This is a genomic window from Actinomyces graevenitzii C83 (assembly GCF_000239695.1).
In the GTDB taxonomy this organism is placed as follows: Bacteria; Actinomycetota; Actinomycetes; order Actinomycetales; family Actinomycetaceae; genus Actinomyces; species Actinomyces graevenitzii.
Genome location: NZ_JH470338.1, coordinates 1,130,670 through 1,188,340 on the forward strand (window position 1 = coordinate 1,130,670; position 57,671 = coordinate 1,188,340).

Annotated in this window: 51 protein-coding genes and 1 pseudogene (1 of these 52 only partly in view); 10 read left to right on the forward strand and 42 right to left on the reverse strand. The window is 60.2% G+C overall.

Features of this window, described 5'->3' with window-relative positions; genetic code table 11:
• From HMPREF0045_RS04890 to HMPREF0045_RS10980, 4 genes and pseudogenes are all read left to right on the forward strand, one after another.
• A partial coding sequence (locus tag HMPREF0045_RS04890; protein ID WP_005986084.1) for a WD40 repeat domain-containing protein occupies positions 1-459 on the forward strand: 459 nt, incomplete at its 5' end.
• A 206-nt stretch (positions 460-665) separates the two neighbouring features.
• On the forward strand, positions 666-1,127 hold the full coding sequence (locus HMPREF0045_RS11320; RefSeq protein WP_196793396.1) for a GH-E family nuclease: 462 nt from the start codon (positions 666-668) through the stop codon (positions 1,125-1,127).
• Between the two features lie 15 nt (positions 1,128-1,142).
• Positions 1,143-1,694 (forward strand): ankyrin repeat domain-containing protein, encoded by a 552-nt coding sequence (locus HMPREF0045_RS04895; protein WP_005986087.1) that lies wholly within the window; start codon positions 1,143-1,145, stop codon positions 1,692-1,694.
• A gap of 1 nt (position 1,695) precedes the next feature.
• A pseudogene (locus HMPREF0045_RS10980) lies at positions 1,696-1,857 on the forward strand (immunity protein Imm33 domain-containing protein); the annotation flags it as partial.
• Positions 1,858-1,892: 35 nt separating this feature from the next.
• Here the strand turns inward: HMPREF0045_RS10980 and HMPREF0045_RS04900 are convergent.
• The 6 genes from HMPREF0045_RS04900 to HMPREF0045_RS04920 form a co-directional block, all read right to left on the reverse strand.
• Positions 1,893-2,264 (reverse strand): type II toxin-antitoxin system VapC family toxin, encoded by a 372-nt coding sequence (locus tag HMPREF0045_RS04900; RefSeq protein ID WP_005986091.1) that lies wholly within the window; start codon positions 2,262-2,264, stop codon positions 1,893-1,895.
• Positions 2,261-2,455: a type II toxin-antitoxin system VapB family antitoxin gene (locus HMPREF0045_RS04905; protein WP_005986094.1), complete on the reverse strand. Its 195-nt coding sequence runs from the start codon at positions 2,453-2,455 to the stop codon at positions 2,261-2,263. The genes HMPREF0045_RS04900 and HMPREF0045_RS04905 overlap by 4 nt, the downstream gene beginning before the upstream one ends.
• Before the next feature lie 149 nt (positions 2,456-2,604).
• Entirely contained in the window at positions 2,605-2,973 is a 369-nt protein-coding gene (locus HMPREF0045_RS04910; RefSeq protein WP_005986096.1) for a HigA family addiction module antitoxin, read from the reverse strand.
• Complete coding sequence (locus tag HMPREF0045_RS10090) at positions 2,900-3,145, reverse strand: type II toxin-antitoxin system RelE/ParE family toxin (RefSeq protein WP_231196680.1); 246 nt, start codon at positions 3,143-3,145, stop codon at positions 2,900-2,902. The genes HMPREF0045_RS04910 and HMPREF0045_RS10090 overlap by 74 nt, the downstream gene beginning before the upstream one ends.
• Positions 3,146-3,337: 192 nt before the next feature.
• Complete coding sequence (ychF, locus tag HMPREF0045_RS04915) at positions 3,338-4,423, reverse strand: redox-regulated ATPase YchF (protein ID WP_005986098.1); 1,086 nt, start codon at positions 4,421-4,423, stop codon at positions 3,338-3,340.
• Positions 4,424-4,457: 34 nt separating this feature from the next.
• Positions 4,458-5,237 carry a GNAT family N-acetyltransferase gene (locus tag HMPREF0045_RS04920; RefSeq protein ID WP_005986101.1) on the reverse strand — a complete coding sequence of 260 codons (780 nt, stop codon included), beginning with the start codon at positions 5,235-5,237 and terminating at the stop codon, positions 4,458-4,460.
• A gap of 135 nt (positions 5,238-5,372) precedes the next feature.
• Between HMPREF0045_RS04920 and HMPREF0045_RS04925 the strand changes: the two genes are divergently transcribed.
• Complete coding sequence (locus HMPREF0045_RS04925; protein WP_005986103.1) at positions 5,373-6,623, forward strand: DNA recombination protein RmuC; 1,251 nt, start codon at positions 5,373-5,375, stop codon at positions 6,621-6,623.
• Positions 6,624-6,870: 247 nt separating this feature from the next.
• Here the strand turns inward: HMPREF0045_RS04925 and HMPREF0045_RS04930 are convergent, their stop codons facing one another.
• From HMPREF0045_RS04930 to ndhC, 16 genes are all read right to left on the reverse strand, one after another.
• The gene (locus tag HMPREF0045_RS04930) at positions 6,871-8,337 is read right to left on the reverse strand and encodes an FAD-dependent oxidoreductase (RefSeq protein WP_005986105.1); all 1,467 of its coding nucleotides are present in this window, start codon (positions 8,335-8,337) and stop codon (positions 6,871-6,873) included.
• Positions 8,338-8,526: 189 nt separating this feature from the next.
• Positions 8,527-9,633 (reverse strand): polyprenyl synthetase family protein, encoded by a 1,107-nt coding sequence (locus HMPREF0045_RS04935; protein WP_005986106.1) that lies wholly within the window; start codon positions 9,631-9,633, stop codon positions 8,527-8,529.
• A complete protein-coding gene (gene nuoN, locus HMPREF0045_RS04940) occupies positions 9,630-11,276 on the reverse strand; it encodes an NADH-quinone oxidoreductase subunit NuoN (protein ID WP_005986108.1) in 1,647 nt (548 codons plus the stop codon). Before nuoN ends, HMPREF0045_RS04935 begins: the two co-directional genes overlap by 4 nt.
• Positions 11,273-12,820, reverse strand: coding sequence for a complex I subunit 4 family protein (locus HMPREF0045_RS04945; protein WP_005986109.1), 1,548 nt, complete (start codon positions 12,818-12,820; stop codon positions 11,273-11,275). The genes nuoN and HMPREF0045_RS04945 overlap by 4 nt, the downstream gene beginning before the upstream one ends.
• A gap of 13 nt (positions 12,821-12,833) precedes the next feature.
• Entirely contained in the window at positions 12,834-14,840 is a 2,007-nt protein-coding gene (gene nuoL / locus HMPREF0045_RS04950; RefSeq protein ID WP_005986110.1) for an NADH-quinone oxidoreductase subunit L, read from the reverse strand.
• A gap of 11 nt (positions 14,841-14,851) precedes the next feature.
• Entirely contained in the window at positions 14,852-15,151 is a 300-nt protein-coding gene (gene nuoK, locus HMPREF0045_RS04955; protein WP_005986111.1) for an NADH-quinone oxidoreductase subunit NuoK, read from the reverse strand.
• Entirely contained in the window at positions 15,148-16,083 is a 936-nt protein-coding gene (locus HMPREF0045_RS04960; RefSeq protein WP_005986112.1) for an NADH-quinone oxidoreductase subunit J, read from the reverse strand. The genes nuoK and HMPREF0045_RS04960 overlap by 4 nt, the downstream gene beginning before the upstream one ends.
• Positions 16,083-16,751 (reverse strand): NADH-quinone oxidoreductase subunit NuoI, encoded by a 669-nt coding sequence (gene nuoI / locus HMPREF0045_RS04965; protein ID WP_005986113.1) that lies wholly within the window; start codon positions 16,749-16,751, stop codon positions 16,083-16,085. Before nuoI ends, HMPREF0045_RS04960 begins: the two co-directional genes overlap by 1 nt.
• On the reverse strand, positions 16,748-18,049 hold the full coding sequence (nuoH, locus tag HMPREF0045_RS04970; RefSeq protein ID WP_005986114.1) for an NADH-quinone oxidoreductase subunit NuoH: 1,302 nt from the start codon (positions 18,047-18,049) through the stop codon (positions 16,748-16,750). The genes nuoI and nuoH overlap by 4 nt, the downstream gene beginning before the upstream one ends.
• Positions 18,050-20,650: an NADH-quinone oxidoreductase subunit G gene (locus HMPREF0045_RS04975; RefSeq protein WP_005986115.1), complete on the reverse strand. Its 2,601-nt coding sequence runs from the start codon at positions 20,648-20,650 to the stop codon at positions 18,050-18,052.
• A 5-nt stretch (positions 20,651-20,655) separates the two neighbouring features.
• A complete protein-coding gene (nuoF, locus tag HMPREF0045_RS04980; protein ID WP_050807471.1) occupies positions 20,656-21,930 on the reverse strand; it encodes an NADH-quinone oxidoreductase subunit NuoF in 1,275 nt (424 codons plus the stop codon).
• 65 nt (positions 21,931-21,995) lie between these two features.
• Positions 21,996-22,667: an NADH-quinone oxidoreductase subunit NuoE gene (gene nuoE, locus HMPREF0045_RS04985; RefSeq protein ID WP_005986117.1), complete on the reverse strand. Its 672-nt coding sequence runs from the start codon at positions 22,665-22,667 to the stop codon at positions 21,996-21,998.
• Positions 22,667-24,025 carry an NADH-quinone oxidoreductase subunit D gene (locus HMPREF0045_RS04990; RefSeq protein WP_005986118.1) on the reverse strand — a complete coding sequence of 453 codons (1,359 nt, stop codon included), beginning with the start codon at positions 24,023-24,025 and terminating at the stop codon, positions 22,667-22,669. Before HMPREF0045_RS04990 ends, nuoE begins: the two co-directional genes overlap by 1 nt.
• Entirely contained in the window at positions 24,025-24,762 is a 738-nt protein-coding gene (locus tag HMPREF0045_RS04995) for an NADH-quinone oxidoreductase subunit C (protein WP_005986119.1), read from the reverse strand. Before HMPREF0045_RS04995 ends, HMPREF0045_RS04990 begins: the two co-directional genes overlap by 1 nt.
• Positions 24,759-25,316 (reverse strand): NADH-quinone oxidoreductase subunit B, encoded by a 558-nt coding sequence (locus HMPREF0045_RS05000; protein ID WP_005986120.1) that lies wholly within the window; start codon positions 25,314-25,316, stop codon positions 24,759-24,761. The genes HMPREF0045_RS04995 and HMPREF0045_RS05000 overlap by 4 nt, the downstream gene beginning before the upstream one ends.
• Before the next feature lie 15 nt (positions 25,317-25,331).
• Positions 25,332-25,691: an NADH-quinone oxidoreductase subunit A gene (ndhC, locus tag HMPREF0045_RS05005; protein WP_005986121.1), complete on the reverse strand. Its 360-nt coding sequence runs from the start codon at positions 25,689-25,691 to the stop codon at positions 25,332-25,334.
• Positions 25,692-25,916: 225 nt separating this feature from the next.
• Here ndhC and HMPREF0045_RS05010 point away from each other — a divergent pair, with 225 nt between their 5' ends.
• Entirely contained in the window at positions 25,917-26,615 is a 699-nt protein-coding gene (locus HMPREF0045_RS05010; protein WP_005986122.1) for a demethylmenaquinone methyltransferase, read from the forward strand.
• On the forward strand, positions 26,612-28,255 hold the full coding sequence (locus HMPREF0045_RS05015; RefSeq protein ID WP_005986125.1) for an isochorismate synthase: 1,644 nt from the start codon (positions 26,612-26,614) through the stop codon (positions 28,253-28,255). Before HMPREF0045_RS05010 ends, HMPREF0045_RS05015 begins: the two co-directional genes overlap by 4 nt.
• A gap of 116 nt (positions 28,256-28,371) precedes the next feature.
• On the opposite strand, the gene HMPREF0045_RS05020 is transcribed toward HMPREF0045_RS05015, so the two are convergent.
• The 17 genes from HMPREF0045_RS05020 to HMPREF0045_RS05100 form a co-directional block, all read right to left on the reverse strand.
• Positions 28,372-29,721 (reverse strand): S1C family serine protease, encoded by a 1,350-nt coding sequence (locus HMPREF0045_RS05020; RefSeq protein WP_005986127.1) that lies wholly within the window; start codon positions 29,719-29,721, stop codon positions 28,372-28,374.
• Positions 29,722-29,816: 95 nt separating this feature from the next.
• Complete coding sequence (gene menD / locus HMPREF0045_RS09600) at positions 29,817-31,844, reverse strand: 2-succinyl-5-enolpyruvyl-6-hydroxy-3-cyclohexene-1-carboxylic-acid synthase (RefSeq protein WP_005986129.1); 2,028 nt, start codon at positions 31,842-31,844, stop codon at positions 29,817-29,819.
• Between the two features lie 57 nt (positions 31,845-31,901).
• Positions 31,902-32,924, reverse strand: coding sequence for an o-succinylbenzoate synthase (locus HMPREF0045_RS05030; RefSeq protein WP_005986131.1), 1,023 nt, complete (start codon positions 32,922-32,924; stop codon positions 31,902-31,904).
• Between the two features lie 104 nt (positions 32,925-33,028).
• Positions 33,029-33,619 (reverse strand): YagU family protein, encoded by a 591-nt coding sequence (locus HMPREF0045_RS05035; RefSeq protein ID WP_005986133.1) that lies wholly within the window; start codon positions 33,617-33,619, stop codon positions 33,029-33,031.
• A gap of 147 nt (positions 33,620-33,766) precedes the next feature.
• Positions 33,767-34,840, reverse strand: coding sequence for a 1,4-dihydroxy-2-naphthoyl-CoA synthase (locus HMPREF0045_RS05040; protein WP_005986135.1), 1,074 nt, complete (start codon positions 34,838-34,840; stop codon positions 33,767-33,769).
• Positions 34,841-34,860: 20 nt separating this feature from the next.
• Positions 34,861-35,910, reverse strand: a complete 1,050-nt coding sequence (locus HMPREF0045_RS05045; RefSeq protein WP_005986137.1) for a 1,4-dihydroxy-2-naphthoate polyprenyltransferase — start codon at positions 35,908-35,910, stop codon at positions 34,861-34,863.
• Positions 35,911-35,955: 45 nt separating this feature from the next.
• Positions 35,956-37,470, reverse strand: coding sequence for an Hsp70 family protein (locus HMPREF0045_RS05050; RefSeq protein ID WP_005986139.1), 1,515 nt, complete (start codon positions 37,468-37,470; stop codon positions 35,956-35,958).
• Positions 37,471-37,692: 222 nt separating this feature from the next.
• Positions 37,693-39,783 carry a transketolase gene (gene tkt, locus HMPREF0045_RS05055; protein WP_005986140.1) on the reverse strand — a complete coding sequence of 697 codons (2,091 nt, stop codon included), beginning with the start codon at positions 39,781-39,783 and terminating at the stop codon, positions 37,693-37,695.
• Positions 39,784-39,851: 68 nt separating this feature from the next.
• A complete protein-coding gene (locus HMPREF0045_RS05060) occupies positions 39,852-41,429 on the reverse strand; it encodes an FGGY-family carbohydrate kinase (protein WP_005986141.1) in 1,578 nt (525 codons plus the stop codon).
• Positions 41,430-41,573: 144 nt separating this feature from the next.
• Positions 41,574-42,425 (reverse strand): HAD-IIA family hydrolase, encoded by an 852-nt coding sequence (locus tag HMPREF0045_RS05065; RefSeq protein WP_005986143.1) that lies wholly within the window; start codon positions 42,423-42,425, stop codon positions 41,574-41,576.
• A gap of 13 nt (positions 42,426-42,438) precedes the next feature.
• Entirely contained in the window at positions 42,439-43,407 is a 969-nt protein-coding gene (locus HMPREF0045_RS05070) for a hypothetical protein (protein WP_005986145.1), read from the reverse strand.
• A gap of 60 nt (positions 43,408-43,467) precedes the next feature.
• Positions 43,468-43,929: a ribose-5-phosphate isomerase gene (locus HMPREF0045_RS05075; protein WP_005986147.1), complete on the reverse strand. Its 462-nt coding sequence runs from the start codon at positions 43,927-43,929 to the stop codon at positions 43,468-43,470.
• A 204-nt stretch (positions 43,930-44,133) separates the two neighbouring features.
• Entirely contained in the window at positions 44,134-45,237 is a 1,104-nt protein-coding gene (locus tag HMPREF0045_RS05080) for a siderophore-interacting protein (RefSeq protein WP_005986149.1), read from the reverse strand.
• On the reverse strand, positions 45,234-46,160 hold the full coding sequence (locus HMPREF0045_RS05085) for an ABC transporter ATP-binding protein (RefSeq protein WP_005986151.1): 927 nt from the start codon (positions 46,158-46,160) through the stop codon (positions 45,234-45,236). The genes HMPREF0045_RS05080 and HMPREF0045_RS05085 overlap by 4 nt, the downstream gene beginning before the upstream one ends.
• Before the next feature lie 3 nt (positions 46,161-46,163).
• Positions 46,164-47,135 (reverse strand): FecCD family ABC transporter permease, encoded by a 972-nt coding sequence (locus HMPREF0045_RS05090; RefSeq protein WP_005986153.1) that lies wholly within the window; start codon positions 47,133-47,135, stop codon positions 46,164-46,166.
• Positions 47,132-48,133, reverse strand: coding sequence for a FecCD family ABC transporter permease (locus HMPREF0045_RS05095; protein ID WP_005986155.1), 1,002 nt, complete (start codon positions 48,131-48,133; stop codon positions 47,132-47,134). Before HMPREF0045_RS05095 ends, HMPREF0045_RS05090 begins: the two co-directional genes overlap by 4 nt.
• A 2-nt stretch (positions 48,134-48,135) precedes the next feature.
• Positions 48,136-49,179 (reverse strand): ABC transporter substrate-binding protein, encoded by a 1,044-nt coding sequence (locus HMPREF0045_RS05100; RefSeq protein ID WP_005986156.1) that lies wholly within the window; start codon positions 49,177-49,179, stop codon positions 48,136-48,138.
• 150 nt (positions 49,180-49,329) lie between these two features.
• Between HMPREF0045_RS05100 and radA the strand changes: the two genes are divergently transcribed.
• On the forward strand, positions 49,330-50,712 hold the full coding sequence (radA, locus tag HMPREF0045_RS05105) for a DNA repair protein RadA (RefSeq protein ID WP_005986158.1): 1,383 nt from the start codon (positions 49,330-49,332) through the stop codon (positions 50,710-50,712).
• On the opposite strand, the gene HMPREF0045_RS05110 is transcribed toward radA, so the two are convergent.
• The 3 genes from HMPREF0045_RS05110 to HMPREF0045_RS05120 are packed head-to-tail and all read right to left on the reverse strand — an operon-like array spanning position 50,706 to position 53,844.
• Positions 50,706-51,257, reverse strand: a complete 552-nt coding sequence (locus HMPREF0045_RS05110) for a hypothetical protein (RefSeq protein WP_005986159.1) — start codon at positions 51,255-51,257, stop codon at positions 50,706-50,708. The genes radA and HMPREF0045_RS05110 overlap by 7 nt on opposite strands.
• 8 nt (positions 51,258-51,265) lie before the next feature.
• Complete coding sequence (locus tag HMPREF0045_RS11395; RefSeq protein WP_005986161.1) at positions 51,266-52,843, reverse strand: hypothetical protein; 1,578 nt, start codon at positions 52,841-52,843, stop codon at positions 51,266-51,268.
• Between the two features lie 2 nt (positions 52,844-52,845).
• The gene (locus tag HMPREF0045_RS05120; RefSeq protein WP_005986163.1) at positions 52,846-53,844 is read right to left on the reverse strand and encodes a sugar-binding transcriptional regulator; all 999 of its coding nucleotides are present in this window, start codon (positions 53,842-53,844) and stop codon (positions 52,846-52,848) included.
• 280 nt (positions 53,845-54,124) lie between these two features.
• Between HMPREF0045_RS05120 and glpK the strand changes: the two genes are divergently transcribed.
• Entirely contained in the window at positions 54,125-55,663 is a 1,539-nt protein-coding gene (gene glpK, locus HMPREF0045_RS05125; protein WP_040315722.1) for a glycerol kinase GlpK, read from the forward strand.
• Between the two features lie 304 nt (positions 55,664-55,967).
• A protein-coding gene (locus HMPREF0045_RS05130) for a glycerol-3-phosphate dehydrogenase/oxidase (protein ID WP_005986167.1) crosses the window boundary here: on the forward strand, positions 55,968-57,671 show its 5' portion. It continues 57 nt past the right edge of the window; 1,704 of the gene's 1,761 nt are visible here — the first part of the coding sequence; its start codon is at positions 55,968-55,970; its stop codon lies beyond the right edge, outside the window.

Below are 57,671 nucleotides of genomic sequence, written 5' to 3' on the forward strand. Positions count from 1 at the left end.
ACAGGAGACAACACACTCACACTCACACACACCGATCCGGTGAGCGCGGTGGCGTGGTCGCCCGACGGCCACCACATCCTCACAGCATCCGCCGACCGCACGGCACGCATCTGGGATGCCACCACAGGAGACAACACACTCACACTCACACACACCGACTGGGTGAGCGCGGTGGCGTGGTCGCCCGACGGCCACCACATCCTCACAGCATCCGACAACGACACAGCCCGCATCTGGGACGCCACCACCGGCGAGCAAGTGCGCTTCTTCATTGCTTTCCTACCCGAAGGTGAGTGCGCCGTCCTCACCCCCGACCAAACCAGAGTCATCGGTGCCAGCCTGGACGCGTGGCGCTGGCTCGGACGCTACGCCAAGCACCCCGGCGGCGCACTCGAGCGCATTCCCGTCGAAATCGACGGCCCCCTGCCCCCGTTGGGCCCCGGGGCGACGATCGCGTAACTGCGCGTGCGAGGCGCGCTGGTGCCGCCTATCCCTGGCAGCGCGCTCGCGCGTGGATAGGTTACGAGCATGTGGATAGGCAAATAACCTATCCACGAGTGCATAACCGGCGGTGTCAATGGGTGGTAGCAATGAGTTGGTTGAATGCTTCTGTGGGGGTGCGGTAGCCGAGGGTTGCTCTGGGGCAGTTGCCCGGCTCGTAGGCGATGGCGTTCTTGCTGTCCCTGGAAGGGGATCTAGCATCGCGATTGGCACCCGGCGCGCAAGTCTTTTCCGCGCCCGGCCAGCCAGTTCTTGTACACGGTGCCAGACCTGCCCGGGGCGCGCACACCTTCTCGCTGTGCTCCAGGAATGTCACCGTCTGGCAGGTGGTTTCGCGGCATATCCAGCGCCGTATTGTGCCACCGGATCCTTGCCGGGACCCCGACCCAAGGCGCGTCGATCACCTCCACCACCACGCGCCCGTGGCCTTGAGCAAGTCACCCCAACCCCCAACCAACACCCGCTCACCCACACTCAACTCTGAAGAGCCAGATAAGTACAGTGACGTATGGAGGTCATACGTCAATGATGAGATGACGCCAGCAGAGTTTCGCGATTGGTACAATACGGCGGGCAACTACAGAGTCGAATTTTCATCAAGAAACAGGGCTCGTATCGATGAGTAACGGTTGGAGCCGTCTATGAAGTCAGTATTCACAGTTGCGTACATGGGAACCTTCGGCGAGTTCATGGGACTGTATCAGGTCGGGGACGAGAAGCGTGTGCGTTGGGGCAGAAGCTTATTCATTGAGGCGATCAGCAACATCGACCCTGCGCAGCGCTACCCCATGTGCGAGTTCCTCTTAGACCGCGAGTGCGTTCTCGACGCGGGTACCAAGGATGGAACGAACCCGTTCCACATTCTCTTCTCGCAATGCGCGCACGACATCACCCAGGATGTTGCCCTGTGTCGCCGCCTCATCGAACGCGGCGTCCCCCTCGGGGCGCCCGACGCCCACGGATGTATCCCCCTCGTCCACCTGATCTCCAACCAGGAGTATTCTGAACAGGAACTCACTCCCCTGTACGACCTGTATTTTGAGGCGCACGACCCCGGTTTCGACGCACAGCTAACAGGCTCGCACGATACCGTGTACGACGTTGCTCGCCGATGGCCCCACCGACAAGCACTGGCTGATCGCATCGCCACACGCCTCGGCATCGACACCACCATTTCGACCCAGGACGCATGACATGACCCCCACGTACATTATCAACGCCGGGGCTGCGATCGTCTCACGCAAGATCGTCGAGCGGACGGGCAACATCAAGTGGCTGATCCGCGAGGCGCCCATCGCCCCGCAGGACACGGGCTGGCGTATCCTGTCCGACCGCGACACCGAGGAGTACCTGGCCGACCCGGCCACTGCCTCGAAAGAGACGCGAACCCCTCAGTCAAGGTCCGCCAACACGCCCATGTCACGTGCAGCCTGGCGCAGGCGCTTATCACGCGTCCACAACGCCACACCGGGGGTTACGACAGCACTCGCTAGAAGTGCCACATCGACAGCACTGAGGCCCCTCCCCCATAGGCGCCGCTCCTCGACGAGATGCCGCACGCCCTGATCATCAACATTGCGCACGATCATCAAGCGCTCAAGCGCTTTCAGGAAGATCGATCGATTCTTGAGGTTCCCCAACGCGAGCTCGGTGATGACGCTCTGGTGCACGCACACCTGGTCGCGCTTGAGCAGGTCGACCAGGACCGGCTCAGTTTTTCGTAGGTGATCGATCCAGATGTTCGTGTCGACGAGGACCCTCATGCGCGCCTGCGGCTCCGCGGCGCAGCTTCCGCCGCCGAATCGCTGCCGCCGAGCTCGGCGAGCTGCCGTCCCGTCTCAATACGAACGAGAAGCTCAACCGCGTCCCTGATCAACGCGGATCGTTCACTGATCCCAGTCAGTTCCTCGGCGCGCGCGAGCAGGTCATCATCGAGTGTCACAGTGGTTCTCATGGCTACCTCCACATTCAGGATAGCATCGTGAGCGTCATCATTTGATTCGACTATTGATGCTCACTCACGCTCGCGCCCCCTCTGACCAACAGCAAGGCCGGGCCACGCCCTCGCGCGACCCGGCCACTGCCTCGTCAGATTGAGACCTTTTAGGCGACTTCGACCATCGTGAGCGGAACGATTCCGCTCAACGTGTCCCCCAGCATATCTTCGGCACGATCGAGCTCATAGCGCATCTGCAGGTTCATCCAGAACCCCGGGGTCGTGCCAAAGTAGCGGGACAGCCGCATGGCAGTATCCGCCGTGATCCCGCGCTTCCCATGGACGATCTCATTGATACGACGGGGCGGAACATCGATAGCGACGGCAAGCTTATGCTGCGTAATTCCAAAACCCTCGATGAAGTCCTCCATGAGGACTTCACCCGGGTGAATCGGAGCAATTTTAGTGGTAGTCAACGATCTCAACCCCTTCTGGACCAGCGTCGCCCCACCTGAAGCAAATACGCCACTGATCATTGATTCGGATACTGTACTGTCCTGCTCTATCACCGCGCAGATGCTCGAGCCGGTTGCCCGGAGGAACCCGAAGATCCTCGAGACGACACGCGGCGTCAATCTGCCGCAACTTGCGCAGTGCGACGCGCACGATGCGCGCGTCGAGGGAAGGAACAGGATCCCTCGCAAACAACCGCTCAGTCTGACGATCCCCGAATGACTGGATTATGACGCAAGAATATATCGAATCTCGTTATTAACGCAAACCGTTAAGCCGTGCTGTTCTTACATTCTCACTTTTCCTCTGCCAGACGGACCACAACAACAAAGCCGGGCCACGCTCAATGCTCGACCCGGCCTTGTTAGAACCTATTTAAAGCTAGGCTCAGACATTAAACCTGAACTCAACTACGTCGCCGTCGGCCATAACGTAGTCTTTGCCTTCCATGCGCACCTTGCCGTGGGCGCGGGCCTCAGCTACAGAGCCGTACTCCACCAAGTCGTCAAAAGAGACAATCTCAGCCTTAATGAAGCCGCGCTCAAAGTCGGTGTGGATCACGCCGGCAGCCTGTGGGGCGGTCCAGCCCTGGTGGATAGTCCAGGCGCGCGCCTCCTTGGGGCCAGCGGTCAGGTAGGTTTGCAGGCCCAGGGTCTTAAAGCCCACGCGAGCCAGCTGGTCTAGACCAGACTCGGCCTGGCCGTTGTCGGCGAGCATTTCGGCGGCCTCGGCCGGCTCTAGCTCCACCAGTTCACTTTCAAACTGGGCGTCTAGGAAGATGGCCTCGGCGGGAGAAACCAGTTCACGCAGCTGAGCCTGCTTGGCCTCATCGTGCATGCCGGCGTCGTCCATGTTGAAAACGTAAATGAACGGCTTAGTGGTCATCAGCTGGAAGGTACGCAAAATGTCTGTATCCAGCCCGGCTGCCTTAGCGCCGGCAGAAAGCATGGTGCCTTCCTCAAGCACCTTCAAAGCGTCCTTAGCGGTTTGCAGCACGGCGGGATCTGTCTTCTTACCGCGCACTTCCTTCTCCAGGCGCGGGATGGCCTTTTCCAGGGTCTGAATGTCAGCCAGCACCAGCTCGGTGGAAATAGTTTCGATGTCTGACGACGGTTCAACCTTGCCATCTACGTGCACCACGTCCGGGTCATCGAAAGCGCGGGTGACCATGCAGATCGCGTCAGCTTCACGAATGTTAGCCAGGAACTGGTTGCCCAGGCCTTCACCTTCGCTAGCGCCACGCACAATTCCAGCAATGTCAACGAAAGACACCGTAGCGGGCAAAATGCGCTCACTACCGAAAATCTGCGCCAGTTTATCCAGGCGCGCGTCGGGAAGCGGCACGATACCCACGTTAGGTTCGATGGTCGCAAAGGGGTAGTTAGCCGCCAGGACGGTTGCGCGGGTAAGCGCATTGAACAGGGTGGACTTGCCTACGTTGGGCAGTCCCACAATTCCGATAGTTAGAGCCACACGCCTAGTTTAGCGGGTTTGCGACCCGCTTTGATTACTTGCTGGTTTCCTCAGTGTTCTTGGCGGGCTTAGCCTCATCGGCAGCTTTGACGTCCTTAGTGCCGGCCTTTGCATCCTTGGCGGGCTTGGACTTCTTCTTGTCTAGTTCCTTCTTGAAAGCCCACACGTTGATTTCCCGGCCACGGTAGTCCAGGTGGCTTACAGCCAGCTCACGACAGCCGTTGTGGTCATAGAAACGGGCGTTCTTAGCGGTGTTGGTAACAAAGGCGTAGTTAGAGCCGCCGGTGGCCTTTACAAACTTGGCGATACCTACATCCAACATGCCGGTACCAATGCCGCGCCCCTGGTGTTCGGGGTGCACCGCGATAACTTCCAGGAACCAGTCATAGTGGGTGTTTAGTTTTACGTGCTGGTCAGCCGCGTCGGTAAGGGTAAGGAATTCTAGTAGCGGCTTTAGCGGAATGTACTTTAGTAGGCCTACACCGCCGTTAAGTAGGTAAGGCAAAAAAGGCATTTCTTGCTTTTGCAGTAGCGCATAACCACGCGGCTTACCGTCTTCACAAGCCACCAGCACAGATTCGCGCTTAAGGAAAATTTTCACCAGCATTCGGTGCAAGGCGAAGTGAAACTGGTCGAAGGTTACACCCGGCCGTAGTTCCGGCTCTGTCAGCCGAAACAGGGGGTAGTCTGAGAAGGCATCCGCACCAATGCGGGCCAAAACATCCAGATCCTGCACAGTACCCGCGCGGTATTCCAAAACGACTCCAAGATTACGATCCAGCTTTACAACAAAACGGTAACATGTATCGCTCATAGCATGTTGCTAGTTTTCCGTGACTTATAGCCCACATCGCATATAAAGCTTTACTGCAGTTAGTAACGACGTCGTCGCTAAGAGCGCAAAAATGGCGGCTTTCTGCGGGGTATAGACCTGAGATAGTAGGAAATTATGAGTATCGTTAACGCAATTGCTCTTTTGTTGTTGGGTATCACACTTGGTGTTGCGTTGGGTTGGGCCCTAGCCACGGCCCGCGCAGCCCGCCTGGCAGCTAACGGCGGGGAGGTGGCTCGCATTAGGGCCGACGCCGCCGGGGCTAGCGCCCGCGCACAGGCCCTGGAGCAGCAGTTGCGTACTGAACAGCAACGCACTTTGGAAGCTCAGCAGCGGGCCCGCCAAGATGGCGCGGTACTCACCGCCCTTGAGCCGGTGCGCGAGCAGCTTGAGCATATGGCGTTGCGGGTTGAGCAAATGGAGCTGCAACGCTCCAAACAGAACGCAATAATTGCTGAGCGTCTGCGGGCTTCAGACGCTGCCCAGGAGCGCCTGCGGGCCTCCACCGCCTCCCTGGAATCGGCGCTGCGTTCACGTTCAGCGCGCGGCATGTGGGGTGAGATGGAGCTGCGCCGGGTCCTGGAGCTGGGCGGGATGAGCGAGCATATCGATTTTGAGCTGCAAAAAAGCGTGTCCACTTTACGTAAACAAAACCGCGCTGGCTCTTTAAACGCGGCCCCCTCCCCCACTAACGGCTCTGCGCGCCCAGACGCCACGATTTTGCTGCCCGGTGGGGAATTCCTGGCCATTGACGCTAAAGCTCCTCTGGATGCCTTCCTGCGCGGCGCTGATGCGGGCGCTAAAGGCGATCAGGACGCAGCCAACTCTTACCTGTCCGATCACGCTGCTGCGGTGCGTTCACACATTAATGAGCTCATTCGCCGTAACTACCCCGAGCAGCTGGGCCAGGGCCCCCAGTTCACCATCATGTTTATTCCCTCTGAGGCGGTGCTTAGCGCCGCCTTGGAGGTGGATGCCAGCCTGCTTGAATACGCCCTGGCTAACGGGGTGCTGCTAACCACCCCCATCTCGCTGTTGGCGGTGGCCCGTACGGTTGCTGATGCCTGGATGCAAAATGCTATTAACGACGACGCCCGTCAGCTGCTGGCTATCGGCTCCACCTTGTATAAGCGCCTGGGTACGGTGGCTCGCTATATGGATGATTTAGGCGCCAGCCTGCGCCGCAGCGTGCAAACCTATAACAAGACCGTGAATTCAATTGAGAAGAACCTGCTAAGCACCGCCAAGGGCCTAGAAAACCTTGGCAACACGCTCACTAGCCCCAGCCCAATTGCCAGCGAGGCGGCCCAAATCAGGAGTTTTAGTGCCCCTGAATTAACTAATCCTGATTTAGACGATTCGCATTAAACCAACGCTAAAGCGTTAAACCAGGTTAACCCGCTAACCAGACTAAACCGCTAAACCAGAGTTAACCAGCCGAACCAGGTTTTAATGCGTTAAACCAGGCTAAACAGGCGTGCAGGCCGCAGCTAAGCTGCGGCCTGCACGTTTGGTCACTATTGTGCCAGGCTAGCGCCTGCGCCTAAACAACGCCGTTTTATGCGTTGTTTTTAGCTCCTCTAGGCTAGCGCCGGGCCCGGCCCGTGCCAGGCAGTCAGTCCTGAGCCGGTAGGCGGTGGGCTACACGCTCGGGCACGCGGTCGGTGTCAGGCTGACCGATTAGGTCCTGCGGGGCCTGCTTGCCGCGCGAAATGTCAGCCATGGCGTGGCGGTTAACCACCTTGACGCGCTCACGGGTCTTGCCGTTAGGCAGCTCGCCAAAGTCCTCACCTAGCTGACGCTCGTAGGCGTCTAGCAGCTCCCAACCCTCCCAGGTGGTGAAGGGGATGTCGCGGCTAGAAAGCAGCGCAATCATGGCGTCGTGGCCCACGGCGTCGGTGGTGGCGTGCAGCAGCCCAGCGTTAGCGTCAGCCACCAGGTTAGTAATGGTTTCCTGGGCGTCAGACTTGGTGGAGCCAATCAAACCAATCGGACCACGGCGAATCCAGCCGGTGGCGTACATACCGGTCAACGGCTTGCCGTCCTCACCCAATACGCGGCCACCCTCGTTAGGAATCACGTGGCGCTTAGAGTCAAAAGGCATACCCTCGATCGGGCTGGAGGCGTAACCAATGGCGCGGTAAACAGCCTGTACCGGCCAGTCGGTGAACACGCCGGTGCCTTCCACCGTGCCGTCACCGGTTAGACGGGTGCGCTCAGTGCGCAGACCCACCACGTGACCAGCGTCGTCGGTAAGCACCTCGGCGGGAGACTGGAACAGGTGAATGTGAATACGGTGCGAGGCGGTTAGATCCTCAGGCTCCTGCATAGCGTAGCCCTCAAGCGCCTTAACTACCTGACGCTGCTGGTTGGAGGACTTGAGCGCAGCCTCACTGCCGGCGTCGTACTCAAAGTCAGCCTCATCCACCAGCACATCCACGTCACGCTGCTTGCCTAGCTCGCGCAGCTCCAGGGGGGTGAACTTAACCTGAGCCGGGCCACGGCGGCCAAAGACGTGCACGTCAGTGCAGGGGTTGGTTTTAAGAATTTCGGCCACGTTCTCAGGGATTTCGGTGACCATCAGGTCCTCAGCGTGCTTAGCTAGCACGCGGGAAATGTCTAGGCCCACGTTACCCACACCCAGTACGGCTACTTCCTTAGCCTCTAGCGGCCAGGTGCGCGGGTGGTCCGGGTGACCGTCGTACCAGGAAACAAAGTCAGCGCCGCCGTAGCATTCGGGGGCGTCAGCACCAGGAATGTTCAGGGGCGCGTCAGTGTCAGCGCCGGTGGAGAAAATAATGGCGTCATAGTGTTCGTGCAGCTCAGCTACGCTCACGTCGCGGCCAACTTCCACGTTACCGATCAAGCGAATGTCGCCGCGCTGCAAAATCTTGTATAGCGCCACAATGATCTGCTTGATACGCGGATGGTCAGGAGCCACGCCGTAACGTACCAGCCCGTAGGGTGCAGGCAGGCGCTCGAACAGGTCAATGTTAACGTCCAAGCCTGACTTAGACAGGATGTCCGAGGCGTAGATGCCGGCCGGGCCAGCACCAATCACTGCAACGTTTAGAGCGGTCACGATTTTCCTCAAGAATAAACGGAGATTAGGAAGTAAGGGCAAGCTTTACGGTTAGCGCACTGGCAGCCCTCAGCAAGCGCTTCTAAGGCTACCCCAAGAAAACTACCCCCGCCGCTGGCGAGGGTAGTTTTGTGGTCAACGCGGCCCTTTAGTGAGCCGTTGTGCTAATTGTTAAAACACCAAAGTGTTTCAGGCGGCGCGATCCACCAGTAGGTGGGCGAAGTCCTCCAGGCCTCTGCGTACCAGCTGGGCGCGGCTACGGGCGCTTTCAACTCCCTGGGCCACTTCAGCCTCGCTTAAGCCCTCAGCTTCCAGGCGGGTGCGGGTAGCTTCGACGACGGCGTCGTCCAAATCAACCAGGGCCGCTACCGCCTCATCACACCAAGCCCCAGCCATAGCGCGGGTCTCGGCAGTAACCGGGTGGTTGCGTAGACGCTGCACTACATCGCTAAGCACCTGCTGGCGCTGCAAGTTACCGCTAGACAGCAGCGACAAAATGGCTTGGCCGGCGCTGTCGAGCTCACCGGAAGCCAAACGCTGCCGCAGCAGCAGCACCGGCATGGTGTCTACCCCTTCCAGCAGGTCAGTGCCGGGGGTTTTACCGGTGGTTTCTGAGTCGGAGCAAATATCGATGACGTCGTCGGCAAGCTGGAAAGCCACCCCGATCTTTTCACCGTAAAGCTCCACAATCTGCTGGGCTTTAGCGCCCGCGCCGGTAAGCATGGTGCCGTAAAGCCCGCACAGGGCAATCAGCGAACCGGTCTTATCAGCTAGCACCTGAATGTAGTGATCCACCGGGTCCACGCCCTCAGGGCGCGGCAGGGTCTCATGCAGTTGGCCGGTGCATAGGCGCTCGAAAGTGCGGGCGTGTGCTAGCACCGCGTCGGGCCCCAGCGCGGCCACCATCTGGGAGGCGCGTGCCACCAGAATGTCGCCGGTTAGGATCGCGGCTGAGTTACCCCACACCATCTGTGCCGACGGCGCCCCGCGACGCTTGGGGGCATCGTCCATGACGTCGTCGTGGTACAAGGTGGCGATATGGGTCAGTTCCACAGCCACGGCTGCATCATGCACCTGCTGTGAGCAGGCTGCGGCGGCGTCGCCTAACTGGGCTGTAAGCAGCACCAGCATGGGACGCAGCCGCTTACCACCAGCGGCAGCTAGGTGTGAGGTAGGCGGGTTGATGGTCTCGTCAGCGTTGGAGACTACCTCCATCAGCCGCGCCTCTACCTCGTCAAGCTGAGGAACAATAATTTCCTCTAGCTCTGGAACGTCTAACTGCAATGCGCTACTCACGGAACCAGCATAACGGCTACCTGGCTAAGCCAGTGCATAACCGGCTGCGGGTATACGCCTAGGAAGATGGTACCAACCACTGCCGCGAAGATAGCTACCAGGGCGAATCCGTCGCTAACTACAACCTCCACGCCCTGGGCGGGCTTGCGGAAGAACATGTTGGAGATAACTCGCACATAGTAGAAGGCGGTGATTGCCGAGCACACCACTGCGGCCACAACCAGCCACAGGGTGTTACCCGAGGCGGCGGTGACAAACAGCTGGAACTTACCCACAAAACCGGCGGTCAGCGGGATACCGGCGAAGGACAGCAGTGCCAGGGCCATGGCGGCAGCCAGCATCGGGTTGGTCTTACCCAAACCGGCGTAGCTGGCAATCTCGTTAGCTTCAGCGCTGATGCCGTTGTGGCTGCGGCGCACCAGGCTGACCACGCCGAAGGCGGCGATGGTGGCCAGGCCGTAAACCAGCGAATACAGGGCAATCGCAGTCAGCGAAACCGGCTGGGCCCCAATAATGGCGATCAGCATGAAGCCGGCGTGAGAAATAGCCGAGTAGGCCAACATGCGCTTGATGTCTTTTTGTAGTACACCACCGACGGTACCTACCAGCATGGTGGCAATCGCAATCACCCACAGCGACCAGTACAGCACCTGGCTGGTGGCCGCCTTAGAGAACAGCGGGTACAGCCCAGCAGTGAAAGCGAAACGGCACAGGGCGAAGAAGGCGGCAGCCTTAACCCCACTAGCCATGAAGGCGGTAACCGGGGTGGGGGCACCCTGGTATACGTCCGGGCTCCAAGAGTGGAAGGGCACTGCCGCAATCTTGAACAGCAAACCAACCACAATCAAGATCACGCCCACCGGCACCAGCAGGCCAGGCGCGCCCAGCTGAGCCCAGCGGGTCATGCCCTTAGCTAGCAGGCTGTAGTCCAGCACGCCGTAAACACCGTAAATCAGCGCGGAACCAAACAGTAGGAAACCAGAGGCAAAGGCACCCAAAATAAAGTACTTCAGGGCAGCTTCCTGGCTGAGCAGGCGACGGTGGCGGGCGGTAGCGCTAAGCACGTACAGGGGCAGGGAGATAATCTCCAGCACCACAAACAGTGCCGCCAGGTTGTTTACGTTAGCAAACAGCATCATGCCGCTTAGGCTCAGCAGAGTCAGCGGGTAAACCTCAGTGGTCTGCCAACCCAAGTGCAGGGACTGAGCTTCCTCAGCGCTGCCGGGACGGTCAGCGGCCTGGGCGGCAATGGCGCCGTCGCGAGCACTAGTGCGATCAGCCAGCAAGAACACGCTGAGCAGGCCAATCACCAGCAAAATCAGGGAGGCTGCCTGCGAGAAGCGGTCCTCCACCAGACCCGGAGCGATAGACCCGTAAGCCACTGAACTTAAGTCAAGCTGGCCCACGTTTACCTGGTTAACCACCTCTTTGGTGGGGGTGAGGGTATCTAGCCAACGTACCGTGGCCAGCACAATCGCCACCGCGACACCGGCCACAGCCAGTACTCGCTGAGTGGTGGGGCGCCAAGCGCGCGGCACCAGGGCCTCAACCAGCACCCCGAGGACTGCGGTTAACGCCACCGCTAGTGCGGGGGCCAAGGCAGCCCAGTTAAATTGGGCTGCGGTAGCAGCAGTTTCGTTCACTTGGCTTCCCCTCCCTGGGACAGGACTACCGAAACCTGCTCGGGCTGGCCGGTGTAGGCACTGATCAGCTCGGCTTGTTCGGCTAGCAAGTTAGTTAGCGGCGCAGTGAATAGACCCAGCGCCAGCATGGCGATCAGCAGCGGGGTGATCAGCAGCTTTTCGCTCTTGTTCAGGTCACCGATACCCACGTACTTTTCCTTGGGTGCACCAGTGAATACCTTCTGGTAGGGCCATAGCGCGTACAGAGCCGCAATAACCACACCCAGCAGGGCGAACAGGCCGGCCGCCGTCGAGACTGAGAAGGTGCCGGTGAGCACCAGCCACTCAGGCACAAACCCGCTCAGGCCCGGCAGGGCAATTGAAGCCAGGGCGCTAAACAGGAAGGTACCGGCAATAACCGGGCTGACACGGGCAATACCGCCCATCTCGGACAGGCGTGCAGTGCCGGTGCGACGCACCAGGAAACCAGAGATCAGGTACAGGCCCGCGATCGACAGGCCGTGAGCCACCATGTAAACCATGGCGCCACTGGCACCAGCAATCGAGCCACCGAAGATACCCAGCACCATGAAACCGAAGTGGCTTACCGAAGTGTAGGAAATCAGGCGGTACAGGTGGTCTTGCACAATGGCAGCCAAGCCGCCGTAAATAATGGCCACAATCGCCAGGCTCATCATGGTCAGCGAGACCCAGTGCATGTCGCTGGTCAGCAGCGGCACACACATCACGATCATGCCGTAGGTACCGATCTTGTCCAGCACGCCGATCAGCAGCACGGAGGTACCCGGGGTGGCCTGCTCGGCGGTGTCAGGCAGCCAAGTGTGCAGCGGCACCATGGGGGCCTTGATGATGAACGGCACCAGCAGGCAGATGAACATGATGGTGCGTTCGCTCTGGCCTAGCTCCTTATAGGTGGTGGCCATCTGGGTGAAGGTGAAGCCCTCGGGGTTGCCGTAGGCGTGCACACCCACGATAGATACCGCCACCAGCATGACCAGTCCCCCGGCCAGCGAGTAAAGCAGGAACTTCATAGCTGCACGACGACGCTGGGGGCCACCGTAGTTACCGATCAGGAAGTAGACCGGGATCAGCATGGCTTCGAAAGCCAGATAGAAGACGAACAGGTCCTGGGCACTGAAAATCACCACAATGAACGATTCCAGAGCCAGTACGTGTCCAGTGAAGCCACCTAGCTGCTCCTGACTTACGTCAGAGCGAGCGGCGATAAGCACCAGCGGGACTAGGGTCAGGGCTAGTACCACCATGGCCAGCGAGATCGGGCTCAGCGCCAGAGACCAGCTCACCCCGAACATGGGGATCCAGCTGGCAGACTGGGCGAACTGTAGCTTGTCGGTAGCCGAGTAGTCATAGTTGGCCAGCATGTGACCAGCTAAACCTAGGTCTACCAGCGAGAACACCATGCCCAGGAGCTTAGCCTGGCGGCGGGTTGCAGGCACTAACCATAGTAGGAGCGCACCCAGCATGGGCACTGCCGCCGCGATGGAAAGCACCGGGAATGAAGCGTTAATTACTGACGTGTACATTTACATCTTCCCGTCAAATTTGGGCGGCGACGAGGGCGATCAACAAGGCGACAACCCCCACCAGCATGTAAGCGGCGTAGGAACGTGCATAACCGTTTTGAGCGGCAGTAACAGCCTTACCAGAGCCCTTAACCGTGGCCACCAGGGCGGCAATGACGCCGTCGATGACGTAACGGTCAGAGCGGTCAGCACCATCGGCCAGGGCCTTACCCGGGCGCATGGCCACAGCCTCATTGAGGTTGTCTTGGTATAGGTCGTGACGTGCAGCTTCAACCAGAACGTTGGAAGGCTGAACCACGGTGGCTACCGGGCGACGCACATACATCACCCAAGCCAGGGCCACACCGGCCACTACCAGGATCAAGGTGGCAGCCATGATTACCGGCGCAGCCACAACCGGCTCGCCGTGCTCGTGGTAGCCAACTACCGGGGTGAGCCAGTTAGTAAAGGCATTACCGTAGCTGAGCGCGCCACCTAGACCCACTGAGAACACCGACAAGATGATCATGGGGACGGTCATCCAGGGGCTAGACTCGTGCGGGTGTACCGGGCCTTCCAGGTCAGCTTCAGTAGTCCAGCGGGCCTTGCCGTGGAAAATCATGAAGAACAGACGCGACATGTAGAAAGCGGTGATTCCGGCGCCAATTAGGGCAATGGAACCCAGGATCCACGGGCGCACACCTTCACCCACGAAAGCAGCCTCAATGATCTTGTCCTTGGAGAAGAAGCCGGAGAAAGGCGGCAAACCAAGGATGGCGATCCAGCCGATACCCATGGTGATCCAGGTGATCTTCATGGCGGTGCGCAGGTTACCGAAGCGACGCATGTTGACCTGGTCGCTCATGGCGTGCATGACGCTACCGGCACCCAGGAACAGCTGGGCCTTGAAGAAGCCGTGGGTGAGCAGGTGGAAGATAGCGAAGGCGTAGCCGATGGGGCCTAGACCCGCACCCAGCATCATGTAACCAATCTGGCTCATGGTGGAGGCGGCCAGTACCTTCTTCATGTCGTCCTTGGCGCAACCCACAATGGCACCGAACAGCAGCGTGATGGCACCAATGATGGCCACGGCCAGCTGGGCGTCAGGGGCACCCTGGTAGATAGCGCCCGAGCGCACCATTAGGTACACACCGGCGGTAACCATGGTGGCCGCGTGGATCAGGGCCGACACCGGGGTGGGGCCAGCCATGGCGTCACCCAGCCAGGCCTGCAAGGGGAACTGTGCAGACTTACCACAGGCTGCCACCAGCAGGAACAGGCCGATAACGGTCAGCCAGCCGGTGGATACGGCACCCGTAGTGGCGGCGGGCAGGACGGCGTCGAAGTCAACCGAGCCCACCACACTCATCATGGCCATCATGGCGGCCAGCAGACCCATGTCACCGACACGGTTCATTACGAAGGCCTTCTTTGCGGCGACGGCGTTCTTGGCGCTAGTGGCCTTGACGGCGTCGGGAGCGTCGGCGTCGGCAGTGTTCCAGAAACCAATTAGCAGGTAGGAAGCCAGACCCACGCCTTCCCAACCCACGAACAGGGCCAGGTAGCTGTCCCCCAGAACCAGGGTGAGCATGGCTGCCACGAACAGGTTCAGGTAGGCGAAGAAACGACGACGGTCACGGTCGTGGGACATGTAGGCCACGGAGTAAACGTGGATCAAGAAACCCACGAAGGTAACTAGCCCCACGAAGGTCAGCGACAGCGGGTCAACGCGCACGCCCAGGTCTAGCTCCCATTTGCCGGCGCTGAACCAACGCCACAGGTGGTAGTCGGTTACGCGCTGGGAGCCCGGAAGGCTTAGCAGCTTCCAGATCAGGGTTAGCCCAAAGCAGGCGTCAAAACCAGCAGCAGCCAGAGCCAGCCAGTGGCCCCACTTGTCGCTGCGACGTCCCAGCACCAGCAACAGGGCGGCGCTAGCGGCCGGGATGGCAATTAGCAGCCAGGCGTAGGCCAGCAAACCTGTAGCGGGCACGGCTAGCACATCCTGGCTAGTGGCTTGTACTGCGAGAGGAGTAAAGTTCACCGGTTTTCCTCTCAGTGCTTGAGCAGGTCAACGTCATCAACAGATGCGCTCCTGCGGGTCTTAAAGATGGACACAATAATCGATAGCCCCACCACAACTTCAGCTGCGGCAACCACCATCACGAAGAAGGCAAAAACCTGACCATCAAGGTTGCCGTGCAGACGTGAGAAGGTAACCAGGGCGAGGTTAGCTGAGTTAAGCATCAGCTCCACCCCCATTAGTTCAATAATCACGTCGCGGCGCAGCAGCACGGTGAGTGCACCAATGCTGAAGAGCACCACGGCCAGGACTACGTAAACGCTTAGGCTCACTTTTCCTCCTTAGCAGCGTCAGCGCTAGTTTCGGCTTCAGCGGCCAGAGGCTGGCTCACCTGCGGGGCCGGAGCACCGTTCATGGCGTCCATGCCGGAGTGACCGTGCACTGCGTTTTCAACCTGGGCTTCGGTTTCTACCGGGAAGGGTGCGTTGGCCTTAGGCACCAGGGCGCCCGTGTTTAGCATCTGGCCACGAATGCGCAGTACACGTGAAACCGACTCGTCAAGCAGCTTGCCGGAAGCGTCCAGCGCCGGGGCAGCGGCGCTGTTGGTGGTGGCGTAGACACCGGAGAAGGGCTTTTGACCCGGGTGCTGGCCGTGCTTGGCGTAGGCCTCAAGCTTGTCCTTAGCAACCTGTGCCTGGCCGCGACGCTTGTTGGGGCTTTCGCGGTGGGTTAGGGTCAGGGCGCCTAGGGCGGCGGTGATTAGCAGCAGACCGGTTAGCTCCATAACCGTGGAGTAGTCGTTGAACAGCACCTGGGCCAGGGAGCCAATGGAGTCATCAGCAATTGCAGCTGAGAACTTGGCCGGGCCCACCAGCTGCGAACGCATTAGCGCCGTCACCAGGGTGACTACCAAGCCCAAGCCCATCAGGCTGGAGAGGACCTTGTGTCCGCGCACAGTGTCAGCAATGGACTCGTCTGCGGCCACACCCACCAGCATGATCACGAATAGCACAAGCATCATGACCGCACCGGTGTAGACCACAATCTGCACTGCTCCCAGGAACGGGGCAGAGTTAGCAATGTAAAGGGTGGCCAAACAGATCATGATCATGATCATGTTTACGGCCGCGTAGACCGCACGCTTAGCGGTTAGCACGCCCAGGGCGCACACCACCGCAATAACGGCGACTACCCCAAATAGGATGCTTTCGCCCAAGCCCAGCTGTGGGGCGGGCAAAAGGGCGGTGGCTAGTGAAGTTGCCATTAGCGCACAGCCTCCTTCTGGTTTACGACTTTCACGGTGGCCAGGCTGGGGTCATCGGGACGGTTGGCACGTACCCAATCCACCTGGTTTTGGGTGGGGCCGCTGACCTCGCCACGGTAGTAGTCACTGTCTTCGCAGCCCTGCGCCATCGGGTGCGGGGCAGCTAGTGCGCCTTCAGGCAAGGGAACTAGCAGGTTTTGCTTTTCGTAGATCAGACCTTCGCGGCCGTCACCTACCAGCTCATCAATTTCATGAGTCATGGTTAGCGCGCGGGTAGGACAGGCCTCAATGCAAAAACCGCACAAAATGCAGCGCAGGTAGTTGATCTGGTAGACACGCCCGTAACGCTCACCGGGAGAGTACTGCGCCTCGGGAGTGTTGGGGGCGGCCTCAACGTAGATCGCGTCAGCCGGGCAGGCCCAAGCACACAGTTCACAACCAATGCACTTTTCCAGCCCGTCGTCGTAACGGTTGAGCTGGTGACGGCCGTGGAAGCGAGGCATAACCCGGGGCTTTTCAAAGGGGTAACGCTCAGTTTCCACCGGACGGAACATGGAGGAAATAGTTACCCCATAGCCGGCCAGGGGCGAGAGCAGCTTAGCTAGCGCCGAAGGCTCGTCACGCAGCCACTGGTCGTGGTTGGAGGCATCAATTTCTTTTTTACTCACTTTTCAACCTCCTTAGCAGACTTGGCGGGCACTGCGTGGCGGGTAGAGACAGGCAGTTCCTGCCCGGGCAGCGGCGGGACCGGGTAACCACCGGCGAAAGCGTCAAACTTGTCGCTTTCAGGCTCTTCCTTCTCGGACTTAGATTCAGGCCAGAAGAACAGCACCACCATGGTCACCACGCAGATCACGCTTAGACCCAGCAGCAGCTGCTGTGCGTCCATGTCAGTGAAGGCGCGCAGGCCCTGCACAATGGCCACCAGCACAAACCAGGCTAGAGCCACCGGAATCAGGAACTTCCAACCAAAACGCATGAACTGGTCGTAGCGGAAACGCACCAAAGTACCACGGGTCCAAATCATGAAGAACATGCAGGCCCAGATCTTGGCCATGAACCACAGTACCGGCCACCAGCCAGAGTCGGCGCCCTGCCAAATCAGGGTTAGCGGGCCGGCGCTCCAGCCACCTAGGAACAAGGTGGTGCACACGGCGGACACGTTGAACATGTTGATGTATTCGGCCAGGAAGAACCAGGCGAACTTCATGGAGGAGTACTCCACCATGTGTCCAGCCACCAGCTCACCTTCAGCTTCAGGAAGGTCGAAGGGCAGGCGGTTAACTTCACCAATCATGGAGATGACGTAGATCAGGAAGCTGGGCAGCAAGCCCACACACCACCACAGGTTGGTCTGTGCGGCCACAATCCCGGAGGTGGACATGGAACCTGAAACCAGGAACACGGTCACAATGGACAGACCCATGGCCAGCTCGTAGCTGATCACCTGGGCGGCGCTACGCACTGCACCAAACAGCGGGTAGGTGGAGTGGGCAGACCAACCACCTAGCACAATGCCGTACACCCCAAAGGCGGTGATAGCCAGGATGTAAAGCACCGAGACCGGGAAGTCAGTTAGTTGCAGCGGGGTGTGGTGACCAAAGAAGCTCACCGAAGGCCCAAAGGGGATCACCGCGTAAACCATGAAGGCACAGAAGGCGGCAATGGTGGGGGCCAGCAGGTAGATGAACTTTTCGGCGCCCTTAAGCCAGAAGTCTTCCTTCATGATCAGCTTGCCTGCGTCGGCAACAGCCTGAAGCAGACCTAGCGGACCGTTAACGTTAGGCCCTAGACGGGTCTGCATACGGCCCAGGCCGCGACGTTCAACCCACAGCGCCATAATCACGGACAGGATCAAAAATACCGCTAGGAATACGGCTTTGATCAGCGTAATCCACCAGGGGGTGTCAGAAAAGTCCGCAGTTACCCCGGCTGCGGTTGGCAGCGTCATAACGACGGCGTGCATTTACTTCACCTCCGAGAGATTAACGATAAGACCTTGGCCGCCGCCTAGGCTCTGACGCACGGTGGAACCGGCCGAGCATTCGGGAAGCCAAACAGTGTTGGGTGCTAGCGGTGCGATTACCGCCGGCAAAGTGATCGAGCCGGTTTCCGTGCTGACTTGCAGCTGGCTGCCGGAGTGGATGCCATTAGCCTTGGCCAGTTCGCGGGCCACGTAGACCACCGGGCGGCGCGCGGTGGCGGCCAGGTGCTCTTCGAAGTCCTGTAGGCGCCCGCCGTCAAGCATGGGCTTGTGGGTGGCCAGGTAGGCCTGCCCGGGGGCCAGTTTGCTAGTGGCGACGGCGCTGGTGGGCTGCATGTTAGGATGCGTTGCGCTAATGCCCAGGCCGGCTAGCTCACGGTGCAGCTCAGCTAGGTCATTTACGTGCAGGTCAGATCCCATTTCTGCAGCCAGCATGGCCAGTACCTGACGGTCGGTGCGGGCACGTGAAACGTGGGCCTGACCGAAGGGACGCACGCGGCCTTCCCAGTTAACGAAGGTGCCGTTCTTTTCTACGGGCGGGGCCACGGGGAAGACCACGTCGGCGTGCTCGCTGATTTCTGAGCGGCGCACCTCTAGCTGTACCAGGAAGCCAGCTTCGCTCATGGCGGTGCGGGCCAGTCCCGGGTCGCTAAAGTCGCGCAGGTCAACGCCACCAACTACCAGGGCGTCTAGGCCGTCGGCGCTGAGCACCGAGTTAAGGATGGCCTCAGTGTCGCGGCCGGCAGCGCTGGGCAGGGCGCCCCATAGCTGCTCAACCTGGGCGCGGGCGGCGTCGTCGGCAACTAGGCGACCACCAGGCAGCAAGCCCGGCAGGGTACCAGCCTCGATACCACCACGTTCACCGGCGCGGCGCGGCACCCAAGCCAGGCGGGCACCGGTGCGCTTAGCCAAAGCGTCGACGGCGCTGAGCAGGCCGGGCACCTCGGCGGCGCGTTCACCAACCAGGATGGTGGCGCCCTCTGCGCTAAGGGCCTCGGTTAGCTCGGCGGGCAGGGCCTTAACAGCGGCAACCTCACTACCGGGGGTGGCGCTGATGATGTTGGCGCGTAGCTTTACCGAACCGGCGCTCTTAATCGGAGCCACGGTGTGCACCTTGAGGCCACGGTTGTTTACGGCCTTGTGTAGACGCAGGAACAGCGAACCGCACTCGTCCTCAGGCTCTAGGGCCACCAGCAGCACCGTGCCGGCGCTTTCCAGGCTGGTGTAGGTGACGCGGCCAAGGCCGCGACCAGCCACGTTAGCGGCGATGAAGGCTTCATCCTCAGCGCCGGCGGGGCGTACTCGCTGGTCGATGTCGTTGGTGTGGGCCACGGTGCGGGCAAAGCGCGACCAGGCCCAAGCGTCCTCTAGGGTCAGTCGGGCGCCTGGTAGGAAACCCACGCCACCAGCGGCGATGGCCTTAGCCAGGCCCTGCGCGGCGACGTCGAGAGCGTCGGGCCAGCTGGTGGGAACCAGGGTGCCGTCAGCTTCACGTACCAGCGGGGTGGTCAGGCGGTCCGGAGCGCTGGCCCACGGGAAGGCGAAGCGGTCCTTGTCGGTGATCCACTCTTCGTTGACCTCGGGGTCGTTGCCGGCCATGCGGCGCAGCACCACACCGCGACGCATGTCCACGCGGATGGCGGAGCCGGAGGCGTCGTGCTCGGTTACCGAGTCGGTGGAAACCAGGTCCATGGGGCGGGCCCGGAAACGGTACTTGGCGCTGGTGAGGGCACCTACGGGGCAGATCTGGATGATGTTGCCCGAGAAGTAGGAAGCGAAGGGACGTCCGCTTACATCCTGGTTGGCCACCTCAGCGCCGGCGGTTAGACCGTCTTGCACGCCGCTCTGGCCACCGGGGCCGGCCAGGGTGGGGTCGGGAACCAGGTGGTGCTCGCCGCGAATGTCCTGCGTGCCCGCATAGTCGCCGGGTTCGTGGAAGTCCAGGGCGGTGGCGTCAAAGCGGCCAATCTGCTCACCGTACATCCCCGAGTGCTCGCCGGCGGGGTGACCGCCACCGCGTCCTTGCAGAGCGATGAAGCGGTCGCCAGCGATCTGGTCTGCGAAACGCACGCAACGCTGGCACAGGATGCAGCGGTCGCGGTCTAGCAGGATCTGGCTGGTTAGGCGCAGCGGCTTGGGGAAGGTGCGCTTAACGTCGGTGAAGCGGGTGATGGACTGGCCGCCCTGTTCCATGAGCTTAAGCGCTTGGTTCTGTAGCGGGCATTCGCCACCCTTGTCGCAGACCGGGCAGTCTAGCGGGTGGTTGATCAGCAGGAACTCCATGGTCCCGTTCTGGGCCTTGGCAGCTACCTGGCTGGTTGCCTGGGTTTCGATCTCCATGCCTTCCATGGCGGTCATGGCGCAGGAGGGCTGGGGCTTGGGCATCTTGCGTACGACGCCGTCACGCCCGGGCATAGCTACTTCCACCAGGCACTGGCGGCAGTTAGCTGAGGGCTTTAGCAGCGGGTGGTCGCAAAAACGCGGGATGCGCACGCCCACCTGTTCGGCAGCGCGGATTAGCAACGTACCCTTGGGCACGGCTACCGTGGCGCCGTCGATCTTGATGTTTACCAGGTCGGTCATAGAAGTCACCGTCCGCTTTCCGTGATTGCACTGGCTGCGTAGGGGAAGAGCTCACAAGCCGGGGTGGTGTAACCAGCCTCGAACTCGGAGCGGAAACGCTTGATGCCGCTTAGCACCGGGGTGGCGGCAGCGTCACCTAGCGCACAGAAGGAGCGCCCAGCGATGTTGGAGGCAATCGACTCCAGCTTTTCCACGTCACCCGGCAGGCCCTTACCGGCCTCTAGGCGCAGCATGATTTGGCGCATCCAGTAGGTACCTTCACGGCAAGGCGTGCACTTACCGCAAGATTCGTGCTGGTAAAACTCGGTCCAGCGAGTCACTACGCGCACAACCGAAACAGTCTCATCAAATACCTGTAGGGCGCGGGTACCCAGCATAGAGCCGGCGGCACCTACAGACTCGTAGTCCAGGGGAACATCGAGCTCATCTTCAGTGAAGATGGGGGTGGAGGAACCACCGGGCACCCAGAACTTGAGCTGGTGACCGTTGCGGATACCGCCACACATGTCGATCAGCTCGCGCATGGTGATGCCGAAAGGAGCCTCAAACTGGCCGGGGTTACGCACGTGCCCAGAGACGGAGAAAATACCGTGACCCTTAGACTTTTCAGTACCCATAGCGGAGTACCAAGCGGCGCTTTCACGCAGGATGCCGGGCACCTGGGAGATGGTCTCAACGTTGTTGATAACGGTGGGACGCGCGTACAGACCGGCCACAGCCGGGAAGGGCGGCTTTAGACGCGGGTGACCACGGCGGCCTTCGAGCGAGTCCAGCAGCGCGGTTTCTTCACCACAGATGTAGGCGCCCGCGCCGGCGTGAGCAGTAATGGTTAGCGGCTGCTTGCCGTCCAGGCCAAAACCGGTGTCTAGCAGGCCAGATTCCATAGCCTCACGGGCCGCAGCCAGCAGGCGGCGGTAAACCTGGCTAACCTCACCGCGCAGATATACGAAAGCGTGGTCGCAGCCGATAGCGCGCGAAGTGATCGCTATACCCTCAATCAGGGCGTGCGGGTTACCCATAATGGTGGGGATGTCCTTGCAGGTGCCCGGCTCGGACTCGTCGGCGTTAACCACCAGGTAACGCGGCTTGCCGTCGGGGGCGGGCAGGAAGGACCACTTCAGGCCGGTGGGGAAGCCTGCACCACCACGGCCGCGCAGGCCGGAAGCCTTAACCAGCTCAACAATTTCGCTAGCCTGCATTTTCTTGGCCTTAGCTAGGCCCTCATAGCCGCCGTGACGACGGTAAACGTCCATAGTCCAGGAGCGGTCTACACCCCACATGGAGGTCAAGATGGGCGTTAGCGTCCCTGGCGCACTGTAAGCGGGCTGTGCCACTGCAGTGTCACTCACTTGGTTTCCTCCTTCGGTGCGCTCCAGCCCTTTTCCTGGGCAATTGTTTGTCCTAGCAAGCTGGGGGCGCCAGCGCTGATGCCCTCATCTACCAGGCCGTCTTCAAAACCAGCCAGTAGGTGCTCGTTTTGCTTGAAAGTGGGCACCTGCTTGGGGCCACGGGTGGGGCCGACCGGCTTGCCCTGACGTAGCTTGTCCACCAGGTCAACGGCCTTGGCTGGGGTCTGGTTGTCAAAGAACTCCCAGTTAACCATCACTACCGGCGCATAGTCGCAGGCCGCATTGCATTCGATGCGTTCTAGCGAAATGCTGCCGTCTTCAGTGACGCCGTCGTTGCCGATGCCCAGGTGCTCGCTAACCGCGTCCCAAACCGCGTCTCCACCCATAACCGCACACAGTGCGTTGGTGCATACACCCACGTGGTACTGGCCGCCGGGGTGACGGCGGAACTGGCTGTAGAAGGTGGCTACAGCGCTAACCTCGGAGGTGGTTAGGTTCAGGGTTTCAGCGCAAAAACGGATGCCATCAGGCGAGACGAAACCGTCATAGCTCTGAATTAGGTGCAGCATCGGGATCAGCGCGCTACGCTCATGCCCGCTGGGGTAACGCCCCATGATCTGGGCGCTTTCTTCACGTAGACGCGTCAAAGTTGCTTCGTCATAACTCATCAGCGGTCCACACCTCCTAGTACGGGGTCGATGGAAGCCAGAGTCGGAACGATGTCGGCAAGCATGCCGCCCTCTCCCATAATGGCCATGGACTGCAGGTTAGAGAAGGAAGGATCCCTAAAGTGCACGCGGTAGGGGCGAGTGCCGCCGTCGGAAACTAGGTGCACACCCAGCAGACCCTTAGCGTGCTCAACCGTCTGGTAAACCTGCCCTGCGGGCACGTGGAAGCCCTGGGTGACCAGCTTGAAGTGGTGGATCAGGGATTCCATGGAGGTGCCCATGATTTCACGCACGTGCTCTAGGGACTGGCCCTGGCCGTCGGCGGCTAGGCTCATGCGGGCCGGCCAAGCGATAGCCGGGTCATCCACCATGGTGGGCTCGCCCTCTAGCTGCTCTAGGCGCTCAAGGCACTGGGAGACAATCTTGAGAGACTGGAAGCATTCATCCATACGCACGCGCATACGGTTGAAGCAGTCAGAGCGGTCGTAAACCGGCACGTCAAAGTCGTAGGTTTCATACCCGCAGTAGGGGGCGCTCTTACGCAGGTCCATCGGGTAGCCGGTGGCGCGCAGGCAGGGACCGGTTAGGCTCAGGGCCATGGCTCCGGCCAGGTCGATCTCACCGACGCCGATCATACGGCCGCGCAAAATCGGGTTACCCATGCACAGCTTTTCCAGCTCGCCCAGGTCACGCTTGATGTTGGGCAGGGTGGAGCGGATAAACTCTACCGCGCCTGCGGGAATGTCTTGGGCTAGGCCGCCGGGGCGCACAAAGGCGTGGTTCATGCGCAGGCCGGTGATCATTTCGTAGGCGCGCAAAATGTTTTCACGGCCACGGAAGGCGATGGTCAGCAAGGTGGTACCACCCAGCTCGTTACCACCGGTTCCCACCGCGATCAGGTGGGAGGCGATGCGGTTTAGCTCCATGAGCAGCACACGCACTACCGAGGCCTTCTCGGGCACCTGGTCAGTAATACCCAGGGCCTTTTCCACTGCCAGAGCCCAAGCCACTTCCTGGAAGAAGGGGGCCACGTAATCCATACGGGTTACGAAGGTGGCGCCTTGGGTGAAGGTGCGGAACTCCATGTTCTTTTCGATACCCGTGTGTAGGTATCCGGTGCCTACGCGCACATCGGTGACATGTTCACCTTCCACCTCTAGCACCAGGCGCAGCACGCCGTGGGTGGAGGGGTGGACGGGACCCATGTTCAGCACGATGCGATCATCGCGCACGCGTTCTTCTTCATCACGGGCAGCAATCTGGGCTAGTACTTCATCCCAGTCACCACCGTTAGTTTGGAACTGGGGAGCGTCAGCGGCCAGAGAGTCTAGTGCTGCACCGGTTGCGTGAATGCTCATCAGCGGTAAGACCTCCGAGTGTCAGCGGGGGGCGTGGATGCGCCCTTGTATTCGACCGGGATACCACCTAGCGGGTAATCCTTGCGTTGGGGGTGGCCTACCCAGTCATCGGGCATGGCCGTGCGGGTGAGGCCGGGATGACCGTCAAAAACGATGCCCATCAGGTCCCAGGTTTCACGCTCGTGCCAGTCGTTACCGGGGTAAACGCTAACTACTGAGGGCACGTGCGGGTCGGTGTCGGGAACAGCTACCTCAATGCGCAGCTGACGGCTGCCGTGGGTTAGGCTCATCAGCTGGTAGCAGGCGTGCAGTTCGCGGTCTTTGTCGCCGGGGTAGTTAACGCCCGAGACCCCAATGCACAGCTCAAAGCGCAGGTCGGGGTCGTCACGCAGGTACTGCATTACGGCCACCAGGTGCTCGCGTACCACAAAAATGGTTAGCTCTCCGTTTTCTACAACTACCTTCTCGATTACCTGGGAGGGTTCCAGCCCGCCCTTGCGTAGGTCTTCGATTAGGTCGTCGACGACGGCGTCGAACCAGCCACCGTAGGGGCGCACCGCTGCGGGGGCTAGGGTGATTACCTGGCTGAGGCCGTCAAAACCGGTGGTGTCACCGGCGTCTTTGGCCCCAAATAGGCCGTGTTCGCTGCCGATAACTTCCAGGGCTAGCTGCGGGCGTACGGCGACGCCGTCGACTTCAGCCACTGCCTCGGTTGCCTGACTTAGCTCTTCACTCATGCCAGCAGGCCTTTCTGTGCGTGGGTGGGGGTGGCGGCCAGAGCGGCAGCCTCGACGGCGCGGGCGATCTCCTTGCGGTGGCCCAGCAGCGGGCGCTTGGAGATCTGCTTGGTCAGCTCCAGCATGGCGTTGATCAGCATTTCGGGGCGCGGGGGGCAGCCGGGCAGGTAGATGTCTACCGGCACAATGTGGTCAGCGCCCTGCACTACGGCGTAGTTGTTGAACATACCGCCGGTGGAGGCACAGGCACCCATGGAGATAACCCACTTGGGCTCAGGCATCGAGTCGTAGACGTTACGCACGATGGGGGCCATCTTGTGGCTTACACGCCCGGAAACGATCATCACGTCAGCGTGACGCGGCGAGGCACGGAACACCTCCCAACCGAAGCGGGCCAGGTCGAACCGCGGGCCGGCGGTGGCCATCATTTCGATAGCGCAGCAGGCCAGACCCATGGTGACGGGCCACAGCGAACGTGACTGGGCTAGGCCGGCCACGGTCTCAACGCTGGTTAGCAGGAATCCGGGGTTACCGGCTTGGTTTTCTTGGCTCATACTTTTATCCCCTTATCAGTCCCAATCCAGGCCGCCACGACGCCATTCAAGGACGTAGGGAACGGTGATTAGGGCGATGAAAATAAGTGCTGCTACCAGCCCGAACAGGCCTAGCTTTGCGAAAGAGCTGGCCCAGGGGTAAAGGAACACGACCTCAATGTCGAAGATGATAAAGGTCATACCTACCAGGTAGAACTTGACTGGGAAGCGCCCGTGAGCGTTGTTGGCAGGAGTCGGATCCACACCGCACTCATAGTTACGCACCTTGGTGGAGTTGCGCCGGTTGGGGCTGATAATGGCAGACATTGCCAGACCACCAATGGCGATAAGTAGCGCAACTGCCCCCATCACCAGTAAGGAGACATAGGGATTCACGGCGAGAACACCATCCTTTTACGCACAGAGATTGACATTTAAACTGTAGTAGCTAGGCGCCAGGGGCTGCGCACACGACGCACTTAACCTCTAGCTTTTCCCCATATTACGCCAAAAGTTCGTTTTTACGACGGATTGTCACACCTAAGTAAAATGCTTTATTACGCGCGGTTTAGCTTGCTTAAATCTGCGCTTATAAGCTCTAAAACCTGAGATGATTAGACCATGTCACGAGCCAGCCTAAATAAGGACCCGCGCGAAGTAGCGGGCATGTTCGACACTGTCGCCCGCCGCTACGATTTAACCAATGACGTCATGAGCGGTTTCCAAGTGCGCGCTTGGCGAGCAGTTACCCGCGCTGCCGTTGGCGCCGGCCCGGGCATGAAGGTTTTGGACCTGGCTGCGGGCACGGGCACCTCCGCTAACGACTATGCCCTTGCTGGCGCCCAGGTGGTGGCCTGTGACTTCTCCATTGGCATGATGCAGGAGGGTAAGCGCCGCTACCCGGAGCTGCAGTTTGTGGCTGGGGATGCCACCGCTTTGCCTTTTGCCGACGACGCTTTTGACGTGGTCACTATCTCTTACGGCCTGCGCAATGTGAACGACACTTTGGCGGCTTTACGCCAAATGTATCGGGTCACTAAGCCCGGGGGGCGGATTGTGATTGCGGAGTTTTCCACCCCCACTACTCCGGTGGTGCGCGAGAGCTACAAGTGGTTTTTAGGTCACGTAATGCCCCCAGCGGCCAGGGTGTTTTCTTCCAATGTTGAGTCTTACGACTATTTGGCCGAGTCGATTTTGTCTTGGCCTAACCAGGAGGCGTTGGCGCAGTTGATGCTTGCGGCTGGTTGGCGTCAGGTGGCTTATAAGAATCTCTCTGGCGGCATTGTGGCGCTGCATCAGGCGGTTAAGCCCAGCGCATGAGCGGTCAGCTGTTTTGCACCACTACCCCACTGTCGGTTAGCCCCGGCGTTAGCCTGACTGATTTTTTGTATGCGCCGACGTCGGTCAGCTGCTGGCTGCATGAGGGCTACGGCTTGGTGGGTTTGGGGCGCCTGCTCACTTTAAGCGCCCCGCCCACGCCTACAGAGTCAGTCTCGACGCCGCCCACAGAGCCAGCCACCCCTACCAGCTTTGCCCAGCCAGGCCCCTACCCCAGCGCAGATACCCCCAGCTACAACCCGCCTAGGCGCATTGAGCAGCTGCGGCAGGCTTGGCGCCACGAGGTGGGCCAGGCTAGTTGGGTTGACCAGGTGCGTCGCCCTGGCAGCGGGCCACTGGCGCTGGGAGCTATCACTTTTAGCGCTACTTCTCAGGCTAGTTCGGTGCTGGTAGTGCCCCAGGTTTTGGTGGGGCGTGACCGTCAGGGCTGGTGGCTGACCCGCTTTGAGCTCTCCCCCGCCACGACGACGCCGCACGGCGAGGTTTTTAGGGGCCAGCCCTACAGCCCTCAGCTGAGTTTTGTGCGCACCGTGGCTGACAATACTGCCCCGGAAAACGCTGATTTGGCAGGCATTTTAGATTTTGTCTCCGTCTGCGCGCAGGGCTCTGCTACTTCGACCACCAAAACTAGCCCTGCCGGCGCACCGGCACATGCAAGCGGCGCCACTAGCGCGAGCAGCCCGGACGTCGTCGCCCAAGCAAACGCGCCCGCCGTCGGACAAACAAGCCCAGCCGCCGTTGAGAGCACCAAAACCAACCAAAGCGGCACACTAAGTGATGCGCAGTGGACCGGGGCGGTAGAGCTCGCCACGCAGGCGCTGAAGCAACAGCGGGCTATCAAAGTGGTGCTGGCGCGCGACAGCTACCTGAGCAGCCCGCTCACGCTAGGCGCCACGCTAGAGCACCTGGCCACGCGCTTTGCCACCACCTGGACTTTTAGCGTGGACGGGATGATTGGGGCCAGCCCCGAGATGCTGTTGCAGCTGCGTGAACGAGAAGTGTTTTCGCGCGTCCTGGCGGGAACAGCCCGGCGCCGAGCCAATATGGACCAGGGCGAGTTAGAGCAGCTAGCTGATTGGCTAAGCCGCTCACCTAAAAACTCTCGTGAGCACCAGCTGGCGGCGGCCTCGGCGGTTAAGGCGCTTACCCCCATCACTGAGCAGTTGCGCGTCAGTGAGCCTTTCGCGCTGACCCTGCCTAACGTAATTCACCTGGCCACCGATATTTACGGCCAGGTAGCCGGCGATACGGGTGCGTTAGCGCTGGTGGAGGCGCTGCATCCGACGGCGGCCGTGTGCGGCACCCCCACAGCGGCGGCTGCGCAGCTGATCAGTGAGCTGGAGGGCATGGACCGCGAGCGCTATGCCGGCCCGGTGGGCTGGGTGGATTGGCGCGGTGAGGGCCAGTGGTGCATTGCTTTGCGTAGTGGGCAGGTTCTGTCTCCGACGGCGCAGCCAGCTGGCACACAGGGCGGCCCGGCTGGCTACCCGATGGGTAACCAGCCGGTGGGTTCGGTGCGGATTTTTGCAGGCGCAGGCATTATGCCCGATTCAGTTGCCGCTGATGAACTGGCGGAAACTAACGCCAAAATGGCACCTATGCGCGCCGCTTTGGGCTTGTAAGTCAGGCAGGGTTTGCCGGCCCGAGGCTAGGTTTAGCGCCCAAGCCTGGGTTTAGCCCGCCGCCAGGTTTACCGCCCGAGGCCGGGCGTGCCGGCCCGGGACTGGGCGCGCGGCCCTTACTTGTCGTCGGGGCGCTCCACTAGCTTGACGGTAACTTCCATCTTGTTTGAGCCGCGCGCAACGGTGAACTTGACCTGGTCGCCGGCGCTGAACTGGCGCACGTAACCCATCAGGGCCGCCGATTCGCCTACTGCGTGACCGTCAACAGCCAAGATCACGTCGCCTTCACGCAGGCCCGCGTTGGCGGCCGGGGTGCCCGAACCAACCTTGGTGATCTTAGCTCCGGCGCGGGTTTCGCCGTTCACTGTGGCGCCGCCGTCTTCAAGTGAAACGCCCAGGTAGGCGTGGGTGGCTTTACGATCCTTGATCAGCTGCTGAGCCACCTTGTTGGCCAGGTCAATGGGGATTGCGAAGCCGATACCGATGTTTCCGCTACGTGCGCCGCCCGAGGAGGAGGAAGAGCTAAGGGTGGCAATGGAGGAGTTAATGCCGATAACTCGTCCCTGTGAGTCGAATAGCGGGCCACCGGAGTTACCGGGGTTAATGGCGGCGTCAACCTGGATGGCGTTGGTGTAAACGCGTTGGTTGGCTGAGGAGCCGGAGGAGTCATCGCTGGACTCGCCCTTAGTGACTACCGGGCGGTCTAGGGCTGAGATGATACCGGTGGTGGCAGTGGAGGAAAGTCCCAGCGGGGCGCCGATAGCCATTACGCCCTGGCCTACCTTCAGGTCCTTGGAGGAGCCAATTTGGGCTACGGTCAGGTCTGAGGGGGCGTTCTTGATTTTGACTACTGCCAGGTCATTGGCGGGGTCAGTGCCGGTTAGTTCCAGCTCGTAGATACGCCCGTCTTTGAGCTGGGCGTATAGTGCGGTGGCCCCGGTTACCACGTGGTTGTTGGTGATGATGTGGCCTTGTTTGTCGATCACCACGCCCGATCCGCTAGCGCCGCCTTCAGAGTGCTTGGCTCGGATGTAAACCACGGAGCTGGAGACATTTTCGGCTACCTTTTGCCAGTCAGGGGTTTGACCCTGGGTGGTTACCAGCTTGGTGTTACCTTGGTTGTTGGCTGAGACGGTGGAGGTGGAGGTGATAGCGGGCCGCGCCTCTTCTGTGCCGCCAGCGTAGTACATGCTGCCGGCGGTGATACCTGAGGCCACCAGGGCGGTGGTCAGCGATAGGGCCATCACCCCACCCCAACCTGGGGAGCTTTTCTTGTTGTCGCTGTTAGAGGTGTAGTTGGCGCCATTGTTGTAGCCGCCGGGGTAGCCGCTAGCAGGAGCGGAGGGAGCAGCGGGGGCGCTAGAGGGAGCATAGGGAGCCTGGCCGTAGGGGGCGCCGTAGTTGCCGGCCGGCCTAGCGCCATAGTTGGGGGCGTAGGGGTTACGGGGCTGGTAGTTATCGCTCATCAATAGTTCCTAAATGCTTAGCGGTAGCCAGCAATGGCCACCTTACGGACGCTAATCATACTGACGTGGTCATTTGGTGGATTTGGCAGCAACCCTTAAACAAGTTTGACATGCACCAGGCTACGGCCCGCAATTGGCTTAGACAATAGGGATTGCAGCCCATCGACGTCGTCAATTACGTCCACGTGGGCACCAAATGCGGCTGCGGCCTGCGCGAAATCAACTTGCTGTGCGGTAGTGAAAAAACGTGGGAAATAATTACTTAGCTCGCTGGCGCCATATTCAAGGCCGCTAAATATTTTGCCGCCATGATCGTCTAATACGATTACTTGCAGGTCTACCTCGGTTTCTGTAACTGCCTTAACCAGGCCGGTTAAGTCGTGTGCTGCCGCTAAATCTCCAATAATTACCCGCACTGGCTGGCCACTGGCCCAGGCTAGGCCCACGGCGGTGGAGATAGTCCCGTCAATACCGGCTAATCCACGATTAGCCACTACTGGGCCGGGCATCTTTTTCAGTTGCTTACCCGCAGGTAATCCAGCATCTAGATAGCGGATGGTCATCGAAGAAGCTGCCATTAAAGTAACGCTGTTTTCTAGGCTGTCGCTGTGAATTGCTGTTGATTGGCTATGAGTTTTGTATTGTGAGGTGGCCTGCCAGGTAGTTAAAGCCATTCGTGCAGCTTTAGTTACGCTGGTGGCGTTTAGTTGCTGTTGGCCGGCTTGTAGCCAGCGTTGTAGCCACAGCGGTGACGGAGCGTTTTTGCCGACGCCGGCACCTGCCTCCCCACCGACGCTACCGCCGACTCTGGCGCTGGCCTCCGCAGCTGCACTCGCGCTGGCATCTCCACCTGCATCGGCGTCTGTGCCCGCCTCCGCACCGGCGCTGACGTCCGGGGTATTTAGACTGCTTAGGGCCTGTTCCAGGGTGGTTACGTAGGCGGCGCGCCCGCACACGTCACTCCAGCGCGCCCGGTTGGTGAGCACCACCTGGTAAATATCCGCCCGCGCCAGCAGTGCGCTAATGGGACGCGTGAGGGTGGGGTGCCCAACTACCAGCAGCTGCTCGATCTCTTGAGAAAGCTGGGCGCCGTCGCCACCAGCCGAGCCATCGCCACCAGCTAAAAGCGCGCTGTAGGCAGCTACCGCATTGGCGTTGGTGCGCACCAGCGAGGTGGGCTCAGCCAGTAGCGGCCACCCCCAAGCGTGGGCCAGGACGGCGGCATAATGGGCCAGCTGGGCGTCGTCGTTGTCCCCCACCACAATCACCCCACGCCGGGCGGGGTCTAAACCTAGGCGGCACCCTACCTGGCTGACCGTGACCTCATTTAGCTGCTCCTCTAAGGGTTTGCGCGCACGCAGCCAGTGGGTTTTAGGTTCCAGATGCGGCACTTGCCAGGGGGCGGCGGGGGCCAGCGGCGGGGCTAGGCGCACATTTAGATGCACTGGGCCGGGGTCTAGGCTTAGGCGCCCTGAGGCTGCGGCTACCGCTCGGCGTACTTGATTGGTGACGGCGCTCATCTCGTTGGTGTCGCCCAGGTCCGCCTGGTAGCGGGTGGCGGCGCCAAAAATCCCGGTTTGCACCGTGGTTTGGCTGGCGCCAGTGTTGACCAGGGCATGGGGGCGGTCGGCACTCAAAATTATTAGCGGCACCCCGGCGGCGTCGGCCTCAACCACGGCAGGGTGCGCGTTAGCTACCGCGCTACCGGAGGTCATAACCGCCACGGCGGGGCGAGCTAGGCCTTCATGCAGCCAGTCGGAGCGGGAGGCCCCTAAAGCCACAAAGGCGGCGCTGCGCTCATCAACCACCACGCGCAACTGCAGGTAGCCGGCCTGCGCGGCGTCGGCCAGGGCGTAGGTCAGCGGGGCGTTACGCGAGCCGGGGCTGATCACTACTCGTTTGACCCCGGCTTCAACTAGGGAGGCCACCACGGCGCGGGCCAGTAAGGTGGCAGGGCTTTCCGGGCTGGATGAGCTTTCCGAGGTGGCCGGGCTTTCCGGGCCGGCAGGGTGAGGCGCTGGCTGGCCGGTTGAGCGGGCCGGAGGCTGGGAGGCTGGGAGGGCCGCTGGCTGGCCGGCCGGGAGGGCGGGGCCGCTGGGCGCGGATGCTTCTTGGGGGGTCACAACTGGCCTAACTAGTTGGGTCTCTAGCGCGCCAAGGCGCCAGATGTGGTTTTAAGTTTAGCTAGCTAGCAGGGAGCTTAGGCGCACCAGGCGCTGACACCAGCGCTCGCGTAGAGGCTCGCTAGCGGGCGGGATACGCTCAACGGACACCGGCTGCCCCAGCAACAAATGCCCATTTACCGGCCTAAAGGGCGGCTCAATCACGTCTTCTTGTAGCAGTGAGCCGGTGGCCAGGCCGCAAGCATAGGGCAGCTGATCTAACGCGCTAGCTAGACGCAGGCCGGCGTAAATTCCGACCGAAGTGTCTAGGGCTGAAGAAACCACCGCCGGTATTTCTAAACGCTTATAGATTTCATAAGCAGCGCTTATACCACCTAGTGGGGACACTTTTAGTACGGCCACATCCGCCGCTTCTAACTGTCGCACCGCCATAGGATTAGCATCTAGACGCAAGGATTCATCAGCGGCGATTGGCACCTGGAGTTTGCGGCGTAAAACCGCCAGATCAGCGGTGGAGCGGCAAGGCTGCTCAGCGTATTCGAGTCCGCCGGCGGCGCGGTCATATAGGGGTAGTAGTTTTAGGGCCTGATCCAAATCCCAGGCGGCATTTACATCAATGCGCAAAGCCGCCCCTGGTCCCATGGCGCCGCGCACCGCCTCTAGGCGCTGTAGATCCTCACTTAAACAATCGGGCTTGTCGGCTACCTTCACCTTGGCGGTGTTTATACCCGCATCCACTGCTGCGAGCGCGCGTGCCTGAGCTTCCTCAGGCCCCAGGGCGGCAATAGTGGTATTAACCGGGATTTGGTGGCGTTTAGGCTCTGGCACGCCTTGGTCAGCTAGTGGTTTTGTGGCTTGGCTCAGGGCGCTGGCCAGCCATTTAGCGCTGTGGCTATCAGGGTGGTTCCAAAATGGGGCGCACTCCCCCCAGCCTGCGGGGCCATGCACTAGGACGCCGTCGCGCACGGTGATACCGCGAAAACGCACCCGCATGGCAATTGAGAAAACCTCTACCCGGTCAATGCTTTCCCACAGCGCGGCGGCGGGTGGGGGGCATTGCTTACGGATTGTTTCAAGCATGGGTCCCATTATTCCTTAGCGACGACGCCGCCCTCCCGGCCCTTAACGCAACCAAGACCGCCTTAAAGACGGCCTTGGCAACTAAATCTGATTGCAGCTAGCTATCAGCGGTAGGGCTGATCCAACGGAACTTCCGGGTCGGGCTGGTGGGTGATGCGGTTACGCAGGTCGCGGCGCACAATTTCAATCGACCACAGCCACACTACGTGGCCTAGAGCCTCAGAGAAGTGCTCGGACCAGGTCTGGCCGCCAGCAACCCACGGGAAGGGGCTGGGCACCCAACCCAGCAGCGGCATGAACACCACGTGCGCACCGATCCACACCAGTAGACCAAAGGCAGCACCCTGCCACAGCTTGATCTTGGGGAAGTACTCGGCGGCAATGCAGTACAGCAGCGCAAACACAATGGCGAAGCTGAAGTGAATGATGAAGGAGTAGATCGGCAGGTTGTCGTTAAGGTTGAACGACACGGTGGTGTGCGACTGCTCCGGGCTCATCCCAAACCACTCAAGCATGGTCTGGGGAGGGTTGGTGGCGTTACGTGCAGGCGTGCGGGGCGGGAAGGGAACTTCCCAACCAAACTTCACGATGGCAGAGAACACGCCGCCAATAACACCCACCAGGGCGGCAACTTTCACGTTGCGGCGTGCAGGCTCAGTCTTTTGCAGCAGACTGGCGAATAATTTTTTAAACACTTAGGCTCCTTGCACCCTTAGTCTTAACGTACGCAATATCAGCTAAAAGTACCGAAACGTACGCATAGATAAGTTTAAACTGACACCGAGTTAGGCCACCATGACCTTAGGTATAGATGGCTAGCAAAGCCCAGTTCAGAGCCGGTTTTAGAAGTAGTACGGGAAGGATGACCAGTCCGCCGGGCGTTTGTTGACGAAAGAGTCACGCCCCTCCACAGCCTCATCGGTCATATAGGCCAGGCGCGTAGCTTCACCGGCAAAGACCTGCTGGCCAGCCAAACCGTCGTCGGCCAGGTTGAAAGCAAACTTAAGCATACGGATGGCCTGGGGAGATTTGGTGGCTATAATCTCGCCGTATTCAATGGCTTTATTTTCTAGTTCTCCGTGGTCTACCACCTCGTTTACCACTCCCCAACGCTCGGCGGTTTCCGCGTCATAGGTGCGTGCCAGGAAGAAAATTTCGCGGGCACGTTTATCGCCCACCTGGCGTGCCAGTAGGGCCGAGCCGTAGCCGGCGTCGAAAGAACCCACATTGGCGTCGGTTTGCTTAAAAAGCGCGTGCTGACGTGAAGCAATCGACAGGTCACACACCACGTTTAGGCTGTGACCGCCGCCTGCCGCCCACCCGGGCACGGCCGCAATAACCACTTTAGGCATGGTGCGAATTAGGCGCTGAACTTCCAAAATATGCAACCTGCCAGCGCGGGCCGCGTCAATGCGTTCACGCCTGGCGGTAGTGGAGGCCAGCTGCCCGCTGGGGTCTAGCGCTGCTATAGGCTCTGGTGCTCCCTGCGGCCCACTTTCTGCGGTTTTTTCTGCCGACGACGCCGCCTCTGGGGCCTGGGTGGGCTCAACTTCGTAGCGGTAGCCGTCACGACCACGGATACGCTGATCGCCGCCAGAACAAAAAGCCCAGCCGCCGTCGCGCGCCGAGGGACCATTACCGGTGAGAATAACCGTACCCACATCCCCACTCATGCGGGCATGGTCAAGGGTTCGGTAAAGCTCATCCACGGTGTGGGGACGAAAAGCATTACGCAGCTCAGGGCGGTTAATGGCCACGCGCACAATCGGTTTATCAGTGCAGTTACCGTTTTCGTCGCGGCTAACTGCCCGATGGTAGGTGACGTCAGTTAGATCCTCAAAACCGGCGATGTCACGCCACTTAGTGGGATCAAAAATTTCAGAAACCTGCTTGGGAAGTGGGTATTGCGCGCTCATGGACACAGTTTAACTGTGCCTTAGACCGCCAGTAGGGCTAGGCCCAGGCTCAGGCCGTAAACCAGCTCATAAATACCAGCCATTTTCAGGGCGCCAATCAGTTCACGGCCCTTAGCCTTAGCGGCCACCGGACGCCAAGCCAACAACGCCAACTGCCCCCACAGCACAGTCGCCACCACAGACACAGAAGCCAACACACCCAGTGAACCACCGGGCTCGCCCCCACCCCACAAGGCGGCCAAACCCAAAATCAGGGGTGCGAACAGCATCACCTGGTAGAGGCGGCTAGCGCGCTCATAGCCCAAACGCACCGCCAAAGTGCGTTTACCATGGGCCGGGTCAGTTTCAATATCACGCAGGTTGTTAACCATCAGCAGCGAGCAGGCAATCAAGCCCACCCCCACTGCGGTCAACCAACCCCACCAGGGCACCGCGTGAGCCTGCGTGTAGGTAGTGCCGGCAGTAGCCACCAGCCCAAAGAACACGAACACAAACACTTCACCCAAACCCAAGTAGCCATAGGGTTTAGCGCCGCCCGTGTAAAACCAAGCCGCCGCCACAGCCGCCACACCCACCGCAATCAGCCACCAGGTGCCACTCAAAGCCACCAAAATCAAGCCAAACAGCGCCCCGGCGCCAAAGCAACCAAAGGCTGCACGCTTAACCTTAACCGGCTCCACCAGCCCAGAAGCGGTCAGGCGGGCCGGGCCAGTGCGCTCGTCGTCGGTGCCACGAATCCCGTCAGAGTAGTCATTAGCCAGGTTGCAGCCAATCTGCAAAGCCAACGCAACCAGGGCCGCCAGCAAGGCAGCGACGGCGTCGAACCTACCCAAAGCACCAGCCACGCCCGAGCCTGCCAGCACCGGCGCCAAAGCAGCCGGCAAAGTACGCAGGCGCACCACCTCAGCCCATTTAGCGGCCTCAAGCCGGTTAGCGGCAGACTTAGCTTCAGGCTCCAAGCTAGGCTCCGGCTCAGCCACCACCTTGGTTAAATCTTCAGGCACAGGCTGAGCCACAGACCGGCGCATAGCCAAAGGACGACGTGGACGACGCGGGGCTACTTCATTCACAAGCCAAGCCTATCTCGCCTAGGGCTAGCGGCACTGGCGCCCCGCTCAGGCGCCCAGGTCACAGGTGATAGAGAAACCAGTAGACAGATCCGTGATAGTCACCTGCACCGTAGAGGCAGACGAAACCACGTAACGCTCCTCAATCAGCGGGCCATTATCAATACGCTCCACCGCAACCTCAGCCAGGTCAACCCCCCGGTCCTCCTGCAGCTGACGAGTGAAGGGGAACAGCACCGTGCCAGCCGGGGAAACCTCACCCACGGGCACACCATAAGCGTCCGTCTCGGTGTACTCCACAAACCGGAAGTGACCCACATTGTGGGCAGCCTGGTAGGTACGCACCAAGCTCACATCCCCGCTAGGAGCCAGCGACAAGTCAGCACCCAGCAGCGGGTCAAAGCTAACTTCCTGACCGCCACGCATCTCACGGAACACACCCACGCCACGTGAAAGCTTGTCATACAGGGCGTAACCAGAGTCAGGGTCAGCCGCAATAGCCAAACCAATAGCGGTAGAAGCAGCCGTGTAGCTAGAACGGTGCACACGGTAGCCATAACGCTGCTTAAGGGCGCGAGTAATAGCCGGCAGGTGGGCGGCGCCACCAACCACATACAGGCCCGCAGTCTCAGTGGTGAGCGCAAACTTACCGCGCGCATTAACATGCACCAGCGGCTCCATGGCGGCAAAAGTACGCTCAATCAGCTCATCAATAGCCTCATAGAAAGCCTTAACCGGAACGCTCACGCTCTTACCCAGAGCCTCAACCGCCACCGAACGTGAGTTGGGGTTCAAAGACTCCTTAGCGATACGGCATTCATGCAGCAGCAGGTTCAACTCACGCGAGCTTAGCTGCTCGCGCTCGCGGCCCAGCTTGGCCAAAACCAGGTCAGCTAGGGCAGAGTCAAAGTCGTCACCACCGAGCTGGTTGTGACCATAAGAATCAATCACCTCGTGGCGTTTACCCTCGCAAGAAACCAGGGAGGCGTCAAAAGTGCCACCACCAAGGTCATAAACCAGTACGCGGGTGCGCTTGGAGTTAATGGTGGAGGCGTAACGCTGGGTATATTCAAAACCGGCAGCACTGGGCTCATTAATCATGGACAGCACCTGCCAGCCGCCACGTTCAAAAGCCTCAATAGTCATTAGGCGCTGACCGCTAAAAGCGTGGGCAGGAATACCAATTACCGCCTCCAGCGGTTCATTTTCACGCAGCGGGCTGATAGTGGAGGACTCGCGCACCTGCTGAGCCACATAAGCCAAAAAGCCGCTAACTAGCTCCATAATGGGGTAGCTGCGCTCCCCCAGGCTCACCTGGGTGTTGGGGGTGACGTCAACATCAGACAGCAGGCGTTTAATTGAACGCAGGAAATCGCCGCCAGTCAGGGCCACGGCTTCAGCTTCAAAACCGTAGACAAGTTTGGCTCCATCCCAGGCCACTAAGGACGGAATGTAATCGATCCAGTCGCCTGCTTCATTGCCAAAACTGACAACTGGGTAGTTGCCACGGTCCGCATAAGCGACGGTAGTGTGGGTGGTTCCAAAATCGACGCCGAATCTCATGTGCCAAGCCTATGGCAGTGCAAAGATTATAACCAATAGACGACACGCAAATGAGACGCAATATTGCCAGGTAGACATGGTTTAATACACCTTCTTATAAAAACAAGCAGGTGGAGATTGAATCTAACGATGCATTCAATCTCCACCTGCTTAGTGTTCAGGTCTAGAGTTCAACGCGTTTGACCGCGCTCTAAACCTGTTAGGTGTGTTTTAGGTGCGTGCTTAGGCGCGCGCCAGTGACTGCTTAGCCTTAGCCACCACGTTATCCACGGTGAAACCAAAGTACTCAAACAGCTCAGCGGGCGTAGCCGACTCGCCGTACTCATCAATGGCAATGATCTCGCCGGCGTCGCCAACCCATTCGCGCCAACCCATAGAGGAGGCAGCCTCCAGGGCCACGCGGGCCTTTACCTGGCTGGGTAGCACCGACTCGCGGTACTCGGCGTCCTGCGCGTGGAACCATTCCCAGCAGGGCACAGACACCACGCGGGTGGGGATACCTTCAGCTTCTAGAGCCTGGCGTGCCTCAACCGCCAAAGCCACCTCACTACCGGTAGCTAGCAGCAGCACCTGCGGCTTGGAGTTGCTGGCCTCAACCAGGGTGTAGGCGCCACGCAAAGTACCTTCAGCGGGAGCGAAGCCGCCCTGACTGCGGTCAAAGATCGGCAGGTTTTGACGCGACAGCACCAATCCGGTGGGGCTATCGCGGTGAGCCAAGGCGCCTAGCCAAGCCTGCACAGTTTCGTTGGCGTCAGCGGGGCGAACCACGTTTAGGCCAGGGATAACTCGCAGCGAAGCAATGTGCTCAATGGGCTGGTGGGTGGGGCCATCCTCACCCACGCCGATAGAGTCGTGGCTCCACACAAAGACGGTGGGTAGCTTCTGCAAAGCAGCCAGGCGTACAGCCGGGCGCATGTAGTCAGAAAATACCAGGAAGGTACCGCCGTAGGCGCGGGTCAGCCCCGACTGCACAATACCGTTGAGCATGTTACCCATAGCGTGCTCGCGCACCCCGAAGTGGATAATGCGCCCGTAGGGGCCATTTTCCTCAGGGTTTAGTGAGCCTTCGGGTAGGAACTCGCTGGCACCAGCAATGTTGGTCATGTTGGAGCCGCCCAGATCAGCAGAGCCACCCCACAGCTCAGGCAGTGTGGAGGCGATAGCCGACAGGGTCTTGCCACTGGCTGCGCGGGTGGACAGGCTAGAGCCCGGCTCGAAAACCGGCAGGACGTCGTCGAGCTCAGCCGGCAGTAGGCCAGCACGTACTCGCTCTAGCAGCTCCAGGGCCTGCGGGTTAGCCTGCCCCCAAGCCTCAAAACGCTTATCCCAAGTGGCGTGCAGCGCAGCGCCACGCTGGCCAGCCTGGGTGCGGGTGTGTTCCAGCACCTGCTCCGGCAGAGCAAAACGCTCGTTGGGGTCTAGGCCAAGGTTCTGCTTGAGACCAGCCACCTCACTCTCACCTAGCTTGGCGCCGTGGGAGGAGGCACTACCCTGCTTGGTGGGGCACGGCCAGGCAATGATGGTGCTCAGGCGGATCAGTGAGGGACGCTTGGTTTCTGCGCGGGCAGCTTCTAGGGCCTCGTGCAGGGCCTTTACGTCCTCGTAGTAGCCGCCGTCACTGCCAGCATTGCGCCAGTCCACGTGCGCAGTGTGCCAACCTTGAGCGGCAAAACGGGCCTCAACATCGTCGCGGAAAGCCAGAGCGGCGTCACCTTCAATGGTGATGGCGTTGTCGTCCCAGATAACGATCAGGTTGCCCAGCTCCTGGGTGCCCGCGAAGGAGGCGGCCTCAATGGTTACGCCTTCTTGCATACAGCCGTCACCGGCAATCACGTAGATGTTGTGGTCAAAAATTGACTCACCGGCAGGGGTGGCGGCGTCGTAGAGGCCATGCTCGCGGCGGGCAGCCGCAGCCATACCCACCCCAGCGGCAAAACCGGAGCCTAGCGGGCCAGTGGTAGCCTCCACACCCGGGGTGTGACCATATTCGGGGTGTGCAGGGGTTCGCGAGCCACGCTCACGCAGCTGCTCCAGATCGCTAACCTCCAGCCCGTAGCCAGCTAGCACCAGCTGCACGTACTGCATCACCGAGGCGTGCCCGGCACTGAGGATAAAACGGTCGCGTCCGAGCCAAGTGGGGCAAGCCGGGTCTACTCGCATCTCCTTCTGGTAGAGCAAGTAGGCCGCCGCCGTCAGGGAGATTGCAGCGCCCGGGTGTCCGGAGCCAACCTTCTCCACGGCGTCTGCCGCCAGTGCCTTGCCAAACGCCACTGCACGCTCATCTAGCTCATTCCAGCTAAACGATTTAGTCATTCAAAAGTGCCTTTCTTATTATCCTGGCAAGCTACGGGCTTTATAGCACCCTATAAGCTTACTCTGGTTTAGTTCTTGGCGTTGGCGTTGAGGTGGTCAACCGTGGAGTGGATTTGCTCGCGTAGCGCCGGGTAACGCTCCATGTAGGTTTGGAAGTAGAACTGGTATTCCTCGTGGGCCTCGGGGTTGGGCTCAATGGTTTCAGTTACGTGCACCATGTTCGCGGCGGTGTCCTCGATTGAGGAGTAGAACTCGCTACCTACCGCAGCCAGCATGCAAGAGCCCAGCACGACGGCGTCGCCCACTTCGGTCAGGGTGATGGGCACCCCGGTCACGTCCGCGTGCATCTGCATCCACTGACGCGACTTGGTTGCCCCACCGCAGGCCACCAGCTCCTTGGTTTCGATGCCGGCTTGGCGCAGCTTGAGTAGGTTGTGGGCGACGTCGTAGCACACGCCCTCCTCAATGGCCCGGTACAGGTGGGCGGCAGTGTGTCCCAGGGACAGACCAGAGAAGATACCGCGCGCCTTGGAGTCGGTGTAGGGAGTGCGGTTGCCCTGGAAGTATTCGTTGACGATTAGGCCATCGCAACCAATGGGCAGCTCATCAGCCTTACGGTCCCACAGGTAATAGGGGCTCATGCCGGTAGCTTCAGCCTCAGCGGCAACGGCCCCGCCGAAGTTTTCCTTGAACCACTTGAGTACCGAACCGGAGGAGGAGATACCGCCTTCAACGGTGTACTGGCCGCGGATAACGCCGTCGGTGTAGGAGCCGAAGAAGCCTTCACCGTAGCCAGCCACCGCGCTTTGACCGGTGATTACGTGGGAAGAGCCGGTGATCAGGGCTAGCTTGCCGGGGCTGACCACACCCAAACCAATCTGGCCGGCCCAGGCGTCGGGCAGACCCTGAGCTACCGGCGTGCCCGGCACTAGGCCCAGGTCGCGGGCGGCGACAGTGGACAGCTCGCCCACTAGTACACCCAGGTCGTTTACGGTTTCAGGGAGCTTGTCAAAGACGTCGCCGGCACCCACGTGGGCGTAGAAGTCTTCCGGCCAGCCGCCGTGGTCACGGTTGTAGTACATGCGCAGGGCAGCGGAGTTGATGTTGACAGACCAGGTGCCGGTCAGGCGGTAGGTGAGCCAGTCGGGGGCGTCAACTAGGCGGTAGGCGGCGTCGTAAATATCGCGCTCGTTTTCACGTAGCCAGGCGGCCTTGAAGGGGTACCATTCGGCGGTTGCCGGCATGGTGCCACCGCCGTTGTATAGGCGCGCCCAGGAGTCTGAGGTCAGCGCCCGCTCTGCCTGCTCAGTGGCGCGCACATCCATCCACATGATGGCGTTACGTAGGGCGTTACCGTTTTTGTCCATGGGCACCACGGTCATGGTGGTGGCGTCATAGGAGATACCACCAATGGACTGGGGCGGAATGTAGGCGTTGTCCATGGCTTTGCGGGTGGAGGCCATTAGTGCGTTCCACCAGTCGTCGGGCGACTGCTCAGCCCAGCCCGGACGCGGGTAGTGAGTCTTATAGGGGGTAGCTGCGAATGAAATCGGGTGGCCTTCTAGGTCAAAAATAGCCACGCGACATGATTCGGTGCCGAAATCAATACCCATTACGAATGGGCCGTTAATGTTTACAAATGCCATCATTTGCTCCCTTGCGTTTAGTAATTGCATTTAAAAAATGCAATTTGGTGGCGGGACTACCGTGTCCCTGGTTAATAGTCAGCCCGGTGACTTAGCTATTTAGCAAGGAATCCACCGGGCTTTATGAACCGGCGCGGTTAAGCGCTAGTCGTCTTCACTCCAGCCTAGCTGGGGCCAGTACTGTAGCGGGATAAGTTTGTCGATGCGATCGAGTATGTAGCGTGGGCGCTGATTTTCTGCACGCGCACGTACATCATCAAGAGTGGCCTCACCGGTGAGGGTCATAGCGCTGGCCATGCCGGTGTCTAGAGCCATTTGGATGTCGGTTTGTAGGCGGTCACCTACCATTACGCAGTTGGCTGGGTCCACATCTAGACCCGCTAGTGAGGCGGTGAGCATCACCGGGTTTGGTTTGCCCAGGTTGGCTACGCATTTGGTACCGGTGCAGGCCTCAATGGCGGCGATAATTGAGGCCGCATCCGGCTGGCCGTGTCCGCCCGGGAAGGGGCAGAAACGGTCTGGGTTGGTGGCAATCAGGATGGCCCGCTTGTAAAACCAGATGGCGTCGAAGGCGATCTGTAGCTTGCGGTATTCGAAGGTGCGGTCGTAGGAGGCGATAACCACATCAATTTCGCTGGGGTCTTCGCTGATCTTAAAACCGGCTTCGGTTAGGGCTCGCTTAAGTGGCTCTTCACTGATCGGATAGACGACGGCGTCGGGGTGGTTAGCTTGCAGCCAACGTACCGTGGTGACCACCGTGTTGACGATTTCTTCAACCGGCGTCGGTAGCCCCAGTCGCGCCAACTTTTGCGCATATTCGGCCGGGTCTTTGGTGGGGTTGTTGGATAGGTAGCGCACGGGAATATTGCGTTCGTGCAGCTGCTCGATCATCCGTTTGGCACCGGGTAGGAGGTGGTCTCCTAGGTAGATGGTGCCGTCCATGTCAAAGATGTAGGCGGCGTAAAAGTCCGTGGGGGTTTTAACGACGTCGTCCATGACGGTTTACACCTTAGGCTCCAGCGATCTGGGCCGCCGCCATGAAGATGGTGGTGGTGGTCCAAATAGCGATGGCCGGGGGGTCAATGTGGGTGTTACCACGGTCGTAGAACAGGCGGGCAGCAACTTCACCGATAACAGCACCGGTTAGACCACCCAGGGCACCGAGCAGCAGGTAGATCAAGCCCACGCCGTGACCGGGGGTGAGGCCCAGCACCGGGATGAACTGGGTTACAGCCAGACCACCGGTGATGGTCATGTGGTGGGTTACGGGCACATTGTGACCCAGGTTCAAGATCAAGATGCACAGGGCGGAGATGGCAAAACCAAATACCTGAGCGTTCTTGGCTTCAGCTAGAACCGGGAAGTGGTGGCTGAGCACCAGGGCGGCACCACCGAAAGCCATACCCCACATAACACCTAGAGTGATGAACTGTGAGGGCTTTTCCTGCCATTCGAGCCAGCGAGCGCCTTCGCGCGGCTTGAAGCCCTGCAGGGCCGGCTTGGAACCGAAGAGGGAGTCACCAAACATTAGGCGAGCCAAGATAGCGGAGATGAACACAGTGAAAGCAACCGAGTCGGTGTGGTGGCCGAACCACGGGATCATCAGCACAAGCTTCTGCAAGATGGCGCCAAATACACCGAAGGCAGAACCAACCAGCCATACATCCGGCTTACCTAGGCCACTAAGCGGAGTAACAATGTCTTTACCGTCTTCCATATAGCCACGCTTAGCTGCATATGCCGAGGCTGCCGCACCACCAGCAAAACATACGTGAGGGCCAAAGACGGGGCCAAAGGCAATGTAGTCCAGCACGTAGCTGTCCTTGGTGGCAACCATATAGCCTAGGCCGAATAGGGCCGATACGCCGGTGAACACGAATGCGTAGTTACCACCGACGCAGGCGCCGATAAAGCCACCTGCGATAGCGGCGATAATCCAGTACACAGAGATACCGGCGACCGCGAGGTCGAGATCCATTAATCTGCGCTCCTTATTGCAATTTCTGGGAGGTAGGTTACTTCGAGTGTGAAGTGCGGGTCATTCCCGGTTTAGACTGTAGTCGTCTAGGGCCGCAACTTTGGGGGCCGAGTGGGACGTTTCGTCAAATACGTATCCCAGCCACTCTTTAACCAAACGGCGAGCCAGTTCAATTCCAATTACGCGCTGGCCCAGGGTTAGCACCTGTGCGTTGTTGGAAAGCACTAAACGCTCAACAGAGAATGAATCGTGAGCCACTGAAGCACGGATTCCCGGCACGGTGTTGGCGGCCATCGCCATCCCCATACCAGTACCGCACACGATCAAGCCGCGATCGCCTTCACCGGCAGCAATTTTGCGGGCAACTGCCACCCCGATGTGCGGGTAATCAATGTCTTGTCCCGCATCAACACCTACGTCTATTACTTCGTCAACACGCGGATCTGCTTGCAGATCTGCTTTTAGACGTTCCTTGTATTCATATCCAGCGATGTCAGCGCCGACAACTACTTTGAATCCCATATTTACAACCTCCTTGTCGCATACCACAGGTATAGCTAGTAGTAATAATTGCGGTTACTGCTTTGTATACAGCATCCAAAGGCTTGCTTAGCCCCTGACACAGTTTGCCTTGTTATCCCCTCTAAAAGCCAGTCAAATTGGGATATTGGGCACATCTGTGCAACGCCGGCCACAGCCTTAGCGATATTTCTTAATGCCTAGGCATCACGATTCAGCTTGGCCTGCGCGCCAGTAGCCCATAAAGGACACTTGGCGCCTGTCCACGCCCCATTGGCGCACTAAAGCCCGCCGAATAGCGGCTACCTGGCTGCGTTCACCGGCCACCCAAAAGTAGGGAGCTTGTGTCAGCGATTGGTCTTGGCCAAGGTCAGCTTGGGTTTCGGTGGTGGTTTCCCACAGTATGTCGGTATCGACGTCGAGCTTGGGTAAGTCTTGTCTCTCGACGCCGTCTAGCGCTGCCACTTCAGCCAGCCAGTCTTGCCATATTTGGGCTGCGGCGCGGGCTGCCTGCTCTACCCAGCCCTGGTTTACGGCACTTACCTGCAAATGGTCCGGCCCTACCCCGGCCTGTTTAAGGTAGTCACTCCAAGTTGGCGGGCCACTGAGCACCACGGTGAAGTGGCGGTCTGTTTTCTGTTGGGCTTCGTAGTGCAGGCAGGCGTTAATTGCCGGTAGGGCGCTGCCATCACCTAATAGCACTACTTGTTTGGCCGCCCCGGGCCGGTATTCTAGGCCGCTACCGCGCTGGTCCAGGGCGGAGGCCAGGCGCTGGCCGGCTGCGTCATAGCCGCGCCAGGGCGCCAACATTACGCAGCTAGCGCCGGCTTTAGCTTGCCGCGCCCAGCTCACGCCCGGCCCTTCATGCTCTGCTGGCATCCCAGTGACACCAGGTTTGCCAGCGCACCCACTGTTTTCACCGTGCTCGCCTGGCTGGCCGGACACACCGCCACTGCGCTCCCCTTGCTCACCAGGTTCAACGCCACCAGTTAGGATGTCGATAGCGATTTCGTTGAGCCTGCCGGCCTGGTCGTGGCGTTGGCAGGCCACCGTATAAGTGCGCATATAGCCGCGCTGGCTCACTGGCAGATCCAGCCATTGGTGGTACCAGCCGCCGTCTAGCTGGCCCAGCGCCAGACCGGCGTCGTCGCTAGCTGCACCCACAATCAGTTTGATGCGGGTATCACGCAACCCACCGAGGCCGCCGTCGTCGACTAAATGCAGCTGAGGCCCACTTAACCAAATACGGGCGTATCCAGGCAGGGGGTTTTCAACCTGCACAACTTTTAGTGCCAGCGCTGCGTAACTCACTTCTGCCCCCTCAGTGAGCGCACCGGCACCACCAGGGGCGTACCCGAGACCGGGTCAGGCACTACTCGCGCCTCTAGCTCAAAAGCTGCCGCCAGGTTTTGGGTGGTGACCACTTGTGCGGGCTCGCCCGCCGCCAGGATTTGCCCCTCACGCATAAACACCAGGTAGTCGGCGTAGCGGGCGGCTAGGGCGAGCTCGTGTAGCACCACCACAATGGTGGTTTGGTGGCGTCGGTTTAGCTCACGTAGTAGATCCAGCACCTCGATTTGGTGGGTTAGATCCAGGTAGGTGGTGGGTTCATCCAGTAGCAGCACACCGGTGCGCTGGGCCAGTACCATGGCGATCCACACGCGTTGACGCTGTCCACCGGAGAGTGAATCTACTTGGCGGTGGGCTAGTTCGGTGGTGTGGGTGTCGGCCAGGGCTTGGGTCAGCGCCTGTTCATCCTCACGCGACCAGCTGCGTAGCAGGGAGCGGTGCGGGTAGCGTCCGCGCGCCACTAGTTCGCGTACGGTTAGTCCGGCCGGGGCTTGGGGGCCCTGGGGCAGTAGGCCTAGTTCTTTGGCGACGGCGCGGGCGGGGCGTGAGGCGATGTCGGCCCCGTTTAGGATCACTTGGCCTTGGCTGGGTTTAAGCAGCCTGGCTAGGCCGCGTAGCAGGGTGGATTTACCGCAGCCGTTAGGCCCGGCCAGCACAGTTAGCTGGGCAGGTGGAGGGGTAAGGCTGACGCCTTTAACGATTGGCTGGCCGCCGTAGCCTAGCTGCACTCCCTGGGCGCTTAGCTGGCCCTGGTTGGCAGAAAGCTGGCCCTGAGCGGCCGCGCCCGGCTGGGGCTGACTTGCCGCGCCCTGCGGGCCTTGACTGGCTGCGCCTGGCTGCTCAGCGTCTGCCTGCGAGCCGGGGGCCGGTGATTTATTCGTCATCTGTTAATTTCCTTTACGCAGCAACACGCTTAGCAGCACCGGCGCCCCCAAAGCGCCGGTTATCAAGCCCACCGGGTAGGGGCCGGAAGGCAAAATTTGCCCCACCGCATCAGCTAGCAACACAATCACCACGCCGGTAAGCGCACTCAAGCTCAAACTCCAGCGGCCAGTTAGGCGCAGTGCCAAGGGGCCGGCCACAAAAGACACAAAAGCAATCGGCCCGGCAGCCGCCGTCGCACTAGCAATCAGCGCCACCACCAAGGCCACAATGATCATGGTGTCACGCACCGGGCGGGCCCCTAAACCTGCGGCCAGATCGTCACCTACCTCCAGCACCTCCAAATTACGACGGCGCAGCGCCACCAGGGGTACTAGCACCGCCATTAGCGCGGCTAGCAGGCTTACCCGCTGCCAGGTGGCTGAGGCTAGTGAACCAGACAGCCACACCATGGCTTCACGCACCTGGTAGGTGTTAGCAAAGGTGGTGACCATGATGATCAAGGAGTTGACGGCGGCCCCTACCCCCACCCCGATCAGCACAAAACGGCCAGAAATACCGCCGCGCCCACCGGCCAGGAAACCCACAATGGCCACAATGGCAATAGCGCCCACAAAGGCCGCGCCAGACACTGGCAAGCCACGCAGCCCAAAAATCACCATCGCTACCATGGCGCACAGCGAGGCGCCCGCGCTTACCCCCAGCACGTCGGGGCTGGCCAGGGGGTTACGCATAAGCCGTTGCAGCAGTGAGCCACCCAGCCCAAAACACACCCCCACCAGCACGCCTAGCACTATGCGGGCGGCGCGAAACTCCCACACAATTAAGGCGGCAGTGGAATCGGGGTCCGTTACGGCTAGCCACAAATCCCCAAAACCTAGTTGGGGGTTTACTAGCAGCAGGGAGATAAGCGCGCCGCCTACCGCCAGGGCCAGCAAAATTGCGGCCACGCTTACGTTCTTGAGGCGGACTTTCACAGTGACACCACCTGCCGGCGTCGCACTAGCGCTACCAGCACCGGCACCCCAATTAGGGCCACCAGCACCCCGGCGGGCACCTCCGCCGGCGGCCAAATTAGGCGCCCCACCGTGTCGGCGGCGATCACCAGTATGGGGCCAGCTAGCAGGCTAGAGCCCAGCACCCAGCCCATTGCCGGCCCGCCCACGCCCCGCAGTAGGTGGGGCGCAATAATGCCCACAAAGCCTAGCGGACCAGCCAAGGCGGTAGCTCCCGCGCAGCAACACACAGCCCCGAGTGCCCCCAGGGAGCGGGCCCGCAGCAGGTTAATACCCAGGCCGGTGGCGACGTCGTCGCCCATAGAGAGCCCATCTAAGGCGCGATTTTGCAGCAAAAGCAGGCAAATCCCGACCCCTACCAGGCAGGCAGCCGGCCAAATCAGCTCCCAGCTGCGGCCACTAACCACGCCCAGGGTCCAGCGCCGGAAAGAATCCATGTCTTGGCCGCGTGTGAGGATAAACAGCTGAGTCACGCTGGCTACGCCCGCGCTGGTGGCCGCACCCGCCAGTACCAGTGTGATGGGGTCGGCCCCCGAGGAGGCGGTGATAGTCACGCCCCACACCAGCGCCGCCGCGATAACCGCCCCCACCATGGCGCTAAAAAGGTATGAGGCGGGCGTGGCGTAACCAATTAGCACTGTAAAAACCACCACGGCCAGGGCCGCCCCGGCGTTAACCCCAATTAACCCCGGGTCGGCCAGCGGGTTGCGGGTGATGGCCTGCATGGCGGCGCCGGCGCAAGCCAGCCCCGAGCCGGCTACTAAAGCCACTGCGGTGCGGGCCAAGCGCGCCTCAAGTACGGCGGCGTCGATAGCTTTTACCGGCCGATCATCAATCCAGGCGCTAACCACCTGCCAGCTAATTGCACGGGCCCCAAACATGAAGGAAGCCGCACAGGCCAGGGCCAGGGTAATAACTAGCGCCGCCGCAATAAGTAGGCGTTTTTTAGCTAGCGTCAAGGCTACTTCTCAAGGACTTTAGCTACGCGCGGCACGTAGGACTTGAGCGCATAGGTGGCGCTGAGCGCACTGAAAGCCGAGATGCTCATGGCGTCAGTCTTGTTGTAATCCAAGATGGCGCTGCCGTTAGCAATGGCCGGGATCTTGCTTAACAGCGGGTCAGCCTTGATGGCGGCGGCGGCCTTTTCGTCATCAACCCAGGAGTGGAAGACGTCAGCTACCAGCTTGTCGGCCTGCTCAGCGGAGTAGTCGGCGTAGAAAGTTTTGCTCTTGGCGTCAATGGCGGCCACCACCGGGGCCTGCACTAGACCCAGGGCCTGGAAGAAACGCGAGCGGTTGTCGCCGTGCATGTACAGGGAGATGGAGTGGTCTGCGCTGCCGATAGCGCCGGTGATGAAGGTGGCGCCTTTGAACTTGGGGTGCTGCTTAGCTACCTGCGCAAACTGGGCGTTGACGGCGTCTACTACTTCCTTGGCCTTGGCGCTGCGGCCTAGCGCTTGGCCCACCATGGTGGTTACTTCATTCCAGGGGGTGGTCCAGGCTCCGCCAGTCTTGGAGTAGGCGATAGTGGGGGCGATTTTGCTGAGCTGGTCGTATTCTTCTTTGCTGATGCCGCTAAGTGCCGCCACGATCAGATCCGGCTTGTAACCGGCGATTTCCTGGATGGGCAGGGAGTCGGTGGAGGTGAACTGCTTGGGGTAGTTGACACTGCCGGGGGCGGCGCCGAGCTTGGTTAGCGCCTCATCCTTCCAGGGCAGAGACTTGTATTTGTTGCCGCCCCAGGTGTTTGCGGGCATGGCTACGGGCACTACCCCCAGGGCAATAATGGCTTCTTCGTTGCCCGAGGAGATGGACACTACCCGCTTGGGCTCAGCTTTGATGGTGGTGGTGCCGTAGACGTGGGCTACGTTTACCGGGAATTTGTCTGTGGCCTTGCTGGCGGCTCTGGCCTGACTGCCGGCAGTTTTGGTACCGCAGGCGCTTAGCCCTGTCCCAATAGCGACGACGGCGCTGGCGCCCAGTAGGTGGCGACGTGAAAGCATCATTTTTATCCCCTTTTAAACGGTTTTACCCTTAAGAGTGTGGCCTAGTGTGCTTAGGGTAACAAGGTTAGGTTTATCTCAGTTAATTTGGGGCTTTGGGAACTTGCAAATTACGTCGCTAGCGCCGTGGTATAGGCGCGTTAGAGTGAAGCCGTGGCAAAAAAGGAAAGCTATCGCTGTAGTGAATGTGGCTGGCTCAGTGCGAAATGGCAGGGGCAGTGCCGCCAGTGCCAGGCTTGGGGCACCCTGGTAGAGGTTGGTGCCAGTGCTGGCCTAGCCAAAACCGCTGTGCGCACCCCCATTCAGGCCGCTCAGCCCATTTCTCAGGTCAGTGCCGAGTCAGCCCAGGCCCGTCCCAGTGGGGTTGGTGAGCTTGACCGGGTGTTGGGAGGGGGGATCGTGCCCGGGGCCGTGATTTTGCTGGCTGGCGAGCCCGGCGTCGGTAAATCCACCCTGCTGCTTACCGTAGCCGCTAACGCAGCCAGGCAAGCTAAGCTAACTGGCGCCGGCAGCGTCCTATACATAACCGGCGAGGAGTCTGCCTCCCAGGTGCGCCTGCGCGCGGCGCGCATTGATGCTTTAGCTGACAACCTGCTGCTAGCTGCGGAAACTGAGCTAGGGGCGGTGCTTGGCCAGGTTGAGCAGGCTAATCCGGCGCTACTGATAGTGGACTCGGTGCAAACCATTGCCTCAGCTGATGTTGAAGGCTCAGCTGGTGGTACCAGCCAGGTGCGGGCAGTGGCGGCGTCAATCATTGCCCTAGCTAAAGAACGCAATATTCCGGTGTTGTTGGTAGGGCACGTCACTAAGGACGGCGGCATTGCCGGTCCGCGCGTGCTTGAGCACCTAGTGGATGTGGTGTGCCAGTTTGAAGGTGAGCGCCACGCCCGTTTGCGTCTGCTGCGGGCAGTTAAAAACCGCTATGGCCCTACCGATGAAGTTGGCTGCTTTGAGCTGGGTGAACGTGGCATTGTGGAGCTGGCTGATCCGTCTGGGCTGTTTTTGTCTCAGGCCCGCTCTGAGGTTCCCGGCACCTGCGCTACCGTCACTTTAGAAGGACGCCGGCCCATGGCTATTGAGATTCAGGCTTTGGTGGCTTCTACCCATGCCGGCTCACCGCGCCGCACCACCTCGGGGCTGGATTATTCACGTACCGCCATGGCTTTGGCGGTATTACAGGCCCGCATGAAGGTGGATACCTCCTCAAGTGATGTCTATGTTTCCACCGTGGGTGGGGCCAAAGCCATTGAACCAGCTGCTGACCTGGCCCTAGCTATTGCGGTGGTGTCTGCGGCCCGTAATTTACCAACTCCCCCAGGCCTGGTGGCTTTTGGTGAAGTGGGCTTAACCGGAGAGCTGCGCGCCACGGTGGGGGTGCAGCGGCGTTTAGCTGAAGCTGCCAGGCTTGGTTTTGACCGCGCAATTGTGCCTTTGGCTGGCTCCGCTGAGCTACGCCCTATTAAAGGCATGAAAGTGCTACCGGTAGCTCACTTGGCCCAGGCGGTAGGTGCCGCGCTAACGCCACTAGATCAGTAACGACGCACAGCTTTCTTACCGGTAATTGCGCCGATAATTAGGAACAGTACGCCAGCCATCAGCCCCACCACCAGGGCAATACCGGCGGGAATAAAGATAATCGCAAAGAAAGTAGCCACTGAGCCATCTTTAACATGGCTGATACCCACCTGGGACACGGCGCTGGTGTCACAGTTTACGGTGGCATTAGTGGTGGTGGAAGGAAACACGTGACCAACAATCACCGTGTCGTCCTCTTCTAGGCGGTACTTGGAGTTTTCCAGCTTCACTTCTAGCTGGGAGCCGTCAGCGGTGGTCACGCTACAAACTGGCTTAGCCACCTGATCAGCCTGCACCCCATCAGCCAGGCGCGCCCACAGCACGTTTTTACTGTCCGTAAACGTCTCGGTAAACGGGCCAGAGTTGTCATGCCAGGTAATCACCCGGTTCTGGCTAGCTTCTTTACTGAGCGTAAACAGGTTGTAGCCAGACCAAATCCCTGCCGCTAAGCCAAGCGCGGCGATCACAAAAGAAATAACCGCCAGAACTTTAAAAACGCCGTTCATCCATCTACCTACTTAACGATAAAAACTTGCTGGCCGATAAGCTCTTTGCCATCCAGGTTCAAACGCAGCACGTATGTGCCCGCCTGGGAGGGGCCAGCTGAAGAACAGTCAGCCTTATAACGCTGCCCACTCCAGCTAACTGAAGTGGTGAAAGAGTCAGGGGTGGGGTTAGCTGATACATAAGCTGATTCCCCTGCAGCCTTAGCCGTCAGCGGCGCCAGCAGCATTTTGCGGCTACTTGGCTCAGCCTTGCAGGTAGCGCCGTCGTAGACAGTGTCTGTGCCGGAGGTAACCCGCATTTGCAGATGCTCAGAGCCCACATCAAATATGCAGGGAATGTTGGCTTTATTAGCCACCTTCAAGCTGACAGTTAAAGCTTGACCACGCGCCACCTGGGCCGGCAAGGTAACCGTGACATCCAGATTCTTAGCGTCACAAGCCAGCGGGGTGGGCATACCACTGCCCTGGTTTTGGCGCGCCGCCTGCAAGTTTTGCACGCGCACAGTCTCAGTTACGTAGTTAAAGCCCCACACCACCAGCACCACTGTGAGCACTACCAAAAATACGTTGCGTCCCAGGCGCATTAAGGAGGCTTTAAGCGCCGGGTCCATTGGCTGGCGCGGCGGCTTCTTGGGACGAGTGACGGGGGGACGACGCCGCTCGGGCGCCTGTGATTGCGGGCGCGAGGGGCGGGCCCCAGGCGCATTAACCCGGCGATTAGCGGCACCTTGCGCCTGTTTACGCGGATTTTGCCGCTGGCCACCAGCAGCGCCGCGCCGGGCAGTACTAGCAGCTCCAGTGCGTGAAGTGTTACGGGTTTGGGCGCTGCGGCCCTGTCCACTGCGGCCCTGAGCGGCGCGGGCCTGACTGGAGCGAGGTTGACTGGCGCGGCTCTGAGCGGCGCGCGCCTGGCCAGAGTGGCCTTGGCTAGGGCTGCCCTGCGCACTGTGAGCCTGAGTGGCGCGAGCCCCCGACTGCCCCTGACTGCGCTGAGCATTACTAGGCTGACCGGCGTTGCGTCCCTGAGCGGCGCGCGCCTGGGCAGAGCGAGCTTGAGAACTACGCCCCTGACCGCTGCGCGCTTGAGAGTGGCTGTGACCGCCTCGGCCTGAGCTGCGCTGAGCACCTCGCGGCGAACCACTTTGAGTAGAGCCTTTTTGACCAGCTGACTTTGACTCAGCTGCTTTTGACCCAGCAGCCCCTTGAGAAGAGTTCTTCTGCGCGGGGCGGCCCTGCGCATTTCTCGACGCCGCCCCCTGGCCTAGTCCACCCTTAGCTGGGTGAGGCTTGCGAGCTTGACCAGAAGCAGTCTGGCGCCCACTAGTAGCGCCTTGACCAGTACGTTTAGAACTATTGGCAGCCCCCGCCCGGACAGAGCCCTGACTGGGGTGGGCGCTGCGCCCCGTCTGGGCACTCGGGCGCGGCTTAGCGACGCGTGCACCACCAACGCCCTTACCGGCGCCACTAGAGCTGCGTGGGGCGGCGTCGTCGCTATCAGGTAGATCTTGAACCAGCCTTAACGGCGGGAAAGGTGACTTACGCCTACCGCGAGTACGGTTACTGCTGTCGTCGTCACCTCTGGCCATACCTAAGACTCTACCGGCTTATGGCTACCTAGCCCAATGCCCATGCGGTTACGTCCCGCTAAAGCCAATACCGCCTGGGCCGCAGCCACATCCAAAACCACGTCAGTAGCCACTCTAGCCCGCAAAGCCGCCAAAATTGCCGGAGCCTTAGCAGCCGAAGAAGCCACCATCACACGGGTCTTAATGCGGCTTAGCTGCGCCGGAGTAGGCCCAGAAGCACGCGCATTTAGTGAAATATCACGGTAAGAGCCATCGGCACGCAAGAACACTGTGCACACATCAGCCACTACGCCCTCAGCATCCAGCGCCCGGCGGTCTTCCTCATTTAGGTAACCACCTGCGTAAACCTGGCTAGGCACCGGGCTACGCAACGAGCCAACCCCAAACACAGCCAAGTCAACGCGTTCTTGAATAGTTAGCACGCGCTGCACTGAACGCTCACGCCACATAGCCTCACGGGTAGAGGCATAGTCAAACAGTGCCGGCACAGGGAAATGCACTGTACGGCCTCGGAAAGCAGCAGCGAACTGACTCAAAATCGCATCCGCATAGGGCAAACCGGTTTGCGAAGAGTTAGCGGCGCCATTTAGCTGCACCACCAACACCCGCTGCAACTCGCGCGGAGGTAGCGACTGAGCAATCTCTGCCACCGTGTTACCCCAGGCCACACCCATAATGGTGCCGTTTTCTACCTTCTGACTGATCATCTCAGCGGCCACCGCAGACACCTGAGAGAGACGGTTAATCTCCGTGGCGCCTTCACGCACCGGCACTACCCGAGCGCGCACTTTAAAGGCCTTGTACATCTGGGAAGCCAACGCGTCAGGGCGACTGGGTTCATTCAAGCTAATACGCACCAGGCCCGCATCGCGAGCGTGGGCCAACAGACGTGACACCGTTGAACGCGATACCCCCAGGTGACGAGCAACGCCGTCCATAGTTTCAGACTGTAGGTAATACATCATTGCGGCCTGGAAGGCCATGTCATCGCGTTCAACCATCTAAGCTGCCTTCTTCGGTTTAGTGAGGTTCCGACCAAGCTAGCGCCCCGTCGGACTATGCATGGAAATTCTTGAACAATTGTATCGCGCATTACACCAGCCCTTGATCCCTTTTACCGCTTTCGGGGGAAATCAGGTCCCGGAGTCTAACTGGGAGGTTAGGTTAGGTCCAAGCATTAAAGTGTTGGACTTAGAGGTCCGACAGCGCCAGGGTTTACCAAGCCAAACAAATCGCCTTGGGGAGCCTTTGCGCGTCACAACGAAGTGGAAGGGATTAAGTATGACTGAGAAGAAATATGTAATTGCCATTGACCAGGGCACTACTTCCTCCCGGGCAATCTTGTTCGATCACGACGGCTCTATCGTGGCCATGAACCAGCTAGAGCACACCAACTACACCCCCAAGCCCGGCTGGGTTGAGCACGACCCGGAAGAAATCTGGGCCAACGTGCGCTCCGTAGTGGGTGGAGTGCTAGCTGAGGCTGAAACCAACCGCCACGAGGTAGCCGCCATCGGTATCACCAACCAGCGTGAAACCGCCGTGGTGTGGGACAAGACCACCGGTAAGCCGATCTACAACGCCATCGTCTGGCAGGACACCCGCACCCAGAAGATCTGCGACCGTCTAGCCGCCGACAGTGAGCTAGGCACCGACCGCTACAAGGACAAGGTGGGTCTGCCCCTAGCCACCTACTTCTCCGGCCCCAAGATCGCCTGGATTTTAGAAAACGTCCCTGGCGCCCGCGAAAAGGCTGAGGCCGGTGACCTACTCTTTGGTAACACCGACTCCTGGGTTCTGTGGAACATCACCGGCGGCGTCGACGGCGGTGTACACGCCACTGACGTCACCAACGCCTCACGCACCATGCTGATGAACCTGGACACCCTGTCCTGGAACGAGGAAATTGCCGCTGACATGGGTATCCCCATGTCCATGCTGCCTGAAATCAAGCCCTCGGCGAGTATCTTCGGTTACGGACGCAAGAACGGCCTGCTAGTTGACACCCCCATCGCCGGTATCCTCGGCGACCAGCAAGCCGCAACCTTCGGCCAGGCCTGCTTCAACAAGGGCCAGGCCAAGAACACCTACGGCACCGGCTGCTTCATGCTCATGAACACCGGTACCACCCCGGTCCCCTCCAAGAACGGCCTGCTGACCACCGTGTGCTACCAGATCGGCGACCAGCCGGCGGTATACGCCCTGGAAGGTTCCATTGCCGTGGCCGGCTCGCTGGTGCAGTGGCTGCGTGACAACCTGGGTCTGATCGCCAACTCTCGTGACATTGAAGAGCTAGCTGCCTCGGTTGAGGACAACGGTGGCGCCTACTTCGTGCCCGCCTTCTCCGGCCTGTTTGCCCCCTACTGGCGTCCCGACGCCCGTGGCGCCCTGGTGGGTCTAACCCGCTACGTCAACAAGGCCCACATTGCGCGCGCCGTCGAGGAATCCACCGCCTACCAGACCCTGGACGTGCTGCAGGCCATGAACGCCGACTCTGGCGTGCCGCTAACCGAAATCAAGGTTGACGGCGGCATGACCAAAGACCGTCTGCTGATGCAGTTCCAGGCTGACGTAGCCGGCGTGCCCGTGGTTCGCCCCAAGGTCATTGAGACCACCGCTCTGGGTGCCGCCTACGCAGCCGGTATCGCCGTCGGCTTCTGGTCCGGCACGCAGGACGTGGTGGACAACTGGGCTGAGGGTGCCCGCTGGGAGCCCGCCATGGAGCAGGAGCACCGCGAGCGCCTGTACCGCCTGTGGAAGAAGGCCGTCTCCAAGACCTTGGACTGGGTTGACGCCGACGTCGATGCTGAGGTTGAGTGATTAAGGCCGGCTTTAGCCGCATAGCCGGGCTTAGCCGCATATAAGCCGGCTAGCTAGGACTTTCTAACCGTCACCCCCTACGGTTGGGAACCAATACATAAGGGTGGGTCTGCATGGACCCACCCTTATGGCTTTTATTTAGCTGGTTTTATGGCCATATAAAGGCACTATTACCCAGATTAGCTGGGCATATTTTGGGGGGTCTGTTAGCTCACTGCACGCACGTTCACGACTGTTGGCAGGCTCACTTACATGAACCAAACTGTTACCTGTTTGAACAGTTCCTTAGTTTTGGAGGATAGAGATGTCCGCAAACACTTCTTTGCCATCTAGCGCTCTCAACGCCGAAAAGCGCCAGGCGGCACTTGATGCAATGACTGACGCCGAGGGCCTAGACATCCTAGTTGTCGGCGGTGGCGTCACCGGTGCAGGTATCGCAGTTGATGCCGCTAGCCGTGGGCTGCGCACCGGTATCGTGGAAATGGGTGACTGGGCGGCAGGTACCTCCTCTTGGTCTTCCAAGCTAGTGCACGGTGGTCTGCGCTACCTCTACCAGCTTGACTTCCCGCTGGTGGCTGAGGCTCTGGCTGAGCGTGGCCGCCTGCTCACTGAGACTGCCCCGCACCTAGTTAAGGCTCAGCCTTTCCTATGGCCGCTAAAGCACGAGGTTGAGCGCGCCTACTCGGCTATGGGTGTGGGCATGTATGACGCCCTGGCCTTGCTGGGTGCGCGTGGTAAGGCCACTGTACCGGTGCAGCACCACCTGACCGCTAAGGGCACCAAGCGCCTAGCCCCCTCGCTAGACACCTCTGGCCTGGCCGGTGCTATCAAGTTCTATGACGCCCGCGTGGATGACTCGCGCCTGGTTATTACCCTGGTGCGTACCGCCGTCGAGCATGGCGCCCTGGCTGCTAGCCGCACCAAGGTGGTGGAGTACCTCAAGAACGACCACGGCCGCGTTATTGGTGCCCGCGTGGAGGACCTTGAGGCTAGCGCCAAGACCGGTAAGAAGGTTGTGCGTGACATTTACTCGCGTCGCGTTATCAACGCCACCGGTGTGTGGACTGAACAGACCCAGGAGCTAGCCGGCGTTACCAATGGTTTGAAGGTGCTGGCCAGTAAGGGTATCCACATTGTGGTTCCCAAGGAGGCTATTGAGGCTGAGACCGGTATCTTCCTGCGCACTGAGAAGTCCGTGCTGTTCATCATCCCGTGGCCGCGCTACTGGGTTATCGGCACCACTGACACCGCTTGGCACGAGAACATCGACCACCCGGTGGCCACCAGTGCAGACATTGACTACGTGCTGGAACACGCCAACGCGGTGCTAGAAAAGCCCATCAGCCGTAAGGACATCATCGGCGTCTACGCCGGTCTGCGTCCGCTGCTGCAGCCTGGCGTGAAGGAAGGCGAGAGCGGCGAGACCGCCTCCACCAAGGTTTCACGTGAGCACACTGTCACCGAGGTAGCCCCGGGGCTAACCTCCATCGCCGGCGGTAAGCTGACCACCTACCGCGTGATGGCTGCCGACGCCGTCGACTTCGCCCTCGGCGTGGAGCAGACCAAGGTACACCCCACCTGCACCGAGCGCCTGGCTCTGGTGGGTGCTGCGGGCCTGGACGAGGTCACCGCCCGCTCCGGCGAGATTGCCCGCGCCCACGGCTGGACCCTGGCCCGCGTTGACCACCTGCTTTCGCGTTACGGCGCTGAGACCCAGGAGCTGCTTGAGCTGATCGACGCTAAGCCTGAGTACGGCCAGCCGCTGAAGTCCGCCCCCGCCTTCTTGAAGGCTGAGGTTGTTTGGGCCGTCACCCACGAGGGCGCCCTGCACCTGGACGACATCATCGTTCACCGCGTGCGCCTGGACCTGGAGCACCGCGACCACGGCCTGGCTGCTGCTGACGAGATCGCTGAGATTGCCGCCCCGCTGCTGGGTTGGTCTAAGGACGACGTCGCCGCTGAGCTGGCTGCCTACGCTCGCCGCTGCACTGCCCTGGCGCAGGCTGAG

Excerpts from the sequence above, each read along its gene's own strand:
- HMPREF0045_RS04995 (WP_005986119.1), bottom strand. The coding sequence starts at position 24,762 with ATGAGTGAAGAGCTAAGTCAGGCAACCGAGGCAGTGGCTGAAGTCGAC.
- HMPREF0045_RS05015 (WP_005986125.1), top strand. The coding sequence starts at position 26,612 with ATGAGCGGTCAGCTGTTTTGCACCACTACCCCACTGTCGGTTAGCCCC.
- nuoE (WP_005986117.1), bottom strand. The coding sequence starts at position 22,667 with ATGAGTTATGACGAAGCAACTTTGACGCGTCTACGTGAAGAAAGCGCC.
- nuoF (WP_050807471.1), bottom strand. The coding sequence starts at position 21,930 with ATGTGGGGTGTAGACCGCTCCTGGACTATGGACGTTTACCGTCGTCAC.
- HMPREF0045_RS05040 (WP_005986135.1), bottom strand. The coding sequence starts at position 34,840 with ATGAGCGCGCAATACCCACTTCCCAAGCAGGTTTCTGAAATTTTTGAT.
- HMPREF0045_RS05060 (WP_005986141.1), bottom strand. The coding sequence starts at position 41,429 with ATGGCATTTGTAAACATTAACGGCCCATTCGTAATGGGTATTGATTTC.
- HMPREF0045_RS04945 (WP_005986109.1), bottom strand. The coding sequence starts at position 12,820 with ATGTACACGTCAGTAATTAACGCTTCATTCCCGGTGCTTTCCATCGCG.
- HMPREF0045_RS05110 (WP_005986159.1), bottom strand. The coding sequence starts at position 51,257 with ATGAACGGCGTTTTTAAAGTTCTGGCGGTTATTTCTTTTGTGATCGCC.
- HMPREF0045_RS05085 (WP_005986151.1), bottom strand. The coding sequence starts at position 46,160 with ATGACGAATAAATCACCGGCCCCCGGCTCGCAGGCAGACGCTGAGCAG.
- HMPREF0045_RS04895 (WP_005986087.1), top strand. The coding sequence starts at position 1,143 with ATGAAGTCAGTATTCACAGTTGCGTACATGGGAACCTTCGGCGAGTTC.
- tkt (WP_005986140.1), bottom strand. The coding sequence starts at position 39,783 with ATGACTAAATCGTTTAGCTGGAATGAGCTAGATGAGCGTGCAGTGGCG.
- HMPREF0045_RS05010 (WP_005986122.1), top strand. The coding sequence starts at position 25,917 with ATGTCACGAGCCAGCCTAAATAAGGACCCGCGCGAAGTAGCGGGCATG.
- HMPREF0045_RS04925 (WP_005986103.1), top strand. The coding sequence starts at position 5,373 with ATGAGTATCGTTAACGCAATTGCTCTTTTGTTGTTGGGTATCACACTT.
- HMPREF0045_RS04960 (WP_005986112.1), bottom strand. The coding sequence starts at position 16,083 with ATGGCAACTTCACTAGCCACCGCCCTTTTGCCCGCCCCACAGCTGGGC.
- glpK (WP_040315722.1), top strand. The coding sequence starts at position 54,125 with ATGACTGAGAAGAAATATGTAATTGCCATTGACCAGGGCACTACTTCC.
- HMPREF0045_RS05075 (WP_005986147.1), bottom strand. The coding sequence starts at position 43,929 with ATGGGATTCAAAGTAGTTGTCGGCGCTGACATCGCTGGATATGAATAC.
- HMPREF0045_RS05120 (WP_005986163.1), bottom strand. The coding sequence starts at position 53,844 with ATGGTTGAACGCGATGACATGGCCTTCCAGGCCGCAATGATGTATTAC.
- HMPREF0045_RS05000 (WP_005986120.1), bottom strand. The coding sequence starts at position 25,316 with ATGAGCCAAGAAAACCAAGCCGGTAACCCCGGATTCCTGCTAACCAGC.
- HMPREF0045_RS05050 (WP_005986139.1), bottom strand. The coding sequence starts at position 37,470 with ATGAGATTCGGCGTCGATTTTGGAACCACCCACACTACCGTCGCTTAT.
- HMPREF0045_RS05030 (WP_005986131.1), bottom strand. The coding sequence starts at position 32,924 with ATGCTTGAAACAATCCGTAAGCAATGCCCCCCACCCGCCGCCGCGCTG.
- HMPREF0045_RS11320 (WP_196793396.1), top strand. The coding sequence starts at position 666 with ATGGCGTTCTTGCTGTCCCTGGAAGGGGATCTAGCATCGCGATTGGCA.
- HMPREF0045_RS04905 (WP_005986094.1), bottom strand. The coding sequence starts at position 2,455 with ATGAGAACCACTGTGACACTCGATGATGACCTGCTCGCGCGCGCCGAG.
- HMPREF0045_RS11395 (WP_005986161.1), bottom strand. The coding sequence starts at position 52,843 with ATGGCCAGAGGTGACGACGACAGCAGTAACCGTACTCGCGGTAGGCGT.
- HMPREF0045_RS04920 (WP_005986101.1), bottom strand. The coding sequence starts at position 5,237 with ATGAGCGATACATGTTACCGTTTTGTTGTAAAGCTGGATCGTAATCTT.
- HMPREF0045_RS04900 (WP_005986091.1), bottom strand. The coding sequence starts at position 2,264 with ATGAGGGTCCTCGTCGACACGAACATCTGGATCGATCACCTACGAAAA.
- HMPREF0045_RS05020 (WP_005986127.1), bottom strand. The coding sequence starts at position 29,721 with ATGAGCGATAACTACCAGCCCCGTAACCCCTACGCCCCCAACTATGGC.
- HMPREF0045_RS04975 (WP_005986115.1), bottom strand. The coding sequence starts at position 20,650 with ATGACCGACCTGGTAAACATCAAGATCGACGGCGCCACGGTAGCCGTG.
- HMPREF0045_RS05070 (WP_005986145.1), bottom strand. The coding sequence starts at position 43,407 with ATGGATCTCGACCTCGCGGTCGCCGGTATCTCTGTGTACTGGATTATC.
- HMPREF0045_RS04990 (WP_005986118.1), bottom strand. The coding sequence starts at position 24,025 with ATGAGCATTCACGCAACCGGTGCAGCACTAGACTCTCTGGCCGCTGAC.
- HMPREF0045_RS05065 (WP_005986143.1), bottom strand. The coding sequence starts at position 42,425 with ATGGACGACGTCGTTAAAACCCCCACGGACTTTTACGCCGCCTACATC.
- HMPREF0045_RS04910 (WP_005986096.1), bottom strand. The coding sequence starts at position 2,973 with ATGATCAGTGGCGTATTTGCTTCAGGTGGGGCGACGCTGGTCCAGAAG.
- nuoH (WP_005986114.1), bottom strand. The coding sequence starts at position 18,049 with ATGCACGCCGTCGTTATGACGCTGCCAACCGCAGCCGGGGTAACTGCG.
- HMPREF0045_RS05100 (WP_005986156.1), bottom strand. The coding sequence starts at position 49,179 with ATGATGCTTTCACGTCGCCACCTACTGGGCGCCAGCGCCGTCGTCGCT.